This window comes from Cellvibrio sp. ATLC23, assembly GCF_057196725.1.
Genome location: NZ_JBXUOS010000005.1, coordinates 1 through 57,671 on the forward strand (window position 1 = coordinate 1; position 57,671 = coordinate 57,671).

The following is a 57,671-nucleotide window of genomic DNA, read 5'->3' on the forward strand; positions in this document are numbered from 1 at the left end:
GATGCAATCGAATCAGGTGCTTGCAAACGCAGGCGCCTTTGCATGGTTTTGTGCGTTGATCTGTTGGAGCAGTAATCTGATTCGAGATAACACACCTTTCCGTTGGGTGGGGTTAGCAGGTTTATTAATCGGCACCACCAGCTTGCTCGTAATAGCTACCGGTAAGTGGCATTTGAATGTGAGAGGAATGAGTTTATTTGTGTTAGTCACTAGCATCTGGTTTTGCGCACTTGCGTGTTGTTTATTGTGGAGCATGCGAAGACGGGAATGTTAAATCTATTTTGCTGACCTGAAAATGGGTGCCCAAAGTAAAAACCAACTTCCGCTTTGGGCACAACTGAGTCGGTCTTGTTACGTGGAATCGTGGGTCGAGTCAATTACATCGCATAACGGCCAAGAGCGGAAGTAGGCAAGGTCACCTCCCCAAATCAAAAGCGGACGTTCAATATCGAAATTTTTAAGGCTTAATGGCTATAAAATACGTGGTTTTTACACAAGACAGTTTTAAAAAAGAAATCCGGCTACTTATATTGGTAAACAATATTTTCGCCGGATAGTTGTGCCTAAGACTTAGCCTCCAACAGCAATCATCACTGAACCTTGTTCCATATATGTAGCTCGAAAACGAGTATCTACACCGGACTCAGAAACAAACGACGCCATAGCCTGAATCAAGGCATCGTTACTACTGTAATAATTAACTCCTTCATAGTCAGTTCTTGGTTTATTGGTTTCTGCAATCATTGCCACTGATGTGTCTATCGAGGGCTGGAATAAAATACTTTCATTTAAGTAAGCGTAATTTCCAGTTGCAGTATCAGCCAACTCAACACTCAAGAAGGCGCCACCACCTGCATCCCAATATACAATTTCAATATCTTGCAAACCCGATTGCGTAATAGTAAATGCAGCGTGGGTTCGAGTGGTTGCTGCTTGATTGGCACTGTACTCGGCAACAACAGCACCGTTGACCATAATGCTGTAACCATCATCAGCGCGAACGCGGAAATTGTAAGAGCCAGCATCCAGTTGTATTTTTCCATCGAACCTCAAAATGGCATCACTGGTGTTAGCGGGATCAACATTGAGAGTTGGCGCATCCGTCCTTAAGAAAGTTTGCAGTGTTGTTCCCATACCCAATTCATTGGCACCGGCCACGCCGTATTGGAAATTTTTTGCAATAAAGGAAGCATCAGGTGACTTATTGGAAACCAACGTTTTTACTTGTGCGACATTTGTAAGATTCACATTGCCATTAGCGGGTTGGTGATAACCGTAGTAACGACCACGCAAGCCATTTTCGGTTGGTAGTGGATCCGCATTGATGACGATGGGCGTTGCTGTTGCCGCAGAAATATTTCCCGCCGTATCGGTAGCCGTAGTAAAAAGAGACTGCCCATTCACTAGCGTTTGAGTAAATGATACTGAATAGGCGCCCGTCGTTGAATTTGCCTGTACAACACCAAGGGTTTGCCCCGCTGAATCTTTCACCACAACGTTACTACCATTTTCAGCAATACCACTTACTGTTTTTGAAGCTACATCTAAACTAGCAGAAGGTGCGGTAGGCGCAGTTTTATCGGGAGCTATGATTGCTTTGATCGCAGAAATATTACCCGCTGCATCCGTGGCAGAAATATTAATGGTTTCGTTATTAATTAAAGCCGTGCCCAGGGTTATTGAGTAAGCGCCAGTTGTTGTATGAGCTGCAACAGTACCCAGTGTACTCGTGTTATCAGCACTTTTGATTACAACAGTACTGCCGGGTTCAGCTTCTCCTGAAATCACTCTCCCATCAGGGTCAATTCCAGCTGAAGGCAGAGCGGGCGGAGTGGTATCAGGCATCGCAGAAGCTAACGGCTCGAATCTAAACCAGTTGATATTAAATTTACCGCTTTCCACAGCAAGCTTAAAATTATGCACTCCACCGCTTAAGGTGATCTCTTGCGTAATATCAATCCAATTTTGCCAAGCAGCTGTTTTAGGAACATCGACTGAATCAAGCACACCATCATTACTTAACTCCCTTAATGTGAAACGCGCTCCACCATTAAGACTTGAGACGCGATAGGTCACTCTATAACGACCTTCTATTAGTACATTTAAGGCAACATTTTCATAAGACATCCAGTCACCAGGATCTATGTAGCCCACATTCTGACCACCACCCACATCACTGGTGCTTTCTTTTTGAACACCGCTCATGGATGTATAGTTTTCTGCCTGAATAATAATTGCGGCGGCATCAGGTGCTGCGACATCGGGGGCAATGAGTGCACGCGCAATCGACACATTACCAGCGGCATCTGTAGCGGCAATGTTGACGGTCTCTTTATTGACTAAGGCAGTGGCCAAGGTTATGGAATAAGCACCCGTTGTTGCATGAGCTGTAATAGTACCCAGTGTGCTGGTGTTGTTCGCGTTTTTAACGACAACAACACTACCTGCCTCTGCGACACCACTAATCACTTTTCCGGCGGTGTCAAAATTCGCAGTAGGAAGAGCGGGTGCAGTTTTATCGGGTGCGATAAGCGTTTTCACTACAGACACATTGCCCGCTGCATCTGTGGCAGAAACATTAATCGTTTCGCTATTAATTAAAGCTGTGCCCAAAGTTACTGAGTAAGCACCAGTGGTTGCATGAGCTGTAACAGTACCCAGTGTGCTGGTGTTGTTTGCATTTTTAACAACAACCATACTGCCTGCCTCGGCCACACCGGCAATAATTAGGCCTTGCGGATCAAACGACGCTGTGGGTTGAGCTGGTGGCGTTGTATCTGGCGCGATAGGGTCTAAAGACTCCAACTTAAACCAGTTGATATTGAATCCACCAATGTCCGCAACAAGTTTGAAGCTATGTTCGCCGCCACTTAATGTGATCTCTTGAGTGACATCAACCCAATTTTGCCAACCCGATGTTTTAGGAACCGTAATCGAACCCAGTGCAGCATCGGTGCTCAACTCTCTTAGCGTTAAGCGTCCCCCACCATTGAGGCTCGCAACCCGATACGTCACCCGGTAACGGCCTTCTGCTGGAACGTTAAACCCAGCGTTGTTGTAGGTCATCCAATCACCTGCTTCTATCCAGCCGGTATTCTGACCACCACCCACATCACTAGTGGTTTCATTTTTAACTCCACTCATGGATGTGTAGTTTTCTGCCTGAATAATGATTGTAGTGGGATCAGGTTCAGCAACATCGGGGGCGACAAGTACACGCGCAACCGATACGTTACCAGCACCATCTGTAGCGGTAATGTTGACGGTTTCTTTATTGATTAAGGCAGACGCCAGTGTTATTGAGTAAGCCCCAGATGTTGCATGAGCAGTAACTGTACCTAGAATGCTGGTGTTGCTAGCATTTTTAACTACAACAACACTGCCTGCTTCAGCATTACCACTTACGATTGTTCCAGTAGAATCAAAAGTGGCTGATGGAATTGCCGGTGGGGTGGTATCTACTGTGCCTGTTGCAATTACCGCCTTAGGGGATGAAATATTTCCAGCCAAGTCTTTTGCTGTGACATTTACTGTTTGATTAACAGCTAATACAGTTCCTAATGTAATGCTGTAAGCCCCAGTAACTGCATCGGCTGCAATACTACCAAGCACCGCTCCAGAAGTATTTTTCACCTGCACGGTGGCGCCAGCCTCAGCTTCTCCACTGATAATCTTACGAGTTGAATCAATTGTGGCTGTCGGGGCAGCCGGGGCAGTTTTATCGGGAGCATTGATTGCGGTTGCATACGATAGATTCCCGGCAAGATCCTTTACAAAAACATTAACAATTTCATTATTTGTTAGAGCTGATACCAACGTAATTTTGTAAGTGCTGGTATATGCCGCCAATGTAGCTCGCCCCAACACTATAGTGTTGGTACTGTCCATAACAATAACCTCGTTTCCTCCCGATTCAGAATATTCAGCTGTTCCAGTAATTATCTTTCCAGCAGTATCAAAGATTGCCGTCGCAGGTAATGGCGCAGTAAGGTCTGGAGACGTAATTGTTACATTTGATCGATTATCGCCAGCGTCAACTGAAGTAATATATATATTGGTACCATCAATAATGGACTCTTCAAGTTCAATGACCCAGGTACCATTTATACTTGCCCGAGTGAAACCAATTACAGAGTAATTACTACTTCCAGAAATATTCTTTTCTATATACACCAAAGTATCGGGTTCAGCAGTACCAGTAACTATTTTTCCTGAACTATTAAAGTTAGCAGTAGGAGCAATGGGCTTAAAGCTGTCATAAGGAATCAACGCCAGTGGGGATGAAACATTTCCACTGCGGTCAATGGCAACCAATGATAGGCGAGATGTTTCTGAAATTGTAAATCCCGGGCGAAGAGTAAAGCTTCCATTCGTACCACTAGCGATTACACTTGCGGCAATACTATTGTCCTCCTTAAGAAGTTGGACCGTACTGCCTGGCTCTGCGAATCCCTGAAGTGCATCATTGTAAGAAGTGAACATTGCAATTGGTTTAGCAGGCGCGGTTTTGTCAGGTGCCATAAAATAATTCGGTGCTGACTCTGCGCCACCCGCTATCTGTAAAGACACACTGAGAATTTCCTGATTTAGATATGAATTGGCCAGCGTGACATTGAACGATATACCCGCTTGTACTGTAGTGCGCGCCAGCTCAACATTATCTGTTGTCCGAACAATAATCGTGCCTGCATCTGTGGAAACACCAGACACAAGGCGCCCATGGGCATCAATAGTAACCTGCGGTTGCTTCGGTGAATCGCTGGAACCAGCAGTGACTGGAATAATCGCTGAAGCATTACCCGCTGTATCAATAACCTTAATATTGACAACCTGACTAGCCGTCAGCACTTTACTTAGAGTCACCTCAAATGCGCCATCAATGGCAGAAGCAGTTACTTGCCTTAACAGAGCACCCTGGGTGTCACGTACAACTACAGTCGCACCAGGCTCAGCAAATCCTTTGATTATTTTTCCAGTTTTATCTACCGATGCATAAACTGTTGTTGGTGCTGTTACATCTGGTGCACGAACATAGCGGGGGAAAGAATTTCCACCCTGATCGCGAGCGACCATTTGTATTAATTCACCATTCGCAATTGGTTGAGCAAAACTAATTACAAAAGCACCTGTTTCGGGATTTGCTACAGAAGAGCCCAAAACATTCCCGGACAGATCCATAATGGAAACAATCGTACCTTTTTCTGCGCTGCCTAACAGCTTAGTACCGAGGTTATCAAACACGCCAGATGGTGCAACCGGAGGAACAACATCAGGAGCGGTGATGATTGTTGGTGCGGACTCAATTAATGTATTAACACTTGCAACAACCGAGATGCTTTGACCATTGTTTAGGCGCCTGTATGAGTTAATAGTAAATGCACCCGTGATTAAATCTGAACGTACCCCTTGGCCGATATAGTCATCAGGTCCAAATGCAGAAACGTAGGTTCCTGGACGAGCAAATCCAGATATCAAATAACCACTTGAGTCAAGCTCTGCAATTGGTGAAGACGGGATACTATTATCAGAAACGGGGTCAAAGACTGTCATTGGCAATACTGTCCCACCGGAGTCCAATCCGATCACCGATATTCGCGAAATATCTTTGATACCAAAGCCAAAGTTTAACGAATAATTGCCCTGCTCATCAGCCGTTAGCTCAGGATAATTAGTAACAGAATTATCCTGATTGCGATAAGAAACCTGAATCTTCATACCTGGTGATGACTTACCAGCTATGCTTTGTCGATCAGATGATAAACGAACGATGGATTTGTTAACTAAATCGCTTAGTTCCGCTCCTTTCAGGACGCTATTGTCCGCGAAAACAATTTCAAATTGATCGTTATCAATCAAGCCAAACAACTTGTCTGAAGTCCCCTTAATATACAAATTAAAGCCGTTTTCATGTTGATAGGAGTACCCTCCGGCATATTTACCCTGAGACTTTAGAAAAATACTATCCTGAGTGATTCCTGCACCCAGCTCAATGCGATTAAAACTGGCAGGACCATAAAGGTAATCAGTTCCATCACCGACACCGAAGCGCACAGTAGCTATACCTAAGCCTTGGCCCTCGTTACCATATTGAGTAAAGATAAGATCCGTACCCTTTCCTCCCTCAAAAATATTATCTCCATAAAGATCCTCCAGCCGATCATCACCATCCCCCCCCTCTAAAATGTCGTCCCCATAATCACCATACAACACATCATTACCAATACCACCGCTGAGAAAATCATCGCCATAAGATCCACCAATTGAGTCATTACCGCTACCCCCAACTATACTATCGTTGCCATCATTTCCAGACAGTGTGTCATTACCGTTCCCCCCAAGGATGGTATCGTTTCCATCACCACCGCCTACTTCGTCATTACCTTCTTTTGCATCAATTAAGTCATCGGTATCTAGAGCGAAAATGGTATCTGCATTCTTAGTTCCTAGTAGAGATAATTTTTCCAGCAAGCTTTCAATGGACAATTGATCGCCATTAGCGAAAATAAAGTTTTCAATGGCGCCCATTGAATTAACGCTGCCGCCATACGTAAAAAAATCAGATATCGTTATAGGATTTGCGTTTTTAATTTTTAAAATTAGATCCCCATAGTAACGATTGACAGAAATATCTTCAGGAGTAATACCCAACCCAAATACTATAGAATCATTACCACCATAGTCATATATGACATCCGCACCATCTGAGACTTCGAAACGATACTCATCGTCACCAATACTTCCCACCAAGGTATCATTGCCTTTCCCACCTATAAGTGTATCGTTACCGGAACCGGCCTGAATTTCATCATTACCTTCACCTCCATCTATCACATCATCAGCGATGGTTCCGTATAAAACATCATTTCCAGAAGTAAAAGATAAGGATTTTATAACCATCGTTGGTAAATCCCACACATCACCACTAGCAAACACCAGTGATTCCACTAAAGAATCTGGGTTCCCCTCTAGGGTGTGATTACCTGTCCACGGACCATAGCCAAAAGACAATGCCTTTTGATTGTTTACATAGATATCAAATGTAAAACCGCTCTTTTTTATTTGAACCATATCGGGCGAAATTGAAGATCCAAACACAATTTTATCGACCCCACCAGACTCGTCGATATAATCAAATCCATCACCCAGATTGTAACGATATTCATCATCCCCCAAGTCTCCCTTCAGCTGATCGTTTCCTTGGTGACCAATGAAAGTATCATTACCAAATCCACCCACTAGCGTGTCTGAGTTCGCAGTTCCTTCACGAAAAACAGGATCCAGTTTTGGATCAAAATTTAATACATCACCGTTAGCAAACGTAAATATTTCAACTTTTCCACCATCATAAAATCTTTCCTCAGGAACAGAGCCATTAATAATGGTAATACTATCTATTGAGTTAGTGAATGACACCACAATGTCATTCCCCACTGTGGTAAAAATCACATTCTCTTTCGCAATACCTTCGCCAAATTCAATGGTATCCCGCCCAAAGTATTCTTCAATTGTGTCATTACCGTCACCGATATTAAAACGATACACATCGTCAATCGACTCATGAAGATTACTATAATCCCTCGATGAATTATCACCCCGTAAAAGATCATTACCTTTGCCGCCGATTAATACGTCCTTACCATAACCGCCGATCAAGGTGTCATCACCTGCACCACCATCAAGAGTGTCTGCGCCATCCAATGCTTGGAGTAAATCATTGCCAGCCAAACCGTCAATAACATCGTTGTTACCGGTGCCGGTTATGTAATCATTTTCTACTGTCCCCTTAACAGCTTGTTGTAGTAGTTCATAGACGTCCCATTTAGTGCCACTGAAAAACTCAACTTCTCCTGACGGCAACGATGGATCTTTAACTCTCGCTCCAAACAATGCCCCACTGGTTAACAAACTATCCAGATATACAAGGGAATCACCGACTTTTATTTCAAAATTCCAATCATTGGCTTGTGAAAAGGAATAAACCCACAACACGCCACTTTGCAAATGACTCTCTTGACGACCGGGAATTAACCTCACTGAAACATCCTCAGGCATGATTCCTTCCGCAAAAAGGATACGATCAAAACCATCACGGAACTTTTCAATAAAGTTAATGGCTGGCTGTTCGGTAATTAAATAGGTGTCATCACCCATACCACCCTCAAGGAAATTTAAACCACCACCACCAGTCAAGGTGTCATTTCCATCGCCTCCGTAGATTTGATCATTTCCATCCAAACCATTTAGTACTGAACTAATATTTCCTGCATACAAATGGTCCCAAGTATTCCTTCCCATTAACAAATTCGGATTTGCCAAAGTTTCAGCTATTTTTTGCTGGATAATGGTTTTGTCCCAGACGACGTCACCTGCGAATTCCACACGTTCAATTAATCGGGTTTCATCGGGAGTACCATCAATAAGCTCACCGGTTACCTGTACCATTTCACCATTGCTAAGAATAAAATAGAAACTACCATTGCTTTGGTGCACGACCACATCTGTAGGTGCAATACCGGGGCCAAATACCAAGGTGTCATTACCGCCGGTATCAGTAATAATGTCTACGCCATCGCCGCGATTAAAGATGTAGCGATCATCACCACCTTTACCGCGAAGCTGATCAAAACCGCCGGCCCCCTCAATGACATCATCAGAGGAAAAACCTTCAACAATATCATTACCTTCCGTAATACTATTTTTTATTATTTTGGCTTTAATTTGTGACGAGTCCCAAAAGGCATCATCGGAGAAACGAATGCCTTCGATTGCACTTGAGCCGACATCATCGGACGAATTAAACATATTATTAATTAAAATTGTACCCCCATCTTTCAGTACAATTCTCAATCCATACCATCCCTGACGATACAAGGAAATATCCTCGGGTGAAATACCTTCACCAAACGCTATTTCATCAATACCAGACTCATCCGTAATCTGATCATTACCATCACCGAGATTATAGACGTAGCGATCATCGCCTTTTTTCCCCTGAAGATAATCATCGCCTTGGGCGCCAACGAATATATCGTTCGCATCAGTACCTGTTAGCGTGTCGTTACCGCTAGAACCATTAATGATGGATGCATCAATTTTATTTACTTCTTCCCTTATTTTTTCACCATCCCATTCGTTGCCGCTCCTGAATTTAATGGATTCAACAGCACCTACACTAAATGCACCCGAAGCATCAAACGCGCCCTTTACGGTAATAGTTGAATTGTCTTTCAGCGTAATGACCAGGTTATTTTCCAGATCGCGCCTCAAAACAATATCCGCTTCCAGAATACCTTCTCCAAATTCAATCTGATCAGTGCCCGCACTATCAACAATCACATCATTTCCGTCGCCTAGTGCGTACCGGTATACATCATTACCGGCATAACCAAATAATTGGTCATTGCCCTTAGACCCACTTAAGACATCATCGGTGTCAAAGGCATGAATAACATCATTGCCATTTGTTGGTTTTAGCACTTCCTGAGTGATACGAGAAAAATCCCACTCACCCCCTGAGCTAAATCCAATGGATTCCAATACACCATCAATTTCCGGTGTAGAAATATATTGATCGGGAACAATCAGATTGAAATTATGTGACGGGCCGCTGATAGCGTCAGATATAGCTGCACTGGCATTCAGCGAAATATTTCCATAGTCTGAACCTGCTATCGAGCCGGTATCGAGATTATCTAATGTAAGCAATTGGGTGTATTGAGCAAAACCTACCGCTTTAAAATGTGTTTCAAAAGTGGAAAGACTACTCCAGATTTCAGCCAAACCAGTGTGCGCAGCACTCACCGCAATAAGGGCTTGATCGAGTGTTTTTCCGGTTTTTAACTGATCGAATACCTCTTTAATACCAGCACCGCCATGATTGCGAATTTCTTTATCCAGTAATTTAACCGCAATGTAACTGACAGAATATCCAGCTGAAGTAGAAGGTGAACCAGCTGTTGTTTTAAACAACTGATTAAAATTACTCTCTAGGCCAATAATATTGGCATCACCTTTTACGCGCTCATCCGCACCATGAATAAATTCAGCGGTACCTTCAGTAAACCAGCCAGGCAATTGAGAGTTATTCATATTGCGCGCCATAACCGCATGCACCATTTCGTGCGCGATTATACGGTCCAAATAAAGTGGCGCGGTACCATTAGGGATATTACTAAAATCATTAATATCTATCACTAGCTTCAGATTAGTGCCTACTCCATCCAGTTCCGAATAGGTAGCTTCAACGTGAGCAGCTTCCGCACCATCTACACCGTTCTCAAAACCAAGGGTAATATCTCCACTACCGGTCAGGCCGTAATGATCTTCAATCAGTTTCTCTGCCTGCGACATCCAATGACTTTGTAATTGTTCAATTAATGTCGTAATAACAGGGTCAACAACGTTCGCTGCTTTCATACCAAATGTATGTTGAATTGTGATTGACCCACCATCTTTCATGGTCAGAACTAAATCATCGCCATCGCGGCGCGCGACTACTTCACTTTCATTTATCCCTGCCAGTAACTCCAGGCGATCATTGCCATTAATATCGGTGATAACATCTTTTCCATCGCCTAATGCATATTGATAAACATCGCTCGCACTACCACCATTTAGCTGATCATCGCCTTGATTACCAATAAAGGTTTGGCTGGCGTTATCACCCACCAATTGATCGTCACCTGTTGTACCCGTAAAGGCATGCGACTGGTCTTTCGCCAACTCGGTTTGGATGCGCGCAAGATCCCACACTGAAGTATTGCCAAAATGTATGTGCTCAATGGATTTTGCGGTCAGCTCACCGACGGTATTAAATGCATCGAGTACGGCGATGCTGTCGTTATTGTTAATGCGGATTATGAGGTTATTGCTGGTATCTTTGCGAAGGCTGACTTGTGCCTCGCTGATGCCATCAGCAAAGTAGATATGGTCGCTACCATTGCTATCGTCAATCTGATCGGCACCATCGCCAATAGCAAAATAATAATGATCATCGCCTTTGTCGCCGCGTAATTTGTCATTACCTTTGCCGCCAGTAAGGGTGTCATCACTTTCATAACCGATGAGGAAATCATTGTGATCGCCCCCCACAAGCGTTGCGCCTTTTGCAGACTCTTGTAGTAACCGTGTTAAATCCCAAACCTCGCCATTGCTGAATTCAATTCGATGGATTGCTCTGTCATTAACCAAATCACCAGTGACAGCATCAAACATGCCATTAACAACCACTGACTGAGCACCCGACAGTATCAGCAATAAATTGCCATTAGTGCGCCGCAAATCCAACTGATCAGCGGTAATGCCTTCCGTTAGCCTGAGGATGTTGTTACCACCTTGTTCGGTGATGCTATCAACACCATCACCGCTACGAACAACATACACATCGTCTCCCAGGTTTCCATGGAGCGTGTCATCACCTTGACCGCCGATCAAGATCGAACCATCTGTATGAGCGAAGAGAGTGTCATTTGATAAGCCACCCGCTAATTGCGTGCCAGCGGTTTGTGCGGTGCGGGTGACTTCCGTGCTTAACCTAGCGAGCATGACGTCATCCATGGTGATGGATTTTGCGGAGGTCGTGGACTCTTTAAATTCATCCACGCTATCGCCCATCGCAAAATGATCCACTGCGCCATTCAAGCCATCACGAATAAAAATGGCTGCATTACCGGTGCGTAGAATTAAATCATTGTCCTGGGAAGTCAGTGAAATTTGATCCAGAGAAGAAACACCCACCAAGGCTAATGTGTTGTTGCCTTCAGTGCTCTCTATGGTAAGCAAAGGTGCAGTCGATGATGTTGCTTGCGCATTGGTTTGAGATGCAAGCGCGGCATAACCGAGTGCATTTCCATTCTGGCTATTATTTGCAACACGCAAATCAGCTTCTTCATAAACAATATCTTCAAAGATATAAATATTGTTGCCCGCACCACCGCTCATGTATTGGTCTTCTACACCACCGACCAGAATATCGTCACCTTCACCACCGATAAAACCATCGCGACCTTCACCACCAATCAGTAAATCATTGCCGTTATCGCCGACGAGGGTGTCATCGCCTTTTCCGCCAATAATAATGTCACGTCCTTCACCTCCATGAAGTTCATCGTTACCATCGCCGCCGTCAACAATGTCATTACCTGCTCCGGCAAATACGGTGTCATTGTCGTCACCACCCGATAAATAATCGGCGTAGATTCCCCCGCTTAAATAATCATCTCCCGCATCACCAAATAAATTCGCGCCTTTTACATTGGCAAAGTCTTCCAGGGTTTTTCCAGCACCTGGGGCAAAGGTAGAAATTGCTAGCGAAGCTGGTGAGGGGTTATCGGTAGGTAAGGGCCTTAACTCGCCATCATTAGAATAGTCATAGGTCAGCGTATAACTGCCTGCAAAACCATAGCTCACATCACCATTACTGTGGTTACTGGCAGTGCTGCCACTCCTGCCAATAAATTTTACATTTTCAATCGCTGAATTGTATTCGGCGTAACTGCTGGTGAAATCTTTAAAATAACTGTTACTGAGCTGATAATTCAGCCCATTTTTTACCACGCCAAAATTCATGCGAGAAAGCGCATCAGCATAGACTTCGTCGCGAGTAAGTGCGCGATGGCCAGTAATGCCACGCTCTTCGTTCGCCAATACTTCTTTTAGGTTGTTGAATTGAAAATAAGCCGGGCCAGTAGATACAAGAATATCGTTATCACTACCGCCATGTGCAATGGAACCACCTGCCGATGCAAAGATAAAATCATTGCCTGCACCGCCATCGATGCTATCCACACCGGACGAACTTGAACCAGATTGAAAGGTGCTAGAAGCGTTAGGGCCTAGCGTAGTGGTGAATCCACCAGAAATAATATCGTCGCCTGCGCCACCTAATAAAGTGTCGTTCCCATTCAACATCCCCATGATGATGTCGTTACCGGCACCGCCATCAGCATAAAGCGCACTGAATGTGCTGAGGTCGAGATTGGGATTGTTATCGCGCAGATTGTCGAGAGTGATCGCGTTGTTGCCGCCATCGCCATTAACCGTACCGGCAGTACTATTTGCTGGTGTGGCAGTATCGATTGTTAACGAAATTCCCAGGTTACCGGGATTCCAGTTTTTAATGAGTACGTTACCGGTGGATTCATCAGTTAGTGAGGTGATTAGTAAATCCGTTGAGCTGCCGTTATTGATTTTAATAGCTTCGAATTTTTTGCTGTCATCGCGGAAGATGATGTCGGAGCCTTGGACGGAGGTGAAACTACCAGACCATCCGGCAATTGAAATGGTGCCGCTGCCGTCGGAGTCTTTGATAATGTCAGTGCCGAAGTTTCCCTCGAAAATGTAGGTGTCGTTGCCTGCGCCACCAATCAAAAAATCATTACCATCCTGCCCATATAATTTATCATCACCGCCACCGCCGATAAGCGTGTCATTACCTGAATTTTCCCTTCCTGTTTTATAGCCACCATACAAGGTATCATTCATATCCGCGCCGATAATCATATCGTTGCCATACAATCCTTGCATTGTGTAAGACTTACCATTAACCCCCACTAACAAGTCATTAATACCGGTTATACCTTCGGGCAAGTTGGACTCATCTGTGGGACTTGCGTTATAAATCCAGCGGTAAACTGGCTGGATAAAGGTACCATCTGATCCCGAGGTTTCATGACCTAGAACAACATCTCCGCTAAAGCCAGCACCAGACAGCCCAAGCGATTGAACCTCCGCAGGCGTGTAGTTTTGCAGAATATAATTAGAGATAGGCTTTAGGATTTGACCTAGGGTATCGACATTTTGTGAGACTCCCATATTTTCAAGATATGCATTCGCATCGCGAATAATTGCGGCAGTCTCGTGTGATGAAATTTTTTCTCTATTACGCAAATACATCGACATTACTTGTTCAGCTTCAGCATCGCCGACATTGCTGGCATCGCTGTACAAACCAAACAGACTGGCCTCTACTCGACGACGATTATATGGACCACCGGAGTTATGGCCTATCTCATACCAGGCCTCAGCACGATTGCCGTTTAATAGGGCCGTGCTGAGATTGTTACCCACACGCAATAATGCTATTGGAGATGCAGGGCTATCATTCCACTGCAACGAGATAAGTGTTAATCGCTCATAAGAACTTGGGAGATCACCACCACTCTGGTTTAAAAAATTACTGAGACGGGTTTCATATGCTTGAACCGCCATGTCGAACATAGGGCGCAGAATGGTGTCATTATCGGGTAATGCAAATGTATTTGGCATATCGGCTGGACTACCATTAGCGATCCAACGCTCACGCATGATCGCGTTTAAACTATCCTGAAGACCAGCTGTAGTCACCGCACTAGTAATTATATTATCCAATCTTTCACTGTATAGATTATCGCTAACCTTTTCACCTAGCCCCAGATATTCATATACAAGGGTTCTCAAAGCTGAATTTCCCTCAATATTAAATCCGACTCCGATAGTAACTTGTCCAACACTATCAATATAAGGCGTCCCGCCGTGAGTCCCTTCAACTTGCTTTATCAATAGATAACGCAGATTTTGGTATTGAACCAACGTTAAACCCTTAATTCCAAGTAACATAAGTAAATCTCCATAAATGTTAAACTAAATAATATCGATTTTGCATTCTGCTTGATAACTAGTTGACGACCACAATTCAATATACCGACCAGAAGAAAACCACATACTATTAAGTATGTGATTGTCAAAAATAAATAACTGATTATGGGAGCCAGACCTCATATATACATATGGTTCAAAATAACCATGCTTCGCCGCATTATCAGTATTAATTTCGCTTATACCGACTTTGAAGTTTATTTCATGATTACAGTCATTCGACGATCCATTAGAAATCACCTCTTTATATATTTTCTCCTGGTTACCATCATGGTCGATATCAAAACCATATAAAAATAAATTGATTTTGTTTTCTTTAATCGTTCCCTTAATCCTTGTTAAAAACTCATTATGAGATGTTGAATTAAGCTTATTCCTTCTTGAAAAATTAATATCAGCGAGATTTTTTAAAACGACGCCAATTTCTTTTTTATCCGTAATTTCTATCCACTCTATTGACTTAAACTGTTTAAATTCCGGCAACAACTTACGCTCACAAGCAGGGTATTCCATGTAGTGAGTTTTATTCAGCATATCTACATAAGGCTGACACAAGGGATATGAGTCCCCCTCTACCAATTTAAACTTCAATGGAAATTCATGTTTAGTCTCCCTACCCGCAGAGGGCGTTTCTGATTTAGGGAGATTGAATTGTGCGGGTACAGAAGCGGATTCCTGTACAGCTTTCGCTTCAGAAAGTGTAATCGTATTCAATGAATTTAATTGCGCTATTCGCTCGTGATATACCTGCATAAGGCACATTGCGTCTTTACATGTATTTCGTTTTTCCTTAAGCCAAATACGTTGCCCTCGCCTTAATGATTCCTTATCAACTATTTTCCCCAAGGCGGCCTTATACACCAGTTCTAGTTGTTCATCTTGTTGAGAGATTATGGCATCTATACAAATTAGCTTTTCAACATTGGTAGATGCCTTTGAACAATCAAAACTTGCAGCCTGTAACGCGCAAGAACAAGAAATCCCGATAAGCCAAATTGTGCTGACAATAGCTTTTTTCAACACCACATTATTCATATAATTTCCTCTTAAACTGCATGGATAAAAATTTAATTATTTAAATTTTGTTGTCACATACCCATTTTTTTGTCGAGGCAAACATATAGTTTCGAGATCATATCTATTCAAAATAAGCTCTCTCGCCATTTCGCCCAATTGCTGCCTTTCTTTTGGATTCTCCAATAAATAACTTACTTTCTCTGCAACCGCATTCACATCAAAAAAATCCACCAACAACCCGGTCTCATTATGCCTAATCACTTCCCGTACTGGCGCCGTATCACTCGCCACAATTGCACAACCTGCACTCATTGCTTCCAACAAACTCCAACTCAATACAAAGGGGTAAGTCAGGTACACGTCCACGGTGGATAATTGTAATAGCTGGATAAAATCGGGATATGGCAGTTTTCCTACAAAGTGAACACGGGTTAAGTCGAGTTGATCACAAACTTCATTCAAAAATAATTGTTTCCACGTAGTGCCAGCGGGTGGCTTACTGCCATAACTCACATCGTCACCACCTACGATAATGACTCTGGCCTTGGGGTTGTCTTTAAGAATTTTTGGCAAGGCGCGCATAAAAATATGGTAGCCGCGCATGGGTTCCAGATTACGGTTTACGAAGGTGATGATTTCATCATTCTTTGTCAGCTCCATTCCATTTAACCGCATGGTCACGTGTGGATTGGGTTTGATGCGGTGGGTGTCTATACCGTCATGAATTACCGAAATTTTATCTTGAAAGTGTTTGGGGAATGTTGAGCGCTGGTAGTGCGTGGGGGATATGCCTGCATCGGCCTGAAGTAGATGCAAATCGAAATTGGCATTTTTAAGCCGTAACCGGCAGGCCATATCCAATTCTTGTGTTGAAAATTCTGGATCAAAACCGACATCACCACCCACTGCCTGATAATACAACTCGCAATAAAGCGCGAGCTTCGCGTGTGGCCATACGTCTTTTAAAAACAAGCTTTCACCCCAGCCGGGGTGGGCAATAATTAAATCTGGCGTGAAGCCTTCTTTTTTTAATTGCATCGCACCCCAAAATGCAGCTTCGGCACGAATGGTTTTGGATTCCATGTCGGTAAGCCAAGGATGAATCGCTTCGCTACTCGAACGCTTGATGTTGTAGGTGTGCAGTTTTACACCCGCCGGGCATGGCCGTTTGCTGGGTGTGAGTGCACGAATATCGTTTTTAGGATCGGCCGCCAACGCAGGCGCCAAGTGCACAAACTGGGCGGGAAAGTTTTGGTGGATAAAGAGTACATTCATGGCAACAACTGATTCCTGAGTGCTTACTAGTAGATCGGGTTAACTAACCGATTGCCCTTAACCCATCATCGCTCGCGGATACTTTCCTGTTTGTACCTCAGCAAGGGCGACAGGAAATACTCAATCACCCTGCGCTGTGTTGTTTTTACTTCTGCTGTTACTGCCATGCCTGGAATAAGCTTTACGTCTTTTGCTTCAACACGAATGGTGTTCTTGTGCATTTTCAAATGCATGGTGTACACCAGCCCGAGCTTTTCATCGATGATGGCGTCATCGGAAATGTGGGTAACGGTGGCGTCGATTAAACCGTATTTTGTAAACGGAAAAGTGTGGATTTTTATTTCAGCAGCCATGTCTTTTTGCACGAAGCCAATATCCTGATTGCCGAGCATCACCTGCACTTCCAAGCTTTCTTCTTCCGGTACTATGATCATCAGTTGTTGCGCTTCAGTGACGATACCGCCAATGGTGTTGATGGCGAGTTGCTGCACATAACCAGATACGGGAGCATAGAGAATTTGTTTGTCATTCATATCCGTAACCTTCACCAGCTCCTCACTGATGGTGGCGATCTGGTTGCGGCTATCGGCTATTTGCGCAAGCAGCTTACTTAAGGTGTCTGACTTGAGCGCATTGATTTGCTGTTGGGCTTCATTGATCGCAGCATCCAACTGTTGTTGTACTTGTTGCTGTGCAGCGAGGTCTTGCACACGTTCAATGCGCTGTTGTTCTAGCTCCAGATATTCGGCTTCTGATGCCATGTTTTTGGCATAGAGACTTTCCAGTGCCTGTGCCCGCTTGGTAATCATCGGCAGGGTTTGCTGGAGCTTTTTAATGGTTTCCTGATTGCCAATTTTTTCGCTCTGCACTTTTATAAGCCCGCTGTACAAACTACTCAATTGCGCTTGATATTGTTGCCACTGCTCCCAGGTTTTTTGTTGATGTAACAGTATTTCGGTTTCCGAGGGCTTGATCGCTGCATGAACGTTTAATGCGATCTCAGTGGCCATGTTCGGCTGTGCTTTATTGTTTATATCCTTGTTTGTAATCTTATCTGTGCTGGTCTGTTCACTCGCTTGTGATTCCGACGTATTGACCAAAAACGCTTGCAAGGCTTCTGCACCGGCCAAGTTGAGACTGGCATTGTGTAACTCCTGCTGCATACGCGCTTGGTCGGCAGCGGTGATGGTGCGATCTAGTGCGATCAGCGCATCGCCTTGATTGACAAACTGGCCTTCTTTTACATGAATCGCCTTCACAAAACCTTTTGTCAGTGGTTGGATTTGTTTTACACGGCTACCGGGAATAATTTTGCCTTCCGCACTGGAGACCACATCGACTTTGCCAATACAGGCCCAGATAAGCGTTAGCACAAATAACGCAATCAATACCCAAGCCAGCCAGCGAACCAAAGGGTTGGGTGGTGACTCCTGCAACTCCAGCGCGGCAGGCATAAACTCGGAAAGGTTTTGGTGTTTGGAACCATCACCCAGTTTGGCGCGCTCGCGCCAGGCATCAAGCAACTGCTGGAAGAAATTAATCATGAATCACCTCCAGCTTCGGGGTTGCATGTGGAGTTGTGTGTGAGCTGGTGTGCGGATGTGCCTGAGTATTTTTTGGATTCGGCGCGTGTTGTTGGTAGCCGTGCAATTGCGCGTAATAACCTTGCTGTTGTAGCAGTTCATCGTGCGGGCCTTGCTCTACGATCTGGCCTTTGTTCATCACAATAATACGGTTGCAAATGCGCACCGTACTTAAACGGTGGGCGATGATAAACACCGTGCGGCCTTTACAGATCTCCGTCATGTTGTCCTGAATAATCCGCTCGGATTCATAGTCCAGCGCACTGGTAGCCTCATCAAAAATTAAAATTCGTGGATTGGTTAAGAGCGCACGTGCAATGGCTAAACGCTGGCGCTGGCCGCCAGATAGATTGCTACCTTGCTCACCCACCATAGTGTCGTAAGCTTCAGGAAGATCAACAATAAACTCGTGGGCACCAGCGAGCTTGGCAACGGCAACAATTTGTTCCATGGGTACAGCGGGATTGGTTAACGCGATATTTTCCCGCACGGTTTGATTGAATAAAAAGTTCTCTTGCAACACCACACCGATATTGCGCCGCAACCAGGCGGTATCCACCATGGCCAGATCAACCCCATCCACCAATACCCTGCCGCTTTCCGGTAAATACAACCGCTGGATTAATTTGGTGAGCGTACTTTTACCGGAGCCAGAACGGCCAACAATACCGATAATCTCACCGGGTTTTACTTGCAGGTTAAAGCCATCGAGAATGACCGGGCCATCGTGACGGTAGCGAAAGCGCACATGCTCGAAACTGACATCGCCTGCAATAGAGGGCAAAGTGGAGCGATTGGGGTTATAGCCGGGCTCACGCGGCGTATTAAGGATATCGCCCAAACGCTCGATAGAAATTCCCGCTTGCTGGAAATCTTGCCAGAGCTGCACCAGTTTCAAAATGGGGCCGCTGACACGGCCTGCCAGCATATTAAAGGCAATCAATTCACCTACAGTGAGCTCACCACCAATCACCAGATGCGCACCCCACCAGATAATGCCAAGCGTCATTAATTTATTAATCAAGCCAGCGATTTGGTTGGCAACATTGCCGAGGTTTTGGCTGCGAAAAGACGCGCTCACATAGTTGGCTAACTGGTCTTCCCACTTGCGTTGCATTTGCGGTTCAACCGCCATGGCTTTTACGGTTTGTACACCAGTAACCGATTCCGTAAGAAACGCGGTATTGGCTGCGCCGTATTTGAATTTCTCATTCAGGCGATGACGAAGAATGGGCGCAATAAAAAAAGACAAGATTATGTAACAAGGGATCGTAGCGGCCACAACAAAAAACAAGGTAGAACTGTAGTACCACATGACCAACAGGAACACGATGGTAAAGCCCAAGTCGAGAATCAGCGTGAGCGCACTGCCGGTAATAAAATTGCGGATGGTATCCAACTCATGCACTCGCGCCACATTTTGCCCAACTTGCCGCGCCTCAAAATAGCCCATGGGCAAAGCCATTAAATGCTGAAATAACCGCGAACCCAATTCCACATCGACACGACTGGTGGTATGAGACATGGTGTAGCTGCGGATACCGCCAAGCAGTGCTTCAAAAATCGCAATTGCAAAAAAAGCAAAGGCGATCACATCGAGCGTACTGAAACCGCGATGCACTAGTACTTTATCCATCACCACCTGAAATAACAGCGGTGTAATCAAGCCAAACAATTGCAAGAAGAAGGAAGCAATCAGCACTTCGCCAAATAACTTGCGGTATTTAATCAGTGAAGGAATAAACCAGCTGATATCGAACTTTTGTTGCAGGCTTTCACGGATACCGAGGCGGCGGCTGAGAAAAATTACTTCGCCTGACCAGAGAGAAATAAACTCATCTGCGCTTAATGTCTTGGGCGTTTGCTCGCGTAAATCCTGCACCAATACTTTCGTCGGCACTCCATCTTCTTCGGCAATACGCGCGAGAATGATGTAATCGCCGTCTTTGGTTTTAGCGATAGCGGGTAGGCTTGAACCGACTAATTTAGCGAGCGGAAAGGTAAACAGTTTGGCTTTAAACGTAAGCGCTTTGGCTGCGCGGAGTATTTCGGTGTTGCCAAGGGGTTGGCCGGGAATTGCGAATTGGTGGGAGATTTGTGCCGCATCAGCGGGCAACTGGTGGAATCCCGCGAGCGCTACCAAGCACTGTAAACCTGTGTCCATGGTTTAGTCCATTTCAGCTATGATCAAATTGGCGCCAATGTTAATTACGAAAAGTTCTAAATTCAACTTTTTAATAACTTTTGTCACTTAAAACAACATGACACCGATGTCACCCAATTAAAAGTACGACATCTTCTGGAGCGCGTGACCGGAAAGGATTGAACAATCGGATCGCATGACGGCGCAGGCGCATAATGGAACCTCCCTCATCTCAGGAGGTATCTCGTTATGTTTACATCCAATCATGATAAATCCTTGCCGAAAGAACCCTGGAACAAAGGAAAACTCATCGGTCAAAAAGCCCCACTGAAAGTAAGCGACGTATGGGCCATCCGCGTGTGCTTGCAGATCACTCATCGAACGCGTGAATTTGCGATGTTTAACCTCGCCATTGATAGCAAGCTTCGCGCCTGTGACTTGGTTAAGTTGAAAGTCCGGGACATCTGTCACGGCACGCAGCTATTGCACCGCGCCACCGTAATGCAGCAGAAAACCCATCAACCTGTTCAATTCGAGATTACTTCGTTAACGCGACAGGCCGTTGAGTCTTGGCTAGCCAAAGCCAATCTTCGCAGTGACAACTACCTGTTCCCCAGCCGCGTACGCGAATCCCCACACATTACAACGCGGCAATATGCTCGAATTGTTCACCGTTGGATTAGTGACATTGGTTTGGATGCGTCTGCCTACGGCACGCATTCCCTCCGCCGCACCAAGGCATCATTAATTTACAAGCGAACCAAAAATTTACGCGCTGTGCAAATTCTGTTGGGGCATACCAAATTAGAAAGCACAGTCCGGTATTTAGGTATTGATGTGGACGATGCGCTGGAGATAGCAGAGCAGACGGAAATTTGAGGTGGATTCTTAACAAAATAAATGGCGGTATTTATTTTGCGTGAAGATCCGCTTTACGGGTGAAAGTATTCTTACGAACTGCGCTCCTTAAGGACCGCTTTGGGCACGTTACTGTCCTAAAAAACTGTTGCAGTGTACAAACACGATTACGCAATCCACCACAACCAACCCATACATTCCTAGCCGACCGGCAGCATGCTTCGCAAATCACACCTACCCACAAACACAAACCCGAATTAAAGACTATTGCCGGATATTACGCCAGCGGGTATTACAGGATATTACACGAGGGGGTTTTGTAGATTATTACTCCCCAAGAACAGCCTGCACGTATAGGATAGCGGCTGTAATTTTTGCGATGATGAACCCAATGCATTCAACTATAAAAAACGAAATACTTTTAGCTGTTTTAGTGGGCATGGCGGTGCTGCTGGGTGTTTATATGGCGCTTAAGCAGTTCACCGCGCTCAATGCACTGCAATGGCTGCTGATTGCCGATGGTTTGTGGGCTTATGTGTGCTGGCAGTTGTGGCGGCGGGTGGAATTGAACCGTGCGGATGAGAGTGCGCCGCTCTACCCTACCTTGGGTTGGGCAAACCGGTTGACTTTAGTACGTGGTGGATTGATTGCATTGACCGGGGGATTTTTGTTGCAACCACAGACTGCAGGATTAATCGCTTGGGTTCCGGGTGTGCTGTATGCAGTTGCGGCGCTGCTTGACCGCGTGGATGGATTCATTGCGCGCCGCACCAAACACACAAGCTTATTGGGCAGTGAATTGGACACAGTGTATGACGCGCTGGGTTTATTAGTGGCGCCGCTGCTCGCCGTGGGTTACGGCAAGGTTCACTGGAGTTTTTTATTGGTGAGCGCGGCTTATTATATTTTTGTGTGGGGCATGTATTGGCGGTGCACACATTATTTACCGGTTTACCCATTAATGCCCAGCTTGTTGCGCCGCACGCTTGCAGGTTTTCAGAAGGGCTTTGTCGCGTTTGTTTTATTGCCCTGCTTTCACGCGCCCTTAACAACACTTATGGGTGTAGCATTTATGCTGCCGATTTTATTCGGGTTTATTGTCGATTGGCTTGTCGTGAGCGGCAGGATTCCAAGCAATACACAGAGCCGCGATTTTTTTGATCGCGTCGCACAGTTCAGCCAATATTATTTTCAACCATCGTTGCGCGCACTGCTGTTTATTGCTGTTGTTATTTTTATCTTCCTTGAAAAAATTCATACACCGATATTCATGCAAACGAGCTTACTGCTATTAGCCAGCGCCGCGCTGCTCGGCTTCGCTGGCCGTGTTGCGGCGCTGTGCATATTAATAGTGGCTACATTACTGCAGGGCGAAAGCGCACTTAATGCAGTGAACGCAGCAATAATAATGAGCAGTGTTTGGTTGATGTTATTAGGCACAGGCAATTTTAGCTTTTGGCAGTGGGATGACCGCTGGGTTAACCGCCGCGATGGTGAGGACAGCCATTAATGCAGCGCGCTACATTATTTACCTTACTACTTTGGCTCAGTGCATTCGCCCTTGCCGCCTGGACACTCGCACAATTACCGCTTACCGATATAAGCACCAGCATTACCGCACTCAGCGCAGCGCAATGGCTTGTTTGGATTGGGCTAAATTTTGCAGTTATTTTGCTACTCAGCCTGCGCTGGCAAATATTGCTACAGGCTTTAGCGGTGCCGATCAATTTTTTCAGGCTGTTAATTATTCGCCAAGCGGGGCAAGCGGTAAGTTTTATTACTCCCGGCCCACAATTTGGCGGCGAGCCGCTGCAAATTTATTGGCTGTACAAATTAGGCATGCCACTGCGCAGCGCGCTTTTGTCGCTGGGGTTAGATCGTTTTTTTGAACTCTGGATTAATTTTTCAGTGCTGTTATTGGCGGTAATGATTTTACTTTTTGCTACCGGCGATGGCGGGAACCCTACAATTGGCGATTGGCAAAACGCGCTGCTGCCACTGTTGTTCTTTTTAGGTTTAATGTTGTTATTGGCTTGGGTATTAGTCAAACAACCAGAGTGGATTAATGCGCGCCTTGAACGCGTGGCGGCGCGCTGGCAACACAATTATCGGCTCAGCAAAATCAATCAACACTGGCAATCATTAGGCGATGATTTGCGCAATGCGTTACGCACACAAAAAATGGGTTTTGTTTGGGCGATTGTTTTATCGCTGCTTGGTTGGTTAGGGTTGTTGGGTGAGCTGTATTTGATTTTGCACTTTGTGGGTATTCAAGCTGACCTACACAGTTTCTTAATTATTCTAGTGGCGATGCGTATGGCCTTATTACTGCCTATGCCCGGTGGAGTTGGTACATTGGAAGCGGCGGTACTTTGGTCTTTTACTACGCTGAGTTTACCGGCGAGTGCAGCACTGGGTGTGATTGCTTTAATGCGTTTACGCGATGGGTTTATTTTGCTGGTTGGGCTTGGGTGTTTGCGTGCGAGCAGTAGCACTCGCACACAAACCATTAACAGCGAAGCCTAAAACTGCTTGCGGTACGCCGCCCAGCAGGTGGCGTTTTCCCAGAGTTTAATCGTGAGTGAACCTGTTCCGGGTGGATTAATCAGCGCGATGATTTTTTCATTGATGATGCGACTGAAATGTTCAATGCTGGGGTTTAATCCGGCGAATTCTTCCTTTTCATTCAGCATACTATCGCGGAAATAACTGACCACTTTATCCAGCGCGGCGTCTATCTCGACGATATCGACCAAATAACCATGTTTATCCAACTGGTCGCTTTCGATACTCACTTCTGCAACATAATGATGGGCATGGGGAAAGTTTTCACTGCCCCAGTCACCGCCGATTAGGAAATGGTTGGCAATAAAATCGCGGGTTACTGCAACGGTATACATAAAAATCTGCCTGTATTGAAATTAAAAAGATAAAAGAAAAATGGAAAATCAGTTATGCAGGTGCATAGGTAAAAACTGCCTGCAGAATTTGCTCAGGGGTTTGATGCAATTGCTGATAAATCGCAGGGGCATCGCGCAGTGGCGCGCGATGGGTAATCAATTGGCTTGGCTGCAATTTGCGCAGCATGTGCCAGCAAAGTTCAAACCGGCGCGCTTTATTCCAGCGGCCGCTCAGCTCCGGTGCAAGGCTGCTAACCTGGCTTGTAGTAATCTGCAACCGATTGCGATGGGCATCGCCACCTAATGCTATCGCTGCGGTTTTATTGCCGTACCAACTTCCGATCACAATGCGACTGGCAAACCCGGTTAAATCTATGGCGAGATTTAACGCATCCGGCGCGCCGCTAACTTCATAAATTAAATCGGCGCCTTTATTATTTTCGCCCTGTTGTAATTGATCATGCTGCAGCTGCTGTTTGAGCATTTGAATATCTGTTGTGGAAAATGGATTGAATGCAGCATTTACGCCGAGTTGTAATGCGCGTTCGCGGCGTAGTGTGATTGCATCTACTGCGTGCAATTGCACAAGCGGAAATTGCGCCAATAAACTTACGAGCAACAAACCAACTATGCCCTGCCCCAATACCACAACCCGTTCACCCAACGCGGGTTTACCGTCTTGCACTAAATTCACAGCGGTTTCCATATTGGGTAAAAACACCGCGTTTTCTGCGCTGATATCATCGGGCACAGGGATAAGATGTTCAGCGGTGCTAAAAAAATGGCTCGAGTGGGGTTGAAAAGCAAACACCCGCCGCCCGAGCCAATCTGCATCTACTTTGTCACCCACACTGGTCACTATACCGACGCTGGCATAACCGTATTGCAGCGGATACTGCTGTTGATTTTGCAGTGCGCTGATGTTTTCATCCAGCGCCATGTCGCTGGGAATTTGCCCGCGATACACCAACATTTCTGTTCCGGCGCTGATTGCAGAGCATTCGACGGCTATTAATAATTCATCATCGCGCAATTCGCGCACGTGATGCTCACGCACTTCAACTTGCTCAATATCGGTGAACCAGAGTTGTTGTATAGGCGGGATTTTTTTTGCTGGGGAGATAGTCGTCATGCTGCGGTATCGCCATAGGAAATATTTCCCCAGAGGATGAGATCATCACCCAGACGTTCGGAGAAAAAAGGATTTAATTTTGGTAATGCGGCGCGCGACGTTTGCTCTAAATCTTTCACCGCTTTGTAACCGCCAACAAATTGCGGCGTAATGGTGAGCACCACTGCATCCACCATGCGCGCCGATAAAAAAGCGCTGATCACACTTGCACCGCCTTCCACCATCAAACTCTTGATGCCACGATCCCACAATAATTGCAACGCGCGCGGCAAACACACACGGCCATCTGCATCGCCTTGCAATGCGGTAATATCCAAACCTTCGATTACTGTGCCCTTATCATCTACCGTGGTTAATACCCAGCAGCGTTTATCAGGCAGGCAGCACAGACGCGCTTTTGCGGGAATGCGCAATTGGCTATCCAATACGATGGGCTGTGGATTTTCGCCAACCCAGTGGCGCACGGTGAGCTGCGGGTCATCACTTAACACCGTGCCTATACCCACTAAAATACCGTCGTGAATACTGCGCAATTGATGGGTTAAACGCAGCGATTGTTCACCACTTAATGCCAGAGGTTCGTCGCAGCGCAGGGCGATACTGCCGTCGAGACTCTGAGCATAACTGAGGGTGACAAAAGGTCGGTCAGTTGCGCGAAATGCTTTTTTATTATCAGACAGCCAATGTTCAATTCGTTGATTCAGATTCATGCATATCACTGTGATGGAGCGTTTATTGTGGTGGGCTTTGCGCATGCCGGGCGCAACCGCGATCTTACGGCGCACTCTCACATTAGGCAAGGCAACTAACCCAATGATTCACAGTGGTGTGAATCACGCCGTTTATGCTGGCAATCACGCTGCGACTCATGGAGAATTGCGCCGCTACTGTTGAAGAATTGTGTTGCCATAGTCGGCTGAAAATTTTCTAACCTATGTTATGTAACGAACAATTCATGTCACGAACAATCTACGAGCAATGGCGTAATGGCGGTTATTTATTTTGCAATTCCCGGTGATATCAACACCTTAACCGGCGGTTATGGTTATGACCGGCGTTTGATCGCTGAGTTGCAGGCACTGGGTCACACTATTCATCTGGTGCAATTATCCAATCGTTTTCCCTTACCAGATTCAGCGGTACTCGCCGCTACCGCTGCGATATTTGCTGCCCTGCCCGACCAAAGTATTGTCATTGTTGATGGCCTCGCATTTGGCGTTATGGATGTTATCGCCGCAGAACATGCCGCGCGCCTCAATATCATCGCGCTCTGCCATCACCCATTGATGCTGGAAGCAGGATTAACGCAGCAGCAAACGCAACAACTTTTTTTATCGGAGCAGCGCGCACTGCATGTAGCCAAGGCCGTAATAGTGACCAGTGCAATGACGGCAAAAATTCTCACTGAACAGTTTGCCCTTCCCGCAGCGAAAATCACCATCGCACTGCCGGGAACAGATGCACAAACCTTTGCACTCCGCAACGGCAATCCGCCTGTGTTATTAACCTTGGCCACACTCACACGACGCAAAGCGCACGATGTATTAATCGATGCGCTCGCACAATTAAAACATCTGAGCTGGACAGCACGTTTTGTGGGTGGAGCAGAATTTGACCCTGAGTGGGTTTTATCATTAAAAAATAAAGTGGCGGAATTCGGGTTGGAGCAGCGCATTGTATTTGTAGGAAATGTAAACAATTCAGCACAAGAATATTCTGCGGCCGATGTGTTTGTATTGCCCTCACTGTTTGAGGGATACGGAATGGCATTTGCGGAGGCGCTAAGTTTTGGCTTGCCGGTTGTCGCCGCTCGAGTGGGCGCAGTGCCCTATGTAGTGCCAGCGAGCGCAGGCATTTTAGTTGCACCCAATGATTCAATTGCGCTCACTGCAGCATTAGAAAACCTATTAACTAACAAAACATTGCAGCAACAATTTCAAACAGGCGCACAAGCCGCCGCAAAAAAATTGCCTTGCTGGTCTGATACAGCGCGCAGTGTTGCGCAACTGCTACAACAAGACAGCCAAACATCAACCGTAAAAAGTGAGTAATGCATGAGTAGTTTTTCAATCGCCTGGCTGGATTTACGCGAAGCTGCTGATTTTGCCGCGCGTGACAAATCTCTCGCCACCGAATTATTACAATGGCTCGGCCAAGCCACTGACACCCTATCCCCCGACCGTATTATTGTTGATCTGGGCGCTGGCACTGGCTCTACCTTGCGCGCGCTCATCAAACTTGGCGCTAACAATTTAGTCTGGCGACTGGTGGATTTGGATGGAAAATTATTAGACGAAGCCCTGCGCCGCCACGGTAAAACCTGTTTGATTGAAGACTACCAAGCGGATTTAACAATTATTGGCGAATTACCACTGACCGGTGCACACATCGTATCTGCCTCGGCCTTATTTGATTTGGTATCGGCTGATTTTATTGATGCATTAATTGATCGCATCAACACTCGTAAAACAGCGGTGTACAGCGCGTTAAATTACGATGGCACCACCCAATGGATACCAGCGCATCCGCTCGATGAAAAAGTGCTCGCCGCTTTTAATCAAGATCAACACAAAGACAAAGGCTTTGGCCCGGCACTCGGCCCTGATTGCACTCGGTATTTAACACAAGCACTGGAAAACGTGGGTTATGCCGTTTCCATCGCCCAGAGCCCTTGGCAATTAACGGCAAAAGATACGCAGCTGCTAACAGAATTAATTAATGGCATTGTAGCTGCAGTTGATGAAAGTTATGGATTAGATACTAACGAATTAACCGAGTGGAAAAATTTTCGCATAACCAACATAAACAACGGCAGTTGTGTTGTCGGCCATTATGATGTGCTCGCACTGCCGCGCTAATTATTCGGCAGTGAAAAAGCCTCGATAAACTTATTGCGTAATTTATCCATCCGCCACACCGGCGCATCGGTAGCAGGCACCATGCCCGCTGTCCAACTCCATTGCTCTAACGCTTCTATTAGCTGTGGATCCCGCGCGATTAAATGCACTGGCACATCCATGCTACCGGGTTTAGTGCGATCTGTTTCGCCGGTGACAAGCGGCGCGGGTTGATGATCGCCCAATACCAATACCACTAAATCATCATCGCCATAATTCAGTATATAAGAGGCAATAGTTTGCAGCGCATATTCAATTGATAAACGAAATTGAAAACGAATTCGTTCATTATTTTTCCAGACTTCTTCCGGACTATCGCCACTGGTTGCTTGTGCATTAAACGCTGTGCCATCACCCACCGCATTCCAGTCAATTAGTTCAGGAATTGGCGTCCAAGGAGCGTGAGAAGAAATTAATGCAATTTCGGCCATCACTGGAATTGAGGGTTTTTCCGCGAGTTCACGTTTATGAAAAGCAGACAAAGTGTATTGATCCGGCATAGTCACCCAATTAAAGGGTTTGCCTTGGTAGCCGAGATTGCGCGAGTGGTAGATATGATCGTAGCCGTAATAATTTCCCTCTGGCCAATCCATAGTAATCGCGGGCATAACCGCCACTGTGCGCCAGCCTGCTTGATTAAACAGACGATTTAACGTGGGCTGTTTACTCATCATCAAACTGTTGTAGGTGATTTGGTTGTCGATCCACAAACCTGACAAAGCCGTGCCGTGAGCGAGCCAACTTAAACCACCTACAGTGGGCGAGGTTAAAAAGCTGCTGCGCACTGCAAAACCTTGCGCTTCCAACTCAGTGGAAACTTGCTCCAGCAGCGGACGCACATGGGGTGAAAATTCCGGATTATCCAGCACTGTGCGACCATAGGATTCAACAAAAATCATCAGTACATTTTTACCTTGCAAACGGGAAAATAATGCGCGGTATTGGTCGACGAATTTTTCGCTTTTATCTAATTGCGCATTGAAGGTTTTGAGGTCGGCAAGCGTCGCAACAATGGCGCGCGTGTGGTTGGATAAATGCAGATAGAACTGCATGGATGCTTTTGGTGAGCCGCTAAAAAACAAGGTAAACCAAAACGCCGCACCAACAAAAAATCCAGCTAATAACACCAATGGTGCGCGCTGCTCAGCTTTGCGCAACAAATGCTGCACGCGCCCCAAGACCCAAAACGTCGCCAGGGTGATGCTCAACACCAACAATATCAATAATGCGGCCACCACTAACGCACCCACCTTACCAATCGCACCGTTGAGCAAGTTCATACCATTAGCAAACAAATAGCCATCAAACACTGGATTAAATGGCCGCGCAAATACGTTAAACGTTGCCATATCGGCACACTTAAAAATAATCCCCAGGGCTAAAAACCCGGCCATTATCCAGCGCAGAATCAAACCCACACTCCCGCGCAACAGCAGGAGCACACTGAGCACTAGAATCTCTACAGGAAAAAAATAAAAGGATGAAATTCCCAGCGCATCAATGCGATTGGGAATATGCAACGCAACCATTAACAAGGCAATCGCAAAACAATGCAGACCAAACGACAAATAGGCGGGAGAAGAGCTAGTGTTAATCATGATATAAAGCTACGGCGACCTGAAATTTTTAATTATTCTTAAAGCTTATCATGCCGGGATCATTCAGGGCGACGCGCATAAAAAAACAAGGCGGTGGTTAGCCGCCTTGTTGATCTTGCAGTTTTGTACCAGCCGTTTAGGGATTAATCATCTGCCTTCACAATGGCTTGAATTAAGTTAGGGTACAGCTGGGCACCCGAGGCGCGATCAAACAATGCCATGCCGCCGTTACCGCCGTAACCATTATCCCAATACACCGGTACCATGCCGTGAGTGTAGGCAGATTTGGTGATGTATTCGTTCCAGTAGCTGCGATAGGTTTCGTGATCTGCAACGTTGGTACGCGAGACCACACCGTATTCGCCCAGAATGACCCCGATACCTTTATCCACAAAATTGATTTTCATTTTTTGAAATTGCGCATCGGTATAGGCTTCATTTGCCCAGGTTTCCGTCGCATTGGGATTAGTCGCATTTTTACCCCACTGGGTAATATTGCTGCTGGTGTTCAAGGTGAAGTTGTAAGGATCGTAATAATGCACTTCCATCATTAAACGATTACTTACGGTATCGGTCGGGATTTTTGCAAAATTAACCGTGTGATCGATATTGGTATTGAAGCCTTGCACCACCAAATGACGGGTCGCATTTTTTCCACCGGTCGCGCGCACCGCGGTAACAAAGGTTTGGTTGAAACTGTTTTGCACTGTGTAGTATTCGGCAGTGGGTGTGCCGTAATCGCCATCAACCATCACTTCGTTAGTACCTGCAAAAAGCAAGCGATCATCATAGTTAGCAAAACGCGTGGCGATCTGCGTCCACATAATTTTCAAACGATTATTGACATAGGCTTGTTGCGCATAGGTCGGCTGCATCCAGCCATTATCCCAATGAATATTCATCACCACATACATATCCGCATTGAGTGCGTAATTAACAACTTGCTCAACACGATCCATCCATGCGGTTTGAATCACAAAATTTTGCTCGTTTGAAAATTTACTCCATGCGACAGGCAAACGAATCGTTTTAAAACCTGCTGCTTTCACCGAGTTAATTAACTGCTGGGTAATTAACGGATTACCCCAATTGGTTTCACCGCCGATTGCATCCAGCGAGTTACCCACATTCCAGCCTATACCCATCAATTTAGTCAGTTGTACACTGGTTACACCAGCAGAACTGGCTGAACTGGAAGAGCGCGAACTGGCGCTGGATGAACTTCTGCAACTCGGTGGGCCGTACAAAGCGCAGTACTCCGGATTCCAGGTTTCCCAAGGACAATCAGGCCAACTATTTCCCTGCGGACAACTTAACGATGAACTGTTCGAAGAGCGACTAGAAGAAATACTAGAGCGAATGCTTGATGAACTCAGTGAAATACTGGATGAGCTCGATGGCACGCATGCCCCACCGGTTACGCCAAACGGCGATGGCTGGCTAGTACAAGTAGCGCGGGAAATACAGCTCTTATTGTTTTCATAACCCCAACCACTTTGTGTAGTAACACACAAGGGATAGAGCGAGCCGTACCAGTTACATTGCTGTACGCCCGAACACGCTGATGTCGATGAACTGCTGGACGAGCGAAGGCTTGATGAAAGCGCACTCGATGAAGACACAATGCGTGATGAAGATGAGCGACTTGAAGGAATGTTGGAAGAAGAACTGGATCTACTGGTTGCAGTAGAAGAAGTACTGTAGCTATTCGTGCAAATACTTCCGTACACAATGGGCGCCTCAATGGCGCCATTGCCGTTAACCTGAATACCAATTGAAACGGTCTCGCCTGGCTGGATATTAGCATTCCAACTTAAGTTGCTGGCCGTGTAAGGATTGCTGCCCGTAACCGCGCCGTTCCAACTGCCAGTCACGCGGTTATTAACGTAACTCCAATTCACACTCCAACCATTGATTACCGTAGACCTTATGTTGGTAATTTCTATGCTGGCCGTTGCGCCACTTCCCCATGAGTTATTGACGACATATTTACAGTTAGCGATGGGCGCAATCGAACTTAGCGCAAGCGAACCTTGCGCTGCGAACATGCCGGCACTGAACAGTGCAGCAGTCGCGAGTTTTTTAAGCTGCGAGATATTCATCAGGGAGAGCTCCTGTTGTTATTGGTTTATAACCCGACGCAAGGACACGTTCTTTCGACCGGGAGAATCTGCCGTGGACTAGATACAGCGGCGCTATACAGCATCATCGAGAGGAAATATCGAGAAAAAGCTTTGTTATCAAAATAGTCAGCAGGACTACATACTAATAACTAATGCGATAAATAAGACACTGAAGACAGGAAGTAACGGTGTTTTTGGCGACACAAAATTCATTTTGCGATACAAATCACAAATGAAGCATTGTTTATATATAAAAAAATAGATTGAAAAAATACTTAATGAAGAGAACAGAAATGGGCTAGCGTTAGGAAAACACCCATTAACTTAAGTATGGAGCGAGGCCCACCATGTTTCTTGTTCAGACTATTTATTGCAGTAAAGTAAATACCACTATTAACCACAAAGACATTGAGCAAATACTGGCATCCTCTAGCAAACACAATACAAAAAGACATATCACTGGCATGTTGGCATTCAATGGTGAATATTTTTTGCAAGCATTGGAAGGATCAAGAGCTAACGTGAGCGCATGCTTGGAAGTGATTTACAAAGATCAACGCCATCAAGCACTCTGCATTATTCAGCACCGCGAGATCGCCGAACGCGATTTCTCCGCTTGGGGAATGGCTTATGCGGGACAAAGCAACCTCAGCCGCGAGCTACTGCTACGCTATTCTGACAATCCTGAATTTGTCCCCAGCAACCTTTCCGGCGCGAGCGCACTGGCACTATTAAAAGCGTTACGGACACCCACTGAAACATGACACCAACTTGACATAACTAGGCCACTGAAATTCAGTGGCCTTTGATGAATTTTTCAGAGAGCTGCGGAGAATGCTGATTTAGCAAAAAGCCCACGCAAAAATGCGCGTTGGGCTTTAGGTGTTGGCTCGCCGCTATAGGGTAGAAGTGTCCAGGTTTCTGTGGCAGACATAGATTCGTTGGGCTTGAGTGTTTTATAAGGTGCATGTACTTCCAGCTCTAACAATCCCTCATCTGGATTGGCATTTAAAAATTCTTGATAAAGTTCAATTTGCCCCTGCTCTGGATGAATCGCATTTTTCGGCTGCAGAGGAAATTGGATCAGCAATAATTGTTGGTCGCGAAATGCCGCTAACCAACCCTGCTCCGGCTGAATAAAAATTTTGCCTTTGCGCCCTTGGTGTGTAACAAGCGAAAAATTTTCCAACGCAAATAATCCCTCACTGAAATTATGTTCCAGCGGCCCATAGGTTGCGTCGGTAAAATGTTCGATGCGCACATCGCTCATGGCCGCGACGGGAACATAAACATTGGTAGTGTGTGGTACACGGGTGTTAAACCAAATATCCCAGGCGATCGTTGAATCGCGAATATTTTGAGCGTTTACCGCTATCCGAATTTGATTGGGCTTGCCTTCCACCAGCGCAAATGTTTTCTGCATAACAACACCTGATACCGGGCTGCTGGGGCTTTGCATCACCACACGTTGGGCACTTTTTTCCTGCAAGGTATTTTTCGCGAGAATCAAAAAAGGATCTGGCGGCCACACCGCTTTTGCCGCACTGCGCGCTGGGTTTACCAGCTGATGCACCCACCATTGGCTCTGCGGACCTACCCAGGTTTCGTGACCAAAATAGGCAATATTATTCGCATTTGGCGTCACAGCAGGATTAGGTTCGCTGACAACTGCAGCACCCACGCGCAAAAAATTGGGCTGATCAACTAGACCTACCGATAAAATGCGGCCGCCAATATCCGGTGTAACTTCAACAGCAACCGTACCGTTGTTCAATGAAATACGCGTGATTTCTGCTTGCGCACACAGCGCAGTAAATAAAGACATATACAAAAAAATCCTTACTAAAAAGACAGGAGGAATGGGCATGATTGATCTCTCACTCAATATTTTTTGTAGGTTTTTTTGCAATGTGCGGCAAAATCTACGCTGGATGTTGCCTGCACTGAGCGCTCTATATCGGGATTCAATTAACTGATATCAAAGCAGCGGTTTGGAATTTAGTATTTGCAGTAATTGTTGCAGGTGCACAGAAGACTCATAACCTAATGGGGTTAGATAACCACCATCAACTTGAGTTGTTAACTGTTTTTCAAACAGGCGGCGGGTCGCAGCGATTATTTCACTCGAAGCTTCTGAGTGAACCTTTAATCCAGACTGGCTAGTACTGGTATCAAACATACGCAGCACCTGCATTTCGGCAACCAACTCTTGGGATATTGGCATACTCATTCTCCGTTATTATTAATTTTTAATAGCGCATCTTTGTAACACCAAAGCAGCAGATCCTTTGGGTCATTCAGTTATAAATAGCATAGCTCGCGCATATCACCAAAATAATTAGCAAAAAAAACCGACCAAACACAAAGTGAAAGGTCGGCAACTAGACAGTTTTAGGGGTAACACTTGGAATCTGGCAAGTGGCCGGGAGCTGTAATAAAACCGCTCCACCCACCTGAATCCATTGAAAAAATCATCCTTGACCGAGGCATCTCTCCAAATGCCTGTCCATACTCACTCTCACTCGGTTACTTACTTCGCTGCAGTTATTGCAGCGGTGGGTAAGCATTGTTCACTAAAATTTGGAATGCTCCTTTAAACCAGCGACCTGCCACAGGAGCATTAGCCAAGGCTCCAGTAGTAGTGCCAGCCGCATTCGTATAGGTTGGATCGCAGTTACGGTCAAAACCTTTCGCTGGATCTTGAGGATCAAATGACAACTCCTTAGACGCAGCGCCGTCAGATTCACCTGGTGGTTTCACCCACACATACGCATCAATACCTGTAACTGGCGCCACTTGCGGACGCTCACCTATACCACCGGGCTGGTTACACCAGTTTCCACGGTGCGCACGACGGTCAATACGCGATTGATCTACGAATGTATCCAGAACGGTGCTGGTAGATACAGCAGTCGGACGGTTTGGACCACCCCAACCATTACGTGATGTGTCTACCAACATACCAATGGTTGATGGGAAACCAGATGCAATCATCGCGGTACGCCACGCTTGCACAAACGAAACTTCGCTGAAATGAGGATTCCACTCGTAAAATTTCGCTTGGCGGGTTTGAGTGCCACCATTACCGAATGAGCTGTTCGCCAATGAATCCAGGAATGGTTCGTAGAGCGGTGTATAACCTGATGTGTTAGAAACAAAACCAGCGATTGAATTTACTCCACCAGTTGCACCCTTAATCGCATTGCCAATCAAAGTAACGGCCTTGCCGAAGTTATCAGTCCAACCCAACCAGCCTGAGTGACCTATATCAACGTAGCTGTACACATTAGTAATTGGATACAATTTGCTCAGTGTGTAACGGGTATTAGCCACATAACCATGAGTTGGGTCGGTCGCTTCTTGACATGCAGGAGTGCTCAAGTTGGTAACCAAGTTTGGCAGTGAATCCGGCTCAATAATCGCGATAATCCGCAGTGATGCGTATTTAGGATCAGAGAAAATTCCGGCAATGACATCGACATACTCGTTGCGATAGCGTGCACTACCCTCAGCAGTTTGTTTTAACTCGCCATTCGATGCTAGCGCGTGACAATCGCGATTTGGCAGGTCATACACAACAACCTGAATCACATTAGCTTTTTGCGCCAATGCGGCATCCAAGTGATCGCGCAGGCCGAAGCTGCCATCGGTCGGTGCAATAGCGCCGATGCGATCCATCCACACCGCAGTGTTATAACCCGCCACTTTTGAACCATTGGTTTCTGCCTGAGCCTTAGCAGACCAAATTGGATCGACGTACCACTGAGCACCCACGAATGGATTATCCATACGCACACCAGGTGTCACGCTCGATACCGACGAACTTGAACGCGAACTAGGCGCAATAGATGAACTGGTACTTGGAACTGAACTTGAGGTAGTTGCAATACTTGAACTACTGGGCATCAGTGAGCTGGTTGTTGCTACCGAAGAACTACTTGGCGCGACTGATGAACGCGAGCTTGGCACTACCGAACTAGTAGTGGCAACAGAAGAACTGCTAGGAACAACGGACGAACGAGAACTCGAACCTGGAGCAATACTGCTAGACGAACCGCCTACGATATTGGTGCAGGTAGAGCGCGAAATACAACTCTTGTTATTTTCCCAGCCCCAGCCACTTTGCGTAGTTACGCACAGAGGATAAAGGGTGCCATACCAGTTGCATTGCTGGCCGCCATTATTAGGTGCGCTAGAGCTGCTCACTACAGGAGCAGAGCTGCTTGAGCGAGAAGAGCTAACGGGCGGGATGCTCGAAGGCGCTGACGAACTAGCTACTACCGTGCCGGAGCAAATACTGCCGGTGAAGCTTGGGATTTCTGCTGAGCCGCCACGTTTATCGACCTGAATACCAAAACTGACACTTTGACCTGGTGGCAGGCTGCCGTTCCAGCTCAGATTGCTCGCCGAATAGGGATTGCTGCCACTCACGTTAGCATTCCATGAGCCACTTAAGCGATTAGTTGCATACTGCCAACCCACAGTCCAGCCACTCACCGCAGCCGTGCCGCTATTGGTCACTACAATTTCGCCGGTAAGGCCAGTATTCCATTCATTAGTGATTTTATAGGCACAGCCAGCGGCAGCGCCTTGGCTAGCCGCAGCTAGACCAAGGCTTAGCAGCGCAGCCAAGCCATACTTTTTACTTATTGGAGTTGCCATTCAAGTTCTCCTGGATCCGATGAGGAAGGCGTAAAGCCTCGTTATTATTTTGTGCCAGCAATGAAGACGCCGACTTTGCTTACATTCCAGTAACATTGCCAGGCATTTGCCTACACGACATTTTCCCAACCACAAATTGATTGCGCTATCTTATCGATTGCACACAACGCAGAGAGATGACGCAACTCAGCAACATGCTCATTCACAAAAATCAATTACGGAATATATTCAAACGTAGAAGCAGGACAAAAACACGCGAAAACCATCTAAATCATTCTTTTTATCATTATTAAAAGCAAAAAACCGCTTGTCGCGTGAAAATACGGTCCAGCAATGTAGCGCGGCAATAATATGATTTTATCTACACCACAGTCCGAGACCAGGCTCACATTGTACACTTGCACACTAGAAAATCTATCAGATATATGTTTGCGCAATCCTTTAGGCGACAAAATTTTCGAAAATTACAGCTGCCTGCAAAAATTGCTCACCAGCTTTGAGCTTGGGGGGCAGTTCAATTGTAAAAATGGAAAGGTTTCTATTTATTGATTACAAAGATCTCGATTTCGTCAACCCACAACCAACGACAACGCTTCAACCCAACATACAAACAATCTTTCACCTATGAATTAAATGTCACTCACTTTTCACCTCATTCAACCTACATCTAAGTAAAAATCGGTTAACTTTGATTTTTTTGCATTGTTTGCGCTACCATACTGAGGTAAATTAGCGCCGTACACTTGTATATCAGCATAAATAAGTCACTGGATGCATACAGAAAAACACAATAATAAAAACCATAGATCGCATTCTAATAACTCAAAAAATAACTATTTTTTATTTTTAAATATTTTTTTACCTGCAATAGCGCAGGTATCAAAACGCTATTTCTATAACACCTAAATTTTATTTTTACATTGTTTATTTACACTTAAATTTTCGACGGCAACTTGTTAGCGCAACCAAAAAACTAAAATAGACAAAGGCGTGAATCATTATGTTAAAAACCCTCATTGTTTATGCTCACCTCCTGGCTGCTTGTGTAGCTATCGGTATTTTACTTATCCAGGATCTGGCACTGGCCAAATCCAAAGGCAGCCCGCTATCGGCTTCCGCCATCAAAGACCTCACCCGATCGGCCGAAATTATGTTTATCGCCCTGATCGCCCTGTGGATTTCCGGCCTGTCGCTGGTGCTGATCGGCTATCTGGATAACCCTCAGTATTTAATGAATCCCAAACTCTGGGCCAAATTCACCGTGGTCGCTGTGTTAACCCTGAACGGTATCGCCCTGCACTACTTCAGCTTCCCTCGCGTCACCTCGCGCAAAGGGCTACTGGGGCTGCCGACCTTTGAACAAATTCTGGTGACCCTTACCGGTGCCCTCTCCTCAGTGTCCTGGCTGTTTGCCTGTTATCTCGGCATCGCCCGCCCCTGGAATTACACCGTGGACTACAGCTTTGTCATGTTCATCTACTCAGGCCTGCTGATTGGTGCGTTTATTGTGGCGGGTGAAGTCTTGCGCGCCATGCGCAGAGCAGAACCCGAGCCTCCTATGCTCACCGAACAAATTCGGATGAACACCTCCCGTAAATTTGATTGATTTCTAAACCCGATAGTTGCTATCGGGTTTTGGTCGTGATGACAGCGCTGTAATGATCATGACGACCCGCTGTACCTGTTTGCTTTACCCGTTCCGTTTGTTTTACCCGTTTTGACAATAACGATGTTGATGACCGTTGCCAGTGCAAGCTGGCATTTACCTCCGAGGAAGACACTATGAGTAGCTTTAAAGCCTCTGCGATCACCCCTCGCCTGGATGGAGCCCTAAAACGCTCCCTCTATGCGGTAGGGTTCTCCCTGGCTGTATCCACTCTTTCCACTACCGCATATGCTGGTTGCCAGTATGTGATTAACAACCAGTGGAATAATGGATTCGACGCCAAGATAAGAATAACCAACGATGGGACTAGTACGATCAATGGCTGGACCGTTAACTGGCAGTACAGCGGCGACAACCGCGTTACCAGTAGCTACAACGCCAATTTCAGTGGTAGCAACCCTTATACCGCCAGTAACCTAAGCTGGAATGCGAGTATTGCGCCCAATCAAACTGTTGAGTTTGGCTTCCAGGGCAGCAAGGGCGCAGCAGCGGCTCAAATCCCCGTCATCACGGGTACCGCCTGCGGTGGCACTACCCCATCATCGGTGGCGGCATCGTCTGTTGCAGCTCCTTCGTCAATTCCCGGCGTATCCAGTTCACGCTCTTCTGTTTCTTCCAACGGCACGCCTCAAGGTGTAGCGCCATTGGTAGTACAGGGCAACAAAGTAACCGCCAATGGCCAACCAGCCAATCTGGCAGGTATGAGCTTGTTCTGGAGCAATACGGGGTGGGGTGGCGAGAAATACTACAACGCCCAAACCGTGGCTTGGTTGAAGTCTGACTGGAAAGCCAATCTGATCCGTGTGGCGGTAGGCGTTGAAGAGTCCGGCGGTTTACTGACCGACTCGTCTAACAAGACTCGCGCCATGACTGTGATCGACGCGGCCATTGCTAACAACATGTATGTGATCATCGATTGGCATACCCATACCGCTGAAAACAATAAAGCCGCTGCTATCACCTTCTTTAAAGAGATGGCGACCAAGTACGGCAACTACAACAACGTGATTTATGAGGTATACAACGAGCCGCTACAGGTATCCTGGAGCAACGTGATCAAGCCTTATGCGACCGATGTAATCAAGGAAATCCGTGCGATTGACCCGGACAACCTGATCATCGTAGGTACTCCTACCTGGTCACAAGACGTGGATGTTGCCTCGCAAGACAAGATCACCGCGTATAGCAACATCGCTTACACCCTGCACTTCTATGCGGGCACCCACAAGCAATCCCTGCGCGACAAAGCACAAACCGCGTTGAACAACGGTATTGCCTTGTTTGTCACCGAATGGGGTTCAGTGAATGCCGATGGTAATGGGGCGGTTAATACCGCTGAAACCAATGCTTGGTTGAGCTTCCTCAAAACCAACGGTATCAGCCATGCTAACTGGGCATTGAATGACAAGGCAGAAGGCTCTTCTGCGCTAGTGCCAAATGCCAGTGCTAACGGTGGCTGGACGGCAGCGCAATTGACCGCTTCAGGTACCTTGGTACGCAACAATATGATTAGCCAGAACGGTGGATCTACCTCGAGCGCGGCACCATCCAGTGTTGCACCGTCTAGTGTTGCACCCAGCAGCTCACGCTCTAGCACCCCAAGTTCAGTGGCACCAAGTTCAGTAGCGCCAAGCTCTGTAGCATCTTCTGTGAACAACGGCGCAGGCGTTCTGTTCAGCGAAACCTTTGAAAGCGGTGCGGTAAATACTCAACCAAGCGGTTGGGAAAACTTCATTGGCTGGGTTCCAAACAACAGCAATACCACCTCCGGTGCACAATATGCGTTGATTGACAGTTCCAAGTCTTACAGCGGTGGCAAGTCCATTCGCTTCAAAGGCGGCGCTGCACCTGCGCAAATCATCCGCGCCCTGCCTGCTGGCACCCAACGTCTGTATACCCGTGCGTACGTGAATATGAGCGTAGCGATGGGCAATGTAGCCGGCGACAACCACGAGCACATTCTTGGCCTGAAAAAGACCAAAGATGCCAACGATGAAATCCGTGTTGGTCAAATCAAAGGCGTTTTAGGTACCAACCATATCCCAAGCGATAACATCGCCCCGAAAATGAGCCAATGGTACTCAGGCCCGCAAATGGCGGCCAATACCTGGTACTGCGTTGAGGTGGATTATCTGGCGGATCTGGCTTATGACACCTTGAGAATGCGCGTGAACGGCAATGAAGTTCACTCCATTACCTCGGCTAACGATTGGAACAACGGTGCCTTGGGTGCTGATTGGATGAGCGATAAGTTCAACTATGTGATGTTTGGTTTCCACAGCTTCAGCGGCCGTTCTGCTGACGTTTGGATGGATGACATCGTTGTGTCTACCCAACCTATCGGTTGTGGTGCGACACCACCGCCTGCAAGCTCAAGTGCACCAAGCTCTGTTGCTCCATCAAGCCGCTCCAGCACACCAAGCTCTGTGGCGCCATCCTCATCAGCACCATCTTCTGTGGCTCCAAGCTCTTCAGCGCCAAGCTCTGTAGCACCCAGCTCAAGCAGCCGCTCAAGCTCTTCTGCTGCTACGACCGCTGCATGGACTCTGGATACCACCGCGTCTTACCTGAACTTCGTAACTGCCAAAAACACCCACAACGTGGAAGTGCATAGCTTTACTGGCCTCAGCGGTGACATCAGTGCAGCCGGGGTAGCCACCCTGACTATCGATCTGGCCACAGTGAGCACCGGTATCGACATCCGCAATCAGCGTATGCGCGATCTGTTGTTCGAAACAGCAACCTATCCAACCGCCACCATCACGGTCACTGTTCCCGCTAATGCGATCAGCAGCCTTGCCGTTGGTCAAAGTTCAGCGACCGATATCTCTGCCAGCCTGAACCTGCATGGTGTGACCGGTGCGATTACCACCAAAGTCTCCATCCAGAAACTGTCGGCTAACCGCGTCCTGGTACAAAGCTTATCGCCCATCCTGATCAAGGCTGGCGACTATGCACTCGCCGATGGTGTGGAGGCTCTGCGCGCAATCGCTGGCCTCGGATCGATCAGTGTGGCCGTGCCTGTGGACTTCGCGCTCGTCTTTGACGCCCGTTAATTGGATGAAGCTTAGAGAGAACCTATCATGAAAAAATTATTGAAACTGTCGATGCTCTCCTGCGGGGTAACCCTGGGCATCATGGCTTCCAGCGGCGCTATCGCCCAGGGAGCCTGTAGTGTGAATTATGCTGCCGTCAACAGCTGGGGCAATGGTGCGCAAATTACCACCACCATCACCAATACCAGTGCCGCTAAAACCAGCTGGGAACTCTGCTGGACTTACGCGGGCAATGACACGATTGCCAACCTCTGGGATGGTACCCATACCCAAACCGGTAAAAATGTCTGTGTGAAAAACGCCGGTTACAACGGCAATCTACCCGCTAACGGCACCGCGTCGTTCGGATTTATTGTCAATAACCCAGGTACCGCACCCACTGCCTTCACCCTCAACGGTGCAGCCTGTGGCGGTGCCGCCAGCAGCGTTCCAAGCAGCGTGGCGCCCAGCAGCGTGTCTTCCAGCAGCAGAAGCAGCACCCCTAGCAGTGTGTCTTCCAGCAGCGTAGCGCCCACCGTGGCCGCACGCTGGTTGCTCGATGCCAGCAAATCCACCTTTAACTTCGTGACCGTTAAAAAGAGCCTTGCCGGTGCCGAAACACCTGAAAGCATGACCTTTAGTCAGCTGACCGGTACTGTCGCCACCAATGGTCAAGCCACACTGACCATTCCGCTCGCCAGTATCAGCACCAACAACGTAGTGCGCGATCCACGTATGCAGAGCATGCTGTTTGAATCCAACTACTTGCCTAGCCTGCACTTCACCACCCAGCTCGACCTGGCGGTAATCGATGCAATGGCTCCTGGTAGCACCAGTGTTCAAACCCTTACCGGTAATCTGGTTCTGCACGGCATCGTGAAAGCATTGACGTTTGATGCCCTGGTGGTAAAACACGCCAACAACAGCGTCAGCTTCTCACCGCGCAAACCCATTGTGATCAACTCCGTTGATTTCGATCTGAATGCCGGTGTTGAAGCCCTGCGTGCGATTGCAGGTCTCTCAACCATTGGTGAGAAAGTACCGGTTTACTTCAAGATGTTCCTGAACCGCGACAACCCCACCAACATTCCAGCGATTAGCTTGGCCGCTGCGCCTGCTGCCGCTACCGGCCTGACCGGTACTGTCAGCAACGCCACTGGCACCGCTAACCTCAACTGGGCTGATGTCAGCAACAACGAAACCGGCTTCCTGGTTCGTCGTAAACTGGCGGGGACTACCGGTCAATGGGCCACCCTCACCAATGCGGCGGCTAACAGTGTGAGCTTCGCTGACAGCCTGACTGCCGCTGGCAGCTATGACTACAAAGTCATCAGCTACACCGACAGTATCCCCGCTGCTGCGACTGCTCCGTTGTCACTGGTGTATAACGGGACCACCGGCTCTTCGGTATCCTCAACCAGCAGCTCTGCGGTAACCTCGATTAGCTCTTCGAGCAGAAGCTCAACCTCGGTTTCCTCTGGCAGCTCTAGCAGCGTTGCCTTCCTCGGCAATGCCACCACCGGCGGCAATATTTTCAAAACCAAAGGTTGTGCAGGTTGTCACGAAGACCCAGATGGTGATGGCGTATTTGAAGGTTTTGCGTTCAACGTAAACTCCTTTACTTATCCAACCAGATTTGCAGTAAATAACTACACAGATGCCAATGTCGCTGGTTTGAGCACCTTTATCAGCCAGCAAATGCTTCCACGCGTGGGCGGCTGTACCGATGCGAACTGTGCCGATCATTTGGCCGCCTATCTCTGGTCGCTTAAAGGCCGCGTTCAAACTGGCGCCGTAGCGTGCGATACCTCATCGCCAGTGAAATACGGTATGCGTTCGGTTAAGTTGTTAACCTCTTTCGAATACCACAACTCATTGCAAGCTTTGTTTAACAGAACATTGCCAGCCAACTTCGCGTCGAAAGAATTGGCGAATGCCGATAAAACAGTCGCTAACTTGCCAAACCATTTGACCGAGCCAGTCTCTGAAGCGCGCTTGCTGTCGTACAAGAAAAATGCTGAAGATATTGCCAGCTGGGCAATCACCAACAATGCGGTGACGCTGAACAATTGCAGCGATACCACCTCAGCAAGTTGTGCCACCAGCTTTATCGACAACTTCGCGTATCTGGCTTTCCGTCGCCCACTGACCAACGAAGAGAAAACCGAGTACACCGCAATTGTACGCAACGGTTCAACCGGTCTGCGCTGGGCTATCCAAACGGTGTTGATGTCACCACAATTCTTGTATCGCACCGAACTGGGTATTCCCGTTAGTCAGGCTCGCTCACAATCCTGGGGTAATAGCTCGGTATTCCAATCTGCTGACGGCACTGCTTATGCACTGGATCCCTACGAGTTTGCATCCGCACTAGCCTACATGTACACCGGTAGCGCACCCGACAGAACCCTGTTAACCGCAGCTGCTAATGGCTCACTCGAAAATGCAACCTCACTCGGCCAGCAAATTGACCGCCTACTCGACTCCGATCTGGGTAAAGCACAAATAGGTCGTTTTGCGGGCCTGTGGTTCCGCACTGATGGTGTGGTCGATATGGCTCGTACTGGTAGCACCAGCTTCAATCAGTCAGTGAAAGATTCCATGGCGCAAGAGATTCGCGAAATTTACAAATACGCGTTCTACAACAACTTGCCATTCACGGATATTTACACTGGCGATTACACCGTACTTAACAGCACCTTGTCGCAGTACTACGGCGTGGCAGGCGGAGGCACCAGTGCAGCCGATTGGCGGATGGTGAACACTGCCAACTCCAAACGTGGTGGGGTATTGGCCTCTGGTGCATTTATGACAGTAAATGCTCACGCTGGCCGCACCTCGCCAATCAAACGTGCCGTGCATGTGCGTCAGGATATGCTGTGCCAAAACATTCCATTGCCAACGTCATTTGAAGACAACACCGGGTTACGTGACAAAGCCGCTCTTGACGCTCAAACCGCGTTGGAAGCTGGCAACCTGACTACCACCCGTTTCTACGATATGCAAACCGCAGTACCGGGAACTCCTTGCGCACAATGCCACAACGCAATTATCAACCCGCTCTTCGCAGTTGATGATTTCGACCACTTGGGCATGCCACGCGCATTGAGCAACGGCAAGGTTGTACAAAAAGCATTGGATCTGAACGGCAACGAAGCGCGCACCAATTTGGTTGAAATACCAATGGTTAATAACGGCGGGCGCTTGTTTGGTGCCAATGGCGTAGGCACAGTTGGCTTCAATGAAGTGAATAATGAAAAAGATACTGGTTCACCAGGTCTTTCATTCACCGGCTCTAAAGATTTAGGGAAAGTGATGGTAGCCAATAACCTACCCGGTATAGATGCGTGTCTGATCCAAAAATCATTCCGCTATGCAACCGGTTATTCACTGAGCAGACAATTCCAGGATGACACACTGGAAACTCCGCTTACTACCCAACAGCAAGGGCAACTGGCCTGTGTATCCGATGCACTGAAAACCAGACTCTCTGCGAGCAATCGCAATCCAAGAGCCATGCTGAAAGAACTGGGGATGTCTAACGTAATTCGTTTCCGTCGCTAAGGCTTAGTGGGTGGAGCACTGCTCCACCCCGTAGCTAGACAACCAAAAACAGAATTCTAAATCCAAGAGGTTTGGTTATGAAAAAAATTGATAGCAAATTTCGCCACTTACCCGAGGAAGATGCACTCGAGGCGATGGAACATCACAAAAAACTCGAAGAAGGGCCTGCTGCACTGAATGCATATTTGAAAGAAGATTATTACAGCGGCAACAAACAAATCCGTGAAGACTTTGTCAGAAAAGATCGTCGCCGTTTTCTTGACCTGATTGGCAAATCCGGCATCGCAGCAGGGCTGCTAAAAAGCTCTGCATTAGTGGGCGGCATTTTGGCCAACCGTCATGTGCTCGCGCAGGACGCCACCAACAAACGTGTCGTATTTTGCTACTTGAACAGCGGTGCAGCTGCGGGTCAGTGGATGCCAACTAGCGCAAGCCAGATGAACCAGATTACCCGCCCCTATGGTCCACAGGGTTACGCGGTGTCCGACATATGCCACTTCCGTCAGGTGGATGTAATTACCTCTGGTCACGCAACTGCGATGAACTCTCTGGGCGTGACAGATTACAACTCACCCACCATGGACAAGCGTATTGCATCGGTACTGGGCAGCAGCACGCCTCGCTCATCGATTTATTTGGGTGCAAAAGCTACAACCAACGGCACACTCTGCAGCAACATCGGCCCCTGCCAGGACAATCCCACCCAGGCACTCGCCAGTATCTTTAGTGGCACTGGTGGCGGCGGTGGCGGAACAACACCTGATACAACTTATGCCTTGTCTTATGATGCGCAATTGCGTGCACTTGATTCCATCAAGAGCAAACTTAGCACGCAGGAATATGCACGTTATCAGGAACATATCGATTCACTGAAGAAAATCAAAACCAATACTGCGAATGCAAATAGCAGTAGCAGCAGCGGAACAACTACGACCAATTGCGGCAGCAACATCACCCCAAGTTTGGCTAACATGCAGGCTACCGGCAAATCACAAGCCGATATTATTGTCGCTGCGCTTGCCTGCGGCATTACGAAAGTTGCAACCCTGCAATTGGGCAACCACCAAGGTGACTGGACTGGCCACAATACGTCCTGGAGTCAAGACGCGCACCAAGCGTGTCACGGTGCACCTAATAACAGTGCATTTGTTGAAATGTGGCGCTACCTGAATGATGTGCCCGCTTATTTGATTGATAAACTGCGCAAAACATCGGGCCCGGATGGTCAACCGCTCATCAATTCCACCGTAGTTGTACAAGTAACTTGTATGGGGAACGGCATGGATCACACGTCAGGTAACGGTCCATTTATTGTTGCGACGCAAATGCCAGGATTTGCGAGTGGTTTTTCTGCGCGACAAGGTGGCAATGTGTATGACTTAAACGGTGCAATTCCAAAAGGCATGGGCTTGGCTGGTATTAATCTCGGCAGTAACACCTTAGGTCTTGTGTAATTTTTAATTGTTTGACAAGCAATACTAAAACGCCTTCTACTGCCCTGCTTTAGAAGGCGTTTTATTCTGTAAAGAATTTATATTTAATTGAAATATCAACTGATTCGAATTCACATCTGGTAAAGCGAAATGATTAATACGAAACATTATTCTAAAAATTTTATCGGATGCACTCTCTGCCCCAACTGTGGCAGCACCGCACAACAAGGTTTTGATTTCAAAAACTTATACTGCTCGGCTTGCGGCACACAACATTTTTCACTGGGCGATGTCCCCTGTTTATTTCCTGCAGGCAATCACCACACCGTAATCTGGCAACACCAAACTGCCACTATGCAATATATGGCATCACAGGGATTAGCTGCCTTAGAGGAATCACTATCACGCTACGATTTAACCAATACCAGCCGCCAACGACTCACCGATATTCAAACCGCAAATCAAATTAATCTGGAATCTATTCTCACACTGCTACAAAAACACGGAATTAATCCTGCTCCAAACGAACAACTAGGACAAATGAACCCCGGTGATATCAGTGAATACTTTGATCTCATTTTTCGTGATTGGGCCTGGGACTCAGGCTTAACGCCAAACCAGGAAAACGCATCGGCACTGCAGCGAACCATGCAGTTTATTGCAGATTTACCCACAAAACCGCAACGAATCTTGGTGCTGGGTGCAGGCGCAGGAAGATTGAGCTGGGATATTCACAGCCAATTAAAACCTGAATTTACTGTCGCACTGGATAGCAACCCACTGTTACTGGCAGTGGCAAGTGAGCTTATCTACAACCAGAAACCACTGAACTTTGGTGAATTCAAAAATTTTCCGCAGATTAATTACCCCGCCACCAAAAGCTGGACGCTAAACCCTATAGATGACCCTGAAAATTTGCGCAGCAGTTGGCTTTTAATGGGCGCTAATGTTTGGCAATTGCCATTCATCAAACAGACTTTTGATTTAATTATTACACCATGGTTTATTGATGTTAACGGTGGTGATGTAAGAGATTTAATTGGTTTGATACATGGGCAGTTAACAGATCATGGTCACTGGATAAACTCAGGGCCGCTCTTATTTACTCGCCACCTGCCCACGCAACTCAAATACACCGCGTCCGAAATAAAGGAATTTATCGATCTTTCAGGTTTTGCATTTTGCTCTGAAAAAATAGAGAACGCTGGCTATTTATTATCGCCCCTTGAAGCACGCTTCAGAGAAGAGCAAGTGTGGTCCTTCAGCACCCAAAAAAGAATGCCATTGACTGAAACCATCATTCAAACCAACGCATGGTTAATCATGCATCACTTATCCATCCCCAATCTCAACTTCACCTGCCGGGACTCGCACCAACTTATCGATATTATTCTGGCAAAGGTTGACGGTATCCGTTCGATTAACGACATATGCCTTGAAATTGCCCCGCAAATACCAGAAGGAATCGCAGTGAAAGATCTGGTGGTTACTTTATTTGGCCAAATCATCTCCGAAAAATGAAAAGGAGAGACCTATTCCATTTGAGCACACCCAATACGCGACCCTGTATAGATGCGCAACACAGATAAAAACACAGTTCACTCATAAAACTAGACGAATAAAAAAGCACTTTCATCATAATCTTTATAAATAAAACAGATTTAATTGATTTTTGTGAATTGATCGCGCTGTCAATTTGCTGTAACGTGGAATAATAATCATAAAAACAGGTTCGACTATTTAGAAAAATGGTTTTTAGTTATAAAGAAACGGCGCTTGATGGATGATTCTGGCGTCATAATTATAAAGACCGTGATTAGAACAAGGGAAATAAGTGCTGTATTCGCAAGAATTGCACACTTTTCTGCTTCACCTTCCAGTAGTAATTAAATTTGCGCGCGAGCGTTCGTAAAGTTCTTCTGACCGTAAAAATTTGTTTTCAATTTTTCGCCAGATGTTTTTATTGACACTTTGTTAGCGCAACCATGCACGACAAAAAATAACAACCTAATTACAACCTGACCCAAAACAACAACAAAGGCGCGGACGACTATGAAGACCTTGATTGTTTATGCTCACCTCCTGGCTGCTTGTGTAGCTATCGGTATTTTACTTATACAGGATCTGGCACTGGCCAAATCCAAAGGCAGCCCGCTATCGGCTTCCGCCATCAAAGACCTCACCCGATCGGCCGAAATTATGTTTATCGCCCTGATCGCCCTGTGGATTTCCGGCCTGTCGCTGGTGCTGATCGGCTATCTGGATAACCCTCAGTATTTAATGAATCCCAAACTCTGGGCCAAATTCACCGTGGTCGCTGTGTTAACCCTGAACGGTATCGCCCTGCACTACTTCAGCTTCCCTCGCGTCACCTCGCGCAAAGGGCTACTGGGGCTGCCGACCTTTGAACAAATTCTGGTGACCCTTACCGGTGCCCTCTCCTCAGTGTCCTGGCTGTTTGCCTGTTATCTCGGCATCGCCCGCCCCTGGAATTACACCGTGGACTACAGCTTTGTCATGTTCATCTACTCAGGCCTGCTGATTGGTGCGTTTATTGTGGCGGGTGAAGTCTTGCGCGCCATGCGCAGAGCAGAACCCGAGCCTCCTATGCTCACCGAACAAATTCGGATGAACACCTCCCGTAAATTTGATTGATTTCTAAACCCGATAGTTGCTATCGGGTTTTGGTCGTGATGACAGCGCTGTAATGATCATGACGACCCGCTGTACCTGTTTGCTTTACCCGTTCCGTTTGTTTTACCCGTTTTGACAATAACGATGTTGATGACCGTTGCCAGTGCAAGCTGGCATTTACCTCCGAGGAAGACACTATGAGTAGCTTTAAAGCCTCTGCGATCACCCCTCGCCTGGATGGAGCCCTAAAACGCTCCCTCTATGCGGTAGGGTTCTCCCTGGCTGTATCCACTCTTTCCACTACCGCATATGCTGGTTGCCAGTATGTGATTAACAACCAGTGGAATAATGGATTCGACGCCAAGATAAGAATAACCAACGATGGGACTAGTACGATCAATGGCTGGACCGTTAACTGGCAGTACAGCGGCGACAACCGCGTTACCAGTAGCTACAACGCCAATTTCAGTGGTAGCAACCCTTATACCGCCAGTAACCTAAGCTGGAATGCGAGTATTGCGCCCAATCAAACTGTTGAGTTTGGCTTCCAGGGCAGCAAGGGCGCAGCAGCGGCTCAAATCCCCGTCATCACGGGTACCGCCTGCGGTGGCACTACCCCATCATCGGTGGCGGCATCGTCTGTTGCAGCTCCTTCGTCAATTCCCGGCGTATCCAGTTCACGCTCTTCTGTTTCTTCCAACGGCACGCCTCAAGGTGTAGCGCCATTGGTAGTACAGGGCAACAAAGTAACCGCCAATGGCCAACCAGCCAATCTGGCAGGTATGAGCTTGTTCTGGAGCAATACGGGGTGGGGTGGCGAGAAATACTACAACGCCCAAACCGTGGCTTGGTTGAAGTCTGACTGGAAAGCCAATCTGATCCGTGTGGCGGTAGGCGTTGAAGAGTCCGGCGGTTTACTGACCGACTCGTCTAACAAGACTCGCGCCATGACTGTGATCGACGCGGCCATTGCTAACAACATGTATGTGATCATCGATTGGCATACCCATACCGCTGAAAACAATAAAGCCGCTGCTATCACCTTCTTTAAAGAGATGGCGACCAAGTACGGCAACTACAACAACGTGATTTATGAGGTATACAACGAGCCGCTACAGGTATCCTGGAGCAACGTGATCAAGCCTTATGCGACCGATGTAATCAAGGAAATCCGTGCGATTGACCCGGACAACCTGATCATCGTAGGTACTCCTACCTGGTCACAAGACGTGGATGTTGCCTCGCAAGACAAGATCACCGCGTATAGCAACATCGCTTACACCCTGCACTTCTATGCGGGCACCCACAAGCAATCCCTGCGCGACAAAGCACAAACCGCGTTGAACAACGGTATTGCCTTGTTTGTCACCGAATGGGGTTCAGTGAATGCCGATGGTAATGGGGCGGTTAATACCGCTGAAACCAATGCTTGGTTGAGCTTCCTCAAAACCAACGGTATCAGCCATGCTAACTGGGCATTGAATGACAAGGCAGAAGGCTCTTCTGCGCTAGTGCCAAATGCCAGTGCTAACGGTGGCTGGACGGCAGCGCAATTGACCGCTTCAGGTACCTTGGTACGCAACAATATGATTAGCCAGAACGGTGGATCTACCTCGAGCGCGGCACCATCCAGTGTTGCACCGTCTAGTGTTGCACCCAGCAGCTCACGCTCTAGCACCCCAAGTTCAGTGGCACCAAGTTCAGTAGCGCCAAGCTCTGTAGCATCTTCTGTGAACAACGGCGCAGGCGTTCTGTTCAGCGAAACCTTTGAAAGCGGTGCGGTAAATACTCAACCAAGCGGTTGGGAAAACTTCATTGGCTGGGTTCCAAACAACAGCAATACCACCTCCGGTGCACAATATGCGTTGATTGACAGTTCCAAGTCTTACAGCGGTGGCAAGTCCATTCGCTTCAAAGGCGGCGCTGCACCTGCGCAAATCATCCGCGCCCTGCCTGCTGGCACCCAACGTCTGTATACCCGTGCGTACGTGAATATGAGCGTAGCGATGGGCAATGTAGCCGGCGACAACCACGAGCACATTCTTGGCCTGAAAAAGACCAAAGATGCCAACGATGAAATCCGTGTTGGTCAAATCAAAGGCGTTTTAGGTACCAACCATATCCCAAGCGATAACATCGCCCCGAAAATGAGCCAATGGTACTCAGGCCCGCAAATGGCGGCCAATACCTGGTACTGCGTTGAGGTGGATTATCTGGCGGATCTGGCTTATGACACCTTGAGAATGCGCGTGAACGGCAATGAAGTTCACTCCATTACCTCGGCTAACGATTGGAACAACGGTGCCTTGGGTGCTGATTGGATGAGCGATAAGTTCAACTATGTGATGTTTGGTTTCCACAGCTTCAGCGGCCGTTCTGCTGACGTTTGGATGGATGACATCGTTGTGTCTACCCAACCTATCGGTTGTGGTGCGACACCACCGCCTGCAAGCTCAAGTGCACCAAGCTCTGTTGCTCCATCAAGCCGCTCCAGCACACCAAGCTCTGTGGCGCCATCCTCATCAGCACCATCTTCTGTGGCTCCAAGCTCTTCAGCGCCAAGCTCTGTAGCACCCAGCTCAAGCAGCCGCTCAAGCTCTTCTGCTGCTACGACCGCTGCATGGACTCTGGATACCACCGCGTCTTACCTGAACTTCGTAACTGCCAAAAACACCCACAACGTGGAAGTGCATAGCTTTACTGGCCTCAGCGGTGACATCAGTGCAGCCGGGGTAGCCACCCTGACTATCGATCTGGCCACAGTGAGCACCGGTATCGACATCCGCAATCAGCGTATGCGCGATCTGTTGTTCGAAACAGCAACCTATCCAACCGCCACCATCACGGTCACTGTTCCCGCTAATGCGATCAGCAGCCTTGCCGTTGGTCAAAGTTCAGCGACCGATATCTCTGCCAGCCTGAACCTGCATGGTGTGACCGGTGCGATTACCACCAAAGTCTCCATCCAGAAACTGTCGGCTAACCGCGTCCTGGTACAAAGCTTATCGCCCATCCTGATCAAGGCTGGCGACTATGCACTCGCCGATGGTGTGGAGGCTCTGCGCGCAATCGCTGGCCTCGGATCGATCAGTGTGGCCGTGCCTGTGGACTTCGCGCTCGTCTTTGACGCCCGTTAATTGGATGAAGCTTAGAGAGAACCTATCATGAAAAAATTATTGAAACTGTCGATGCTCTCCTGCGGGGTAACCCTGGGCATCATGGCTTCCAGCGGCGCTATCGCCCAGGGAGCCTGTAGTGTGAATTATGCTGCCGTCAACAGCTGGGGCAATGGTGCGCAAATTACCACCACCATCACCAATACCAGTGCCGCTAAAACCAGCTGGGAACTCTGCTGGACTTACGCGGGCAATGACACGATTGCCAACCTCTGGGATGGTACCCATACCCAAACCGGTAAAAATGTCTGTGTGAAAAACGCCGGTTACAACGGCAATCTACCCGCTAACGGCACCGCGTCGTTCGGATTTATTGTCAATAACCCAGGTACCGCACCCACTGCCTTCACCCTCAACGGTGCAGCCTGTGGCGGTGCCGCCAGCAGCGTTCCAAGCAGCGTGGCGCCCAGCAGCGTGTCTTCCAGCAGCAGAAGCAGCACCCCTAGCAGTGTGTCTTCCAGCAGCGTAGCGCCCACCGTGGCCGCACGCTGGTTGCTCGATGCCAGCAAATCCACCTTTAACTTCGTGACCGTTAAAAAGAGCCTTGCCGGTGCCGAAACACCTGAAAGCATGACCTTTAGTCAGCTGACCGGTACTGTCGCCACCAATGGTCAAGCCACACTGACCATTCCGCTCGCCAGTATCAGCACCAACAACGTAGTGCGCGATCCACGTATGCAGAGCATGCTGTTTGAATCCAACTACTTGCCTAGCCTGCACTTCACCACCCAGCTCGACCTGGCGGTAATCGATGCAATGGCTCCTGGTAGCACCAGTGTTCAAACCCTTACCGGTAATCTGGTTCTGCACGGCATCGTGAAAGCATTGACGTTTGATGCCCTGGTGGTAAAACACGCCAACAACAGCGTCAGCTTCTCACCGCGCAAACCCATTGTGATCAACTCCGTTGATTTCGATCTGAATGCCGGTGTTGAAGCCCTGCGTGCGATTGCAGGTCTCTCAACCATTGGTGAGAAAGTACCGGTTTACTTCAAGATGTTCCTGAACCGCGACAACCCCACCAACATTCCAGCGATTAGCTTGGCCGCTGCGCCTGCTGCCGCTACCGGCCTGACCGGTACTGTCAGCAACGCCACTGGCACCGCTAACCTCAACTGGGCTGATGTCAGCAACAACGAAACCGGCTTCCTGGTTCGTCGTAAACTGGCGGGGACTACCGGTCAATGGGCCACCCTCACCAATGCGGCGGCTAACAGTGTGAGCTTCGCTGACAGCCTGACTGCCGCTGGCAGCTATGACTACAAAGTCATCAGCTACACCGACAGTATCCCCGCTGCTGCGACTGCTCCGTTGTCACTGGTGTATGCGACTGCCGGATCTTCGGTAGGCAGCTCATCTAGCGCGCCGATAACCTCAGCAGGTTCATCTAGCAGCACTCCACCAACCAGTTCTGGTAGCTCTAGCAGTACGGGCACAATCGTAGGCAATGCTGCGAATGGGAAAACCTTATGGGGCACTCGTGGCTGTGTTGGTTGCCACGGTGTGGACGGCGCAAAAAATGCGAATGGAACGGCTGCAGCTGTAGCACTCAATCCTAACCGCACTTTCTATCGTCACAGAAATGATACTCAGGATCGTACTCTGAGAGAATTTATTGCGCTGTGGATGCCGCCTGGTGGTGAAGGTTCATGCACCGGCCAATGTGCTGCAGATTTGGAAGCTCACATTTGGACGCTCCGCAAAGCCAGCGACGGTATACCGGACAATCAAGTTAAGTACTTCAGCTGTCCATCAAACGTGGAGAAATACGGTCAACGGACCCTGCGCTTGCTGACCAAACTGGAATATCAGCGTTCTGTAAGAGATTTGGTAGGTTATCAAGCCGATGTGACTGCAAGCTTGCCCGATGACTTTGTGTCAGGCGCGTTTGTTAACAACAACACCCTGTCGATTGATAAGACTCGCTACACCAGCTATTTGGCCAATGCTGAACGCATCGCCGATGATGTAGCTACACGTTGGAATGCGGTGCTCAGCTGCACACCATCTACTAGTTGTGCAAACACACTAGTAAACACCTTGGGTCCACGTATTTTCCGTCGCCCTCTGACTACTACTGAGCAATCTGCGTACGTAGCTGTCGCTAATGGTACTACCGGTGGCCGTACCGTCACCGACGGTATGAAAGTTGCGCTGACCGCCATGCTGTCATCACCGCAGTTCTTGTATCGTTCAGAGGTCGGAACGCTATCAAGCGGCGGAGCTTACAAACTTGATGGTTACGAAATGGCAACCTACATGGCGTATACCTTCACCGGTACCACACCAAGCACTGCACTACTGACTGCTGCAGGTAATGGCACACTCGATACTGCTGCTGGCATACGTACTCAAGCGGCAACCTTGCTCAACTCAGCCAATACTAAATTGCTCCTGACAGATTTGGTAAACCGCTGGTTGCTGACCGAGAAAATCGAAACACTCACTAAACCAGCAGTGAGCAATTTCGCAACGCTTGGCGCAGATATGAAGAACGAGCTGGGTAAAAACTTCTCTTACGCAATGCTTGAAGCTAATGGTAATTTTGCCAATATCTACAATCCAAGCTATACCCACGTCAACCAACGCTTAGCGACCCACTACGGCGTGACCTTGACCGGCACTCTGGATGCAGACGGCTTTGCCCGTGTAACGACCAGTGACCGCGGTGGTATCCTGACTTCAGGTGCGTTCTTGTCGCGTTATGCCAGCACGACTGACTCCAACATGATCACCCGTGCAGTAGCGATTCGTCGTAAATTGATGTGCCAGGATATTCCTGAGCCACCGTCAGGTGTAAGCCTGGATCGCGAAGCCTTGTTTGCACAAGACAGAGAGTTCTATGAAAACCCACACACCACACAACGGATGATTTTTGATCGCATCACTGGCGGAACTACCTGTTCTAACTGCCATGCTGAGATCATCAATCCATTGGGTGGCGGTTTGGAGAACTTCGACACAGCTGGCCGTGTTCGCTCAACCGATCTGAAAGGCAATGCAATTGTGTCTAGTGGCACTTTCTACTCGCCCTATCCACAGCTCCAGTTCCTGAACGATCCGGATCGCGTACTTTACAAGCCAGAAATTAAATTCAATGGCGCTAAAGATCTCGCACGTACCATTGTTGAGCATCCGGAATTATCGAGCTTGGCCAAGACCTGTCTGGCAACCCAGTTCGTAAGCTATAGTTCAGGTATTAACTCAATCTTCCTGATCGACTCCGATAGAGATGTTGGCTACAAGCGCATCAGCCCAGCTGAGGAAAATGCTTACCGCTGTGATGTAACTAATTTGACCAACGTACTATCAACTAGAGGCCCACGTGCAATGTTGGAAGAAATTCCTGCATTGGAATCTGTGATGTACCGGAAGGAGTGGGTGCGCTAATGCGCGCCCCTTTTCCCCTCGCCTTGTTAACGAATTGGAGTAAATAAAAATGAGATATAGAGACTGCTTCGATAAAGAGCGCAGAGACTTTCTGCGCATCGTACAGCGCGCCGGTATTTCTGCCGGATTGCTGCAAGCTTCCAGCCTGATTGGCGGAGTCATGTTGGCGCGTGTTGCAGAAGCACAAAGTGGCGTACCAACCAAGAGCTGTTTAGTGTTTTCTGGCGGCGGTTGCCAACCGCACTTGTGGTACCCAACTGGCAGCACACTGCCCGCCCAGTCGGCACCACTGCAATCCAACTACAGTCGAATCGCAATTATGAAAAGCGCCAAGTTGACTGGCGCTGGACACGGCATCATGTTCCATCGCTTCGATAACGGCAGCTTCTCCAGAGACAGTTTTGATGTAAACATGGGGCGCACCATTGGTGCGAACTACCCGGTTAAATATCTCAACGTGGGCACCACTGAAGAATCACAACTTAGCCGTGAAGGCAGTGCTAGCAAACCAACTATTACTAGCCCTCAGACAGCAATGGACATTTTGTTTAGCGGTGGCTCAACCCCCTCTACCGGTACAGCGCCGAGAAAATCGATTGTAGATCTGCACTACCCTGCAGTTAACAGTTTAAAAACTAAACTGGGGCAGCATGAAAAAGAAAAACTGGATAGCCACTTTACGGCAATTCAGGAAATCGAAGCTGCAATCGGCTCTGGTGGTAGTAGTGGTGGCGGTGGTGGCGGTTCCTGTCCAAAACCAGCTAGCACTGCGGTGACTGGTTTCGATGCACTGGCAAAAATGCAAGTTGATATCGCTGTGTTAGCACTGAGTTGTAATCTAACCGCATCGGTGTCCGTTGCATTTGGTTCAGACGCACACAACCATATCTTTGATAAATTAGGTGGTCGTTCATCTCACCAATCGCATCACTTTAATCAAGCGCAGTACACCGAAGACATTGCTTACATGCAGGGTTTAACTAAGTATCTGCTGGATAAGCTGAATACTGCTGGCCTGTTAAGCTCAACGATTGTGACGCAACTGTCCGACATGGGCCTTGCTGATGCTCACGGCAATGACGACGTACCTATGTTGGTTGCAGGTGCAGGCATTACTGGCGGCCGCGTGCTGGATATTGGCGGTAAAACCCAAGCTGATATCTTCCACACGCTTGCATTGAAAATGCGTGCAGATCAAAGCCCTAACAGTACGGCTTACCGTAACTGGGGCGGCTCGATTATCGCAGGCCTATAAGCCCTTCTGCCCTGCGGTGCCGGAATGTTATTGTCTGGCGCCGCAAGGCGATTTCATTTATATTCCCCCGCTGTAATATTTCTTTTTAGCAACACCGTATTTAGCCGCATCAAAAAAATTCCCCGAATAATCCTATAAAAATAACGCGAGAAAAAATAATGATCAGAGACTCCCACCATAATTTCGGTATTGTCAGTATTTTTTTCCATTGGTTAAGTGCTGGATTAACTTTGTTTTTATTTGGCCTTGGCGCTTATCTGACTAGCTATGGCTACTACTCACCTGATTACTTGGAAATTGCCCATCTACATTACGCTTTAGGTATTGTTTTATTTGGCGTGGTGAGCATCAGGCTGCTATGGCGCCTCACCAGTAAAACCCCAAAGACACTGGTCGATTCTTTCCTCGTAAAAATGGGAATAGCACTGAGCAAACTGGTGCTCTACGTGAGCTTGTTCGCCATTTTGATTAGCGGTTATTTAATCTGCACCGCTGAGGGACAATCGATTAATGTGTTTGGCCTATTCCAAATGCCGTCATTTATACTGCTAGAAAATGAGCAGCTCAACATCGCAGGGCTAACTCATAAATACGTTGCGTGGGGATTAATGGCTCTCGTAATAATTCACGCGGGTGCAGCGCTGGTGCACCACTTTCTTAAACGCGACCGCACCTTGGTGCGCATGCTAAAAACAA

The 57,671-nt window shown here is 47.5% G+C and carries 31 protein-coding genes (1 of these 31 running past the window's edge); 18 read left to right on the forward strand and 13 right to left on the reverse strand.

Features of this window, described 5'->3' with window-relative positions:
* A partial coding sequence (locus AC2CG4_RS09640; protein WP_484486056.1) for a hypothetical protein occupies window positions 1-274 on the forward strand: 274 nt, incomplete at its 5' end.
* A gap of 296 nt (window positions 275-570) precedes the next feature.
* On the opposite strand, the gene AC2CG4_RS09645 is transcribed toward AC2CG4_RS09640, so the two are convergent.
* From AC2CG4_RS09645 to AC2CG4_RS09665, 5 genes are all read right to left on the reverse strand, one after another.
* Window positions 571-14,595 (reverse strand): flagellinolysin, encoded by a 14,025-nt coding sequence (locus AC2CG4_RS09645; protein ID WP_484486057.1) that lies wholly within the window; start codon window positions 14,593-14,595, stop codon window positions 571-573.
* Window positions 14,596-14,619: 24 nt separating this feature from the next.
* A complete protein-coding gene (locus tag AC2CG4_RS09650) occupies window positions 14,620-15,669 on the reverse strand; it encodes a lysozyme inhibitor LprI family protein (protein ID WP_484486058.1) in 1,050 nt (349 codons plus the stop codon).
* Window positions 15,670-15,705: 36 nt separating this feature from the next.
* Window positions 15,706-16,926 (reverse strand): glycosyltransferase family 4 protein, encoded by a 1,221-nt coding sequence (locus tag AC2CG4_RS09655; RefSeq protein WP_484486059.1) that lies wholly within the window; start codon window positions 16,924-16,926, stop codon window positions 15,706-15,708.
* A 65-nt stretch (window positions 16,927-16,991) separates the two neighbouring features.
* Window positions 16,992-18,470: an HlyD family type I secretion periplasmic adaptor subunit gene (locus AC2CG4_RS09660; protein WP_484486060.1), complete on the reverse strand. Its 1,479-nt coding sequence runs from the start codon at window positions 18,468-18,470 to the stop codon at window positions 16,992-16,994.
* Window positions 18,463-20,673, reverse strand: a complete 2,211-nt coding sequence (locus AC2CG4_RS09665; protein ID WP_484486061.1) for a type I secretion system permease/ATPase — start codon at window positions 20,671-20,673, stop codon at window positions 18,463-18,465. The genes AC2CG4_RS09660 and AC2CG4_RS09665 overlap by 8 nt, the downstream gene beginning before the upstream one ends.
* A 228-nt stretch (window positions 20,674-20,901) precedes the next feature.
* Here AC2CG4_RS09665 and AC2CG4_RS09670 point away from each other — a divergent pair, with 228 nt between their 5' ends.
* The 3 genes from AC2CG4_RS09670 (at window position 20,902) to AC2CG4_RS09680 (ending at window position 24,036) form a co-directional block, all read left to right on the forward strand.
* Complete coding sequence (locus AC2CG4_RS09670; protein WP_484486062.1) at window positions 20,902-21,531, forward strand: tyrosine-type recombinase/integrase; 630 nt, start codon at window positions 20,902-20,904, stop codon at window positions 21,529-21,531.
* A gap of 370 nt (window positions 21,532-21,901) precedes the next feature.
* Window positions 21,902-23,020 carry a CDP-alcohol phosphatidyltransferase family protein gene (locus AC2CG4_RS09675; RefSeq protein WP_484486063.1) on the forward strand — a complete coding sequence of 373 codons (1,119 nt, stop codon included), beginning with the start codon at window positions 21,902-21,904 and terminating at the stop codon, window positions 23,018-23,020.
* Window positions 23,020-24,036, forward strand: coding sequence for a lysylphosphatidylglycerol synthase transmembrane domain-containing protein (locus AC2CG4_RS09680; RefSeq protein ID WP_484486064.1), 1,017 nt, complete (start codon window positions 23,020-23,022; stop codon window positions 24,034-24,036). The genes AC2CG4_RS09675 and AC2CG4_RS09680 overlap by 1 nt, the downstream gene beginning before the upstream one ends.
* Here the strand turns inward: AC2CG4_RS09680 and AC2CG4_RS09685 are convergent.
* Genes AC2CG4_RS09685 through AC2CG4_RS09695 form a run of 3 tightly spaced genes read right to left on the reverse strand, consistent with a single transcriptional unit; the run spans window position 24,033 to window position 26,252 of the window.
* Window positions 24,033-24,410, reverse strand: a complete 378-nt coding sequence (locus tag AC2CG4_RS09685) for a 6-pyruvoyl trahydropterin synthase family protein (RefSeq protein ID WP_484486065.1) — start codon at window positions 24,408-24,410, stop codon at window positions 24,033-24,035. The two genes, AC2CG4_RS09680 and AC2CG4_RS09685, sit on opposite strands and share 4 nt — an antisense overlap.
* Window positions 24,411-24,462: 52 nt before the next feature.
* Entirely contained in the window at window positions 24,463-25,542 is a 1,080-nt protein-coding gene (locus AC2CG4_RS09690; RefSeq protein ID WP_484486066.1) for a zinc-dependent alcohol dehydrogenase, read from the reverse strand.
* Window positions 25,539-26,252: a RibD family protein gene (locus AC2CG4_RS09695; protein WP_484486067.1), complete on the reverse strand. Its 714-nt coding sequence runs from the start codon at window positions 26,250-26,252 to the stop codon at window positions 25,539-25,541. The genes AC2CG4_RS09690 and AC2CG4_RS09695 overlap by 4 nt, the downstream gene beginning before the upstream one ends.
* Here AC2CG4_RS09695 and AC2CG4_RS09700 point away from each other — a divergent pair.
* The 3 genes from AC2CG4_RS09700 to AC2CG4_RS09710 all read left to right on the forward strand — a co-directional run bounded on the left by AC2CG4_RS09700 (window position 26,251) and on the right by AC2CG4_RS09710 (window position 28,400).
* Window positions 26,251-26,436, forward strand: coding sequence for a hypothetical protein (locus tag AC2CG4_RS09700; protein ID WP_484486068.1), 186 nt, complete (start codon window positions 26,251-26,253; stop codon window positions 26,434-26,436). The two genes, AC2CG4_RS09695 and AC2CG4_RS09700, sit on opposite strands and share 2 nt — an antisense overlap.
* A gap of 92 nt (window positions 26,437-26,528) precedes the next feature.
* Window positions 26,529-27,593: a glycosyltransferase family 4 protein gene (locus tag AC2CG4_RS09705; RefSeq protein ID WP_484486069.1), complete on the forward strand. Its 1,065-nt coding sequence runs from the start codon at window positions 26,529-26,531 to the stop codon at window positions 27,591-27,593.
* 3 nt (window positions 27,594-27,596) lie between these two features.
* Window positions 27,597-28,400, forward strand: coding sequence for a class I SAM-dependent methyltransferase (locus AC2CG4_RS09710; protein WP_484486070.1), 804 nt, complete (start codon window positions 27,597-27,599; stop codon window positions 28,398-28,400).
* Here the strand turns inward: AC2CG4_RS09710 and AC2CG4_RS09715 are convergent.
* Both AC2CG4_RS09715 and AC2CG4_RS09720 read right to left on the reverse strand, forming a co-directional pair.
* Window positions 28,397-30,037 (reverse strand): sulfatase-like hydrolase/transferase, encoded by a 1,641-nt coding sequence (locus AC2CG4_RS09715; RefSeq protein WP_484486071.1) that lies wholly within the window; start codon window positions 30,035-30,037, stop codon window positions 28,397-28,399. The genes AC2CG4_RS09710 and AC2CG4_RS09715 overlap by 4 nt on opposite strands.
* A gap of 143 nt (window positions 30,038-30,180) precedes the next feature.
* Window positions 30,181-32,139, reverse strand: coding sequence for a cellulase family glycosylhydrolase (locus tag AC2CG4_RS09720; protein ID WP_484486072.1), 1,959 nt, complete (start codon window positions 32,137-32,139; stop codon window positions 30,181-30,183).
* A 368-nt stretch (window positions 32,140-32,507) separates the two neighbouring features.
* Here AC2CG4_RS09720 and AC2CG4_RS09725 point away from each other — a divergent pair, with 368 nt between their 5' ends.
* Window positions 32,508-32,924 (forward strand): BLUF domain-containing protein, encoded by a 417-nt coding sequence (locus AC2CG4_RS09725; RefSeq protein ID WP_484486073.1) that lies wholly within the window; start codon window positions 32,508-32,510, stop codon window positions 32,922-32,924.
* Between the two features lie 53 nt (window positions 32,925-32,977).
* Here the strand turns inward: AC2CG4_RS09725 and AC2CG4_RS09730 are convergent, their stop codons facing one another.
* From AC2CG4_RS09730 to AC2CG4_RS09740, 3 genes are all read right to left on the reverse strand, one after another.
* A complete protein-coding gene (locus AC2CG4_RS09730; RefSeq protein WP_484486074.1) occupies window positions 32,978-33,985 on the reverse strand; it encodes a DUF4380 domain-containing protein in 1,008 nt (335 codons plus the stop codon).
* A 153-nt stretch (window positions 33,986-34,138) separates the two neighbouring features.
* The gene (locus tag AC2CG4_RS09735; protein WP_484486075.1) at window positions 34,139-34,384 is read right to left on the reverse strand and encodes a TIGR02647 family protein; all 246 of its coding nucleotides are present in this window, start codon (window positions 34,382-34,384) and stop codon (window positions 34,139-34,141) included.
* 320 nt (window positions 34,385-34,704) lie between these two features.
* Window positions 34,705-36,822: a glycoside hydrolase family 6 protein gene (locus AC2CG4_RS09740; protein WP_484486076.1), complete on the reverse strand. Its 2,118-nt coding sequence runs from the start codon at window positions 36,820-36,822 to the stop codon at window positions 34,705-34,707.
* Window positions 36,823-37,822: 1,000 nt separating this feature from the next.
* Here AC2CG4_RS09740 and AC2CG4_RS09745 point away from each other — a divergent pair.
* The 10 genes from AC2CG4_RS09745 to AC2CG4_RS09790 all read left to right on the forward strand — a co-directional run.
* Window positions 37,823-38,428, forward strand: coding sequence for a DUF2214 domain-containing protein (locus AC2CG4_RS09745; protein WP_484486077.1), 606 nt, complete (start codon window positions 37,823-37,825; stop codon window positions 38,426-38,428).
* A gap of 176 nt (window positions 38,429-38,604) precedes the next feature.
* Window positions 38,605-41,544, forward strand: a complete 2,940-nt coding sequence (locus AC2CG4_RS09750; protein ID WP_484486078.1) for a cellulase family glycosylhydrolase — start codon at window positions 38,605-38,607, stop codon at window positions 41,542-41,544.
* Window positions 41,545-41,571: 27 nt separating this feature from the next.
* Window positions 41,572-45,087 carry a DUF1592 domain-containing protein gene (locus AC2CG4_RS09755; RefSeq protein WP_484486079.1) on the forward strand — a complete coding sequence of 1,172 codons (3,516 nt, stop codon included), beginning with the start codon at window positions 41,572-41,574 and terminating at the stop codon, window positions 45,085-45,087.
* 77 nt (window positions 45,088-45,164) lie between these two features.
* The gene (locus tag AC2CG4_RS09760; RefSeq protein WP_484486080.1) at window positions 45,165-46,541 is read left to right on the forward strand and encodes a DUF1552 domain-containing protein; all 1,377 of its coding nucleotides are present in this window, start codon (window positions 45,165-45,167) and stop codon (window positions 46,539-46,541) included.
* 129 nt (window positions 46,542-46,670) lie between these two features.
* Window positions 46,671-48,041 (forward strand): class I SAM-dependent methyltransferase, encoded by a 1,371-nt coding sequence (locus tag AC2CG4_RS09765; protein WP_484486081.1) that lies wholly within the window; start codon window positions 46,671-46,673, stop codon window positions 48,039-48,041.
* Between the two features lie 531 nt (window positions 48,042-48,572).
* Window positions 48,573-49,175, forward strand: coding sequence for a DUF2214 domain-containing protein (locus AC2CG4_RS09770; protein WP_484486082.1), 603 nt, complete (start codon window positions 48,573-48,575; stop codon window positions 49,173-49,175).
* 176 nt (window positions 49,176-49,351) lie between these two features.
* Window positions 49,352-52,291: a cellulase family glycosylhydrolase gene (locus tag AC2CG4_RS09775; protein ID WP_484486078.1), complete on the forward strand. Its 2,940-nt coding sequence runs from the start codon at window positions 49,352-49,354 to the stop codon at window positions 52,289-52,291.
* A 27-nt stretch (window positions 52,292-52,318) separates the two neighbouring features.
* Window positions 52,319-55,720 (forward strand): DUF1592 domain-containing protein, encoded by a 3,402-nt coding sequence (locus AC2CG4_RS09780; RefSeq protein ID WP_484486083.1) that lies wholly within the window; start codon window positions 52,319-52,321, stop codon window positions 55,718-55,720.
* Window positions 55,721-55,769: 49 nt separating this feature from the next.
* The gene (locus AC2CG4_RS09785; RefSeq protein WP_484486084.1) at window positions 55,770-56,975 is read left to right on the forward strand and encodes a DUF1552 domain-containing protein; all 1,206 of its coding nucleotides are present in this window, start codon (window positions 55,770-55,772) and stop codon (window positions 56,973-56,975) included.
* Between the two features lie 158 nt (window positions 56,976-57,133).
* Window positions 57,134-57,671: the 5' portion of a cytochrome b gene (locus AC2CG4_RS09790; protein ID WP_484486085.1), read on the forward strand. It continues 17 nt past the right edge of the window; 538 of the gene's 555 nt are visible here — the first part of the coding sequence; the start codon lies at window positions 57,134-57,136; its stop codon lies off the right edge, out of view.

Excerpts from the sequence above, each read along its gene's own strand:
- AC2CG4_RS09655 (WP_484486059.1), bottom strand. The coding sequence starts at position 16,926 with ATGAATGTACTCTTTATCCACCAAAACTTTCCCGCCCAGTTTGTGCAC.
- AC2CG4_RS09730 (WP_484486074.1), bottom strand. The coding sequence starts at position 33,985 with ATGTCTTTATTTACTGCGCTGTGTGCGCAAGCAGAAATCACGCGTATT.
- AC2CG4_RS09775 (WP_484486078.1), top strand. The coding sequence starts at position 49,352 with ATGAGTAGCTTTAAAGCCTCTGCGATCACCCCTCGCCTGGATGGAGCC.
- AC2CG4_RS09760 (WP_484486080.1), top strand. The coding sequence starts at position 45,165 with ATGAAAAAAATTGATAGCAAATTTCGCCACTTACCCGAGGAAGATGCA.
- AC2CG4_RS09720 (WP_484486072.1), bottom strand. The coding sequence starts at position 32,139 with ATGAATATCTCGCAGCTTAAAAAACTCGCGACTGCTGCACTGTTCAGT.
- AC2CG4_RS09755 (WP_484486079.1), top strand. The coding sequence starts at position 41,572 with ATGAAAAAATTATTGAAACTGTCGATGCTCTCCTGCGGGGTAACCCTG.
- AC2CG4_RS09705 (WP_484486069.1), top strand. The coding sequence starts at position 26,529 with ATGGCGGTTATTTATTTTGCAATTCCCGGTGATATCAACACCTTAACC.
- AC2CG4_RS09735 (WP_484486075.1), bottom strand. The coding sequence starts at position 34,384 with ATGCCAATATCCCAAGAGTTGGTTGCCGAAATGCAGGTGCTGCGTATG.
- AC2CG4_RS09740 (WP_484486076.1), bottom strand. The coding sequence starts at position 36,822 with ATGGCAACTCCAATAAGTAAAAAGTATGGCTTGGCTGCGCTGCTAAGC.
- AC2CG4_RS09770 (WP_484486082.1), top strand. The coding sequence starts at position 48,573 with ATGAAGACCTTGATTGTTTATGCTCACCTCCTGGCTGCTTGTGTAGCT.
- AC2CG4_RS09725 (WP_484486073.1), top strand. The coding sequence starts at position 32,508 with ATGTTTCTTGTTCAGACTATTTATTGCAGTAAAGTAAATACCACTATT.
- AC2CG4_RS09750 (WP_484486078.1), top strand. The coding sequence starts at position 38,605 with ATGAGTAGCTTTAAAGCCTCTGCGATCACCCCTCGCCTGGATGGAGCC.
- AC2CG4_RS09700 (WP_484486068.1), top strand. The coding sequence starts at position 26,251 with ATGCATATCACTGTGATGGAGCGTTTATTGTGGTGGGCTTTGCGCATG.
- AC2CG4_RS09695 (WP_484486067.1), bottom strand. The coding sequence starts at position 26,252 with ATGAATCTGAATCAACGAATTGAACATTGGCTGTCTGATAATAAAAAA.
- AC2CG4_RS09765 (WP_484486081.1), top strand. The coding sequence starts at position 46,671 with ATGATTAATACGAAACATTATTCTAAAAATTTTATCGGATGCACTCTC.
- AC2CG4_RS09780 (WP_484486083.1), top strand. The coding sequence starts at position 52,319 with ATGAAAAAATTATTGAAACTGTCGATGCTCTCCTGCGGGGTAACCCTG.
- AC2CG4_RS09685 (WP_484486065.1), bottom strand. The coding sequence starts at position 24,410 with ATGTATACCGTTGCAGTAACCCGCGATTTTATTGCCAACCATTTCCTA.
- AC2CG4_RS09665 (WP_484486061.1), bottom strand. The coding sequence starts at position 20,673 with ATGGACACAGGTTTACAGTGCTTGGTAGCGCTCGCGGGATTCCACCAG.
- AC2CG4_RS09680 (WP_484486064.1), top strand. The coding sequence starts at position 23,020 with ATGCAGCGCGCTACATTATTTACCTTACTACTTTGGCTCAGTGCATTC.
- AC2CG4_RS09785 (WP_484486084.1), top strand. The coding sequence starts at position 55,770 with ATGAGATATAGAGACTGCTTCGATAAAGAGCGCAGAGACTTTCTGCGC.
- AC2CG4_RS09690 (WP_484486066.1), bottom strand. The coding sequence starts at position 25,542 with ATGACGACTATCTCCCCAGCAAAAAAAATCCCGCCTATACAACAACTC.
- AC2CG4_RS09675 (WP_484486063.1), top strand. The coding sequence starts at position 21,902 with ATGCATTCAACTATAAAAAACGAAATACTTTTAGCTGTTTTAGTGGGC.
- AC2CG4_RS09715 (WP_484486071.1), bottom strand. The coding sequence starts at position 30,037 with ATGATTAACACTAGCTCTTCTCCCGCCTATTTGTCGTTTGGTCTGCAT.
- AC2CG4_RS09645 (WP_484486057.1), bottom strand. The coding sequence starts at position 14,595 with ATGTTACTTGGAATTAAGGGTTTAACGTTGGTTCAATACCAAAATCTG.
- AC2CG4_RS09650 (WP_484486058.1), bottom strand. The coding sequence starts at position 15,669 with ATGAATAATGTGGTGTTGAAAAAAGCTATTGTCAGCACAATTTGGCTT.
- AC2CG4_RS09745 (WP_484486077.1), top strand. The coding sequence starts at position 37,823 with ATGTTAAAAACCCTCATTGTTTATGCTCACCTCCTGGCTGCTTGTGTA.
- AC2CG4_RS09670 (WP_484486062.1), top strand. The coding sequence starts at position 20,902 with ATGTTTACATCCAATCATGATAAATCCTTGCCGAAAGAACCCTGGAAC.
- AC2CG4_RS09660 (WP_484486060.1), bottom strand. The coding sequence starts at position 18,470 with ATGATTAATTTCTTCCAGCAGTTGCTTGATGCCTGGCGCGAGCGCGCC.
- AC2CG4_RS09710 (WP_484486070.1), top strand. The coding sequence starts at position 27,597 with ATGAGTAGTTTTTCAATCGCCTGGCTGGATTTACGCGAAGCTGCTGAT.